General features: G+C 67.6%; 48 protein-coding genes (1 of these 48 cut by a window edge). 25 read left to right on the plus strand and 23 right to left on the minus strand.

All coding sequences use genetic code 11. The annotated features are described in order from the left end of the window. Positions 1-95: 95 nt before the first annotated feature. Positions 96-332 (minus strand): hypothetical protein, encoded by a 237-nt coding sequence (locus AC54AF_RS06470; RefSeq protein ID WP_099667425.1) that lies wholly within the window; start codon positions 330-332, stop codon positions 96-98. 177 nt (positions 333-509) lie between these two features. On the opposite strand from AC54AF_RS06470, the gene AC54AF_RS06475 reads away from it, so the two are divergent. From AC54AF_RS06475 to AC54AF_RS06510, 8 genes are all read left to right on the plus strand, one after another. Continuing rightward, positions 510-1,367, plus strand: coding sequence for an MBL fold metallo-hydrolase (locus AC54AF_RS06475; RefSeq protein ID WP_496635865.1), 858 nt, complete (start codon positions 510-512; stop codon positions 1,365-1,367). Positions 1,368-1,508: 141 nt separating this feature from the next. Next, on the plus strand, positions 1,509-3,521 hold the full coding sequence (locus tag AC54AF_RS06480) for a T6SS effector phospholipase Tle3 domain-containing protein (protein ID WP_496635866.1): 2,013 nt from the start codon (positions 1,509-1,511) through the stop codon (positions 3,519-3,521). A 147-nt stretch (positions 3,522-3,668) separates the two neighbouring features. Next, a complete protein-coding gene (locus tag AC54AF_RS06485; RefSeq protein ID WP_496635867.1) occupies positions 3,669-4,997 on the plus strand; it encodes a hypothetical protein in 1,329 nt (442 codons plus the stop codon). A 272-nt stretch (positions 4,998-5,269) separates the two neighbouring features. Continuing rightward, a complete protein-coding gene (gene cysE / locus AC54AF_RS06490) occupies positions 5,270-6,127 on the plus strand; it encodes a serine O-acetyltransferase (protein ID WP_496635868.1) in 858 nt (285 codons plus the stop codon). 121 nt (positions 6,128-6,248) lie between these two features. Then, positions 6,249-7,718: an MFS transporter gene (locus AC54AF_RS06495; RefSeq protein WP_496635869.1), complete on the plus strand. Its 1,470-nt coding sequence runs from the start codon at positions 6,249-6,251 to the stop codon at positions 7,716-7,718. Continuing rightward, positions 7,715-8,857: an efflux RND transporter periplasmic adaptor subunit gene (locus AC54AF_RS06500; protein WP_496635870.1), complete on the plus strand. Its 1,143-nt coding sequence runs from the start codon at positions 7,715-7,717 to the stop codon at positions 8,855-8,857. Before AC54AF_RS06495 ends, AC54AF_RS06500 begins: the two co-directional genes overlap by 4 nt. A gap of 9 nt (positions 8,858-8,866) precedes the next feature. After that, positions 8,867-12,007 carry an efflux RND transporter permease subunit gene (locus tag AC54AF_RS06505; RefSeq protein WP_496635871.1) on the plus strand — a complete coding sequence of 1,047 codons (3,141 nt, stop codon included), beginning with the start codon at positions 8,867-8,869 and terminating at the stop codon, positions 12,005-12,007. Between the two features lie 14 nt (positions 12,008-12,021). Further along, the gene (locus tag AC54AF_RS06510; RefSeq protein WP_496635872.1) at positions 12,022-13,437 is read left to right on the plus strand and encodes an efflux transporter outer membrane subunit; all 1,416 of its coding nucleotides are present in this window, start codon (positions 12,022-12,024) and stop codon (positions 13,435-13,437) included. 19 nt (positions 13,438-13,456) lie between these two features. Here AC54AF_RS06510 and AC54AF_RS06515 read toward each other — a convergent pair whose 3' ends face one another. After that, entirely contained in the window at positions 13,457-14,362 is a 906-nt protein-coding gene (locus AC54AF_RS06515; protein WP_496635873.1) for a LysR family transcriptional regulator, read from the minus strand. A 213-nt stretch (positions 14,363-14,575) separates the two neighbouring features. Between AC54AF_RS06515 and AC54AF_RS06520 the strand changes: the two genes are divergently transcribed. Further along, complete coding sequence (locus AC54AF_RS06520) at positions 14,576-14,746, plus strand: hypothetical protein (protein ID WP_496635874.1); 171 nt, start codon at positions 14,576-14,578, stop codon at positions 14,744-14,746. An 8-nt stretch (positions 14,747-14,754) separates the two neighbouring features. Here the strand turns inward: AC54AF_RS06520 and AC54AF_RS06525 are convergent, their stop codons facing one another. The 5 genes from AC54AF_RS06525 to gshA form a co-directional block, all read right to left on the minus strand. Continuing rightward, complete coding sequence (locus AC54AF_RS06525) at positions 14,755-15,567, minus strand: HvfC/BufC family peptide modification chaperone (protein ID WP_496635875.1); 813 nt, start codon at positions 15,565-15,567, stop codon at positions 14,755-14,757. Then, on the minus strand, positions 15,557-16,417 hold the full coding sequence (gene bufB, locus AC54AF_RS06530) for an MNIO family bufferin maturase (RefSeq protein ID WP_496635876.1): 861 nt from the start codon (positions 16,415-16,417) through the stop codon (positions 15,557-15,559). Before bufB ends, AC54AF_RS06525 begins: the two co-directional genes overlap by 11 nt. After that, entirely contained in the window at positions 16,417-17,925 is a 1,509-nt protein-coding gene (bufA1, locus tag AC54AF_RS06535; protein ID WP_496635877.1) for a BufA1 family periplasmic bufferin-type metallophore, read from the minus strand. The genes bufB and bufA1 overlap by 1 nt, the downstream gene beginning before the upstream one ends. Before the next feature lie 65 nt (positions 17,926-17,990). Beyond that, positions 17,991-18,386: a lactoylglutathione lyase gene (gloA, locus tag AC54AF_RS06540; protein ID WP_496635878.1), complete on the minus strand. Its 396-nt coding sequence runs from the start codon at positions 18,384-18,386 to the stop codon at positions 17,991-17,993. Between the two features lie 35 nt (positions 18,387-18,421). Next, positions 18,422-20,053 (minus strand): glutamate--cysteine ligase, encoded by a 1,632-nt coding sequence (gshA, locus tag AC54AF_RS06545; RefSeq protein ID WP_496635879.1) that lies wholly within the window; start codon positions 20,051-20,053, stop codon positions 18,422-18,424. Between the two features lie 432 nt (positions 20,054-20,485). Here gshA and AC54AF_RS06550 point away from each other — a divergent pair, with 432 nt between their 5' ends. The 3 genes from AC54AF_RS06550 to AC54AF_RS06560 all read left to right on the plus strand — a co-directional run bounded on the left by AC54AF_RS06550 (position 20,486) and on the right by AC54AF_RS06560 (position 26,594). Continuing rightward, positions 20,486-24,001, plus strand: coding sequence for an indolepyruvate ferredoxin oxidoreductase family protein (locus AC54AF_RS06550; protein WP_496635924.1), 3,516 nt, complete (start codon positions 20,486-20,488; stop codon positions 23,999-24,001). 68 nt (positions 24,002-24,069) lie between these two features. Then, on the plus strand, positions 24,070-25,473 hold the full coding sequence (locus AC54AF_RS06555) for an SLC13 family permease (RefSeq protein WP_496635880.1): 1,404 nt from the start codon (positions 24,070-24,072) through the stop codon (positions 25,471-25,473). A gap of 233 nt (positions 25,474-25,706) precedes the next feature. Next, positions 25,707-26,594, plus strand: coding sequence for a LysR substrate-binding domain-containing protein (locus tag AC54AF_RS06560; protein WP_131689973.1), 888 nt, complete (start codon positions 25,707-25,709; stop codon positions 26,592-26,594). A 43-nt stretch (positions 26,595-26,637) separates the two neighbouring features. Here AC54AF_RS06560 and AC54AF_RS06565 read toward each other — a convergent pair whose 3' ends face one another. From AC54AF_RS06565 to AC54AF_RS06600, 8 genes are all read right to left on the minus strand, one after another. Then, on the minus strand, positions 26,638-27,765 hold the full coding sequence (locus tag AC54AF_RS06565; protein ID WP_496635881.1) for an acyl-CoA dehydrogenase family protein: 1,128 nt from the start codon (positions 27,763-27,765) through the stop codon (positions 26,638-26,640). A gap of 66 nt (positions 27,766-27,831) precedes the next feature. Continuing rightward, complete coding sequence (locus tag AC54AF_RS06570) at positions 27,832-28,524, minus strand: glutathione S-transferase family protein (RefSeq protein ID WP_496635882.1); 693 nt, start codon at positions 28,522-28,524, stop codon at positions 27,832-27,834. Between the two features lie 23 nt (positions 28,525-28,547). Then, on the minus strand, positions 28,548-29,156 hold the full coding sequence (locus AC54AF_RS06575; protein ID WP_034783931.1) for a flavoprotein: 609 nt from the start codon (positions 29,154-29,156) through the stop codon (positions 28,548-28,550). Between the two features lie 36 nt (positions 29,157-29,192). Continuing rightward, the gene (locus AC54AF_RS06580; protein ID WP_496635883.1) at positions 29,193-30,413 is read right to left on the minus strand and encodes a MalY/PatB family protein; all 1,221 of its coding nucleotides are present in this window, start codon (positions 30,411-30,413) and stop codon (positions 29,193-29,195) included. Continuing rightward, positions 30,410-31,132, minus strand: a complete 723-nt coding sequence (locus tag AC54AF_RS06585) for a glutamine amidotransferase (RefSeq protein ID WP_496635884.1) — start codon at positions 31,130-31,132, stop codon at positions 30,410-30,412. The genes AC54AF_RS06580 and AC54AF_RS06585 overlap by 4 nt, the downstream gene beginning before the upstream one ends. Continuing rightward, a complete protein-coding gene (locus tag AC54AF_RS06590; protein ID WP_496635885.1) occupies positions 31,125-31,820 on the minus strand; it encodes a peptidoglycan DD-metalloendopeptidase family protein in 696 nt (231 codons plus the stop codon). Before AC54AF_RS06590 ends, AC54AF_RS06585 begins: the two co-directional genes overlap by 8 nt. Further along, positions 31,817-32,362 carry a hypothetical protein gene (locus AC54AF_RS06595; RefSeq protein ID WP_496635886.1) on the minus strand — a complete coding sequence of 182 codons (546 nt, stop codon included), beginning with the start codon at positions 32,360-32,362 and terminating at the stop codon, positions 31,817-31,819. Before AC54AF_RS06595 ends, AC54AF_RS06590 begins: the two co-directional genes overlap by 4 nt. A gap of 1 nt (position 32,363) precedes the next feature. Further along, the gene (locus AC54AF_RS06600; protein WP_131690011.1) at positions 32,364-32,780 is read right to left on the minus strand and encodes a thioesterase family protein; all 417 of its coding nucleotides are present in this window, start codon (positions 32,778-32,780) and stop codon (positions 32,364-32,366) included. Between the two features lie 273 nt (positions 32,781-33,053). Between AC54AF_RS06600 and gshB the strand changes: the two genes are divergently transcribed. From gshB to AC54AF_RS06625, 5 genes are all read left to right on the plus strand, one after another. Continuing rightward, the gene (gene gshB / locus AC54AF_RS06605; protein ID WP_496635887.1) at positions 33,054-34,022 is read left to right on the plus strand and encodes a glutathione synthase; all 969 of its coding nucleotides are present in this window, start codon (positions 33,054-33,056) and stop codon (positions 34,020-34,022) included. Then, positions 34,019-36,073 carry a phenylacetic acid degradation bifunctional protein PaaZ gene (gene paaZ, locus AC54AF_RS06610; protein ID WP_496635888.1) on the plus strand — a complete coding sequence of 685 codons (2,055 nt, stop codon included), beginning with the start codon at positions 34,019-34,021 and terminating at the stop codon, positions 36,071-36,073. The genes gshB and paaZ overlap by 4 nt, the downstream gene beginning before the upstream one ends. A gap of 329 nt (positions 36,074-36,402) precedes the next feature. Further along, entirely contained in the window at positions 36,403-38,373 is a 1,971-nt protein-coding gene (locus AC54AF_RS06615; protein ID WP_496635889.1) for a TonB-dependent receptor domain-containing protein, read from the plus strand. A gap of 44 nt (positions 38,374-38,417) precedes the next feature. Next, entirely contained in the window at positions 38,418-39,182 is a 765-nt protein-coding gene (locus AC54AF_RS06620) for an SAM-dependent methyltransferase (RefSeq protein WP_496635890.1), read from the plus strand. 266 nt (positions 39,183-39,448) lie between these two features. Continuing rightward, positions 39,449-40,027, plus strand: a complete 579-nt coding sequence (locus AC54AF_RS06625; RefSeq protein WP_496635891.1) for a transposase — start codon at positions 39,449-39,451, stop codon at positions 40,025-40,027. An 8-nt stretch (positions 40,028-40,035) separates the two neighbouring features. Here AC54AF_RS06625 and AC54AF_RS06630 read toward each other — a convergent pair whose 3' ends face one another. From AC54AF_RS06630 to AC54AF_RS06650, 5 genes are all read right to left on the minus strand, one after another. After that, positions 40,036-41,643: an ABC transporter ATP-binding protein gene (locus tag AC54AF_RS06630; RefSeq protein WP_496635892.1), complete on the minus strand. Its 1,608-nt coding sequence runs from the start codon at positions 41,641-41,643 to the stop codon at positions 40,036-40,038. Further along, positions 41,637-42,419 (minus strand): ABC transporter permease subunit, encoded by a 783-nt coding sequence (locus AC54AF_RS06635; RefSeq protein WP_496635893.1) that lies wholly within the window; start codon positions 42,417-42,419, stop codon positions 41,637-41,639. The genes AC54AF_RS06630 and AC54AF_RS06635 overlap by 7 nt, the downstream gene beginning before the upstream one ends. Next, complete coding sequence (locus AC54AF_RS06640) at positions 42,416-43,354, minus strand: ABC transporter permease (protein ID WP_496635894.1); 939 nt, start codon at positions 43,352-43,354, stop codon at positions 42,416-42,418. The genes AC54AF_RS06635 and AC54AF_RS06640 overlap by 4 nt, the downstream gene beginning before the upstream one ends. Before the next feature lie 64 nt (positions 43,355-43,418). Then, positions 43,419-44,996, minus strand: coding sequence for an ABC transporter substrate-binding protein (locus AC54AF_RS06645; RefSeq protein ID WP_496635895.1), 1,578 nt, complete (start codon positions 44,994-44,996; stop codon positions 43,419-43,421). 275 nt (positions 44,997-45,271) lie between these two features. Beyond that, positions 45,272-46,720, minus strand: coding sequence for a M20/M25/M40 family metallo-hydrolase (locus AC54AF_RS06650; RefSeq protein ID WP_496635896.1), 1,449 nt, complete (start codon positions 46,718-46,720; stop codon positions 45,272-45,274). A gap of 176 nt (positions 46,721-46,896) precedes the next feature. Here AC54AF_RS06650 and AC54AF_RS06655 point away from each other — a divergent pair, with 176 nt between their 5' ends. The 3 genes from AC54AF_RS06655 (at position 46,897) to AC54AF_RS06665 (ending at position 49,107) form a co-directional block, all read left to right on the plus strand. Beyond that, entirely contained in the window at positions 46,897-47,439 is a 543-nt protein-coding gene (locus tag AC54AF_RS06655) for a GNAT family N-acetyltransferase (RefSeq protein WP_496635897.1), read from the plus strand. A gap of 121 nt (positions 47,440-47,560) precedes the next feature. Continuing rightward, a complete protein-coding gene (locus AC54AF_RS06660; protein WP_496635898.1) occupies positions 47,561-48,013 on the plus strand; it encodes a glycine zipper 2TM domain-containing protein in 453 nt (150 codons plus the stop codon). Between the two features lie 143 nt (positions 48,014-48,156). Next, complete coding sequence (locus AC54AF_RS06665; RefSeq protein WP_496635899.1) at positions 48,157-49,107, plus strand: PP2C family protein-serine/threonine phosphatase; 951 nt, start codon at positions 48,157-48,159, stop codon at positions 49,105-49,107. Here the strand turns inward: AC54AF_RS06665 and AC54AF_RS06670 are convergent. Further along, complete coding sequence (locus AC54AF_RS06670) at positions 49,088-49,507, minus strand: DUF2177 family protein (protein ID WP_131689998.1); 420 nt, start codon at positions 49,505-49,507, stop codon at positions 49,088-49,090. The genes AC54AF_RS06665 and AC54AF_RS06670 overlap by 20 nt on opposite strands. A gap of 346 nt (positions 49,508-49,853) precedes the next feature. Between AC54AF_RS06670 and AC54AF_RS06675 the strand changes: the two genes are divergently transcribed. The 5 genes from AC54AF_RS06675 (at position 49,854) to AC54AF_RS06695 (ending at position 56,728) form a co-directional block, all read left to right on the plus strand. Further along, entirely contained in the window at positions 49,854-51,422 is a 1,569-nt protein-coding gene (locus AC54AF_RS06675) for an FHA domain-containing protein (protein ID WP_496635900.1), read from the plus strand. Between the two features lie 522 nt (positions 51,423-51,944). Continuing rightward, positions 51,945-52,547: a metal-dependent hydrolase gene (locus tag AC54AF_RS06680; RefSeq protein WP_496635901.1), complete on the plus strand. Its 603-nt coding sequence runs from the start codon at positions 51,945-51,947 to the stop codon at positions 52,545-52,547. 105 nt (positions 52,548-52,652) lie between these two features. Beyond that, positions 52,653-53,171: a sigma-70 family RNA polymerase sigma factor gene (locus tag AC54AF_RS06685; RefSeq protein ID WP_496635902.1), complete on the plus strand. Its 519-nt coding sequence runs from the start codon at positions 52,653-52,655 to the stop codon at positions 53,169-53,171. After that, complete coding sequence (locus AC54AF_RS06690; RefSeq protein ID WP_496635903.1) at positions 53,171-54,133, plus strand: FecR domain-containing protein; 963 nt, start codon at positions 53,171-53,173, stop codon at positions 54,131-54,133. Before AC54AF_RS06685 ends, AC54AF_RS06690 begins: the two co-directional genes overlap by 1 nt. A gap of 114 nt (positions 54,134-54,247) precedes the next feature. Next, positions 54,248-56,728 (plus strand): TonB-dependent siderophore receptor, encoded by a 2,481-nt coding sequence (locus AC54AF_RS06695; RefSeq protein ID WP_496635904.1) that lies wholly within the window; start codon positions 54,248-54,250, stop codon positions 56,726-56,728. Between the two features lie 6 nt (positions 56,729-56,734). Here AC54AF_RS06695 and AC54AF_RS06700 read toward each other — a convergent pair whose 3' ends face one another. Further along, entirely contained in the window at positions 56,735-57,622 is an 888-nt protein-coding gene (locus tag AC54AF_RS06700) for a pirin family protein (protein ID WP_496635905.1), read from the minus strand. Further along, positions 57,619-57,671 carry the final stretch of an OsmC family protein gene (locus tag AC54AF_RS06705; protein WP_353656554.1) on the minus strand. Its footprint extends 346 nt past the window's final position, so 53 of the gene's 399 nt are visible here — the last part of the coding sequence; the start codon falls outside the window, past its right edge; it ends in the stop codon at positions 57,619-57,621. The genes AC54AF_RS06700 and AC54AF_RS06705 overlap by 4 nt, the downstream gene beginning before the upstream one ends.

Here is a 57,671-nt window from a genome sequence, read left to right on the forward strand (position 1 = left end):
GTGGAAATCGTAGCATGAAGCGCGACTGGCGGCGATGTGTTTCATGCGCCAGCGCACGGCCAGGCTCACTTTCAGGCTAAACGATTTACGCTGGCTCAAGGGCGCAACAGATTATCCACTTCCGTCCTGGCCACTTGCAGGCCAGCCGTGCAAGCCGTTTCGGGGGCCGCGTAGCCGCCCAGGGTGCGGCTGCGCGTGATCGCCTGCGCTTCCGGCTCACCTTCGCGCTGCAGGCGGTAAGTAAAATCCCATAGATCGTCGTTATCCTTTTGCGGGGTCACGGAAATGGTAAAACCGCGGTACTGTTCGCTGCGTGCAGTGATATCGTTCATGAATTCCTCCTTGGAAGAGTGAGGTTAGCACGCGGCAAGACACAGGGTGCGCACGGTAGTCGCGTGCCTGGCCTGGCTGCTTATCTGTTTTTCGCATGTCAAATGTGAATTCGCAGCATTTTTTTAGCGAACTCTGGCGATATAATGCCATTCCCTTGCCCGTCCCCTGCCGCCGCGATGACCCCACAAATCCAAGCCTTCCTCGACCCCGCCACCGCCACCGTCACCTATGTCGTGTACGAGGCCGATGGCCGGGACTGCGCCATCATCGATTCCGTGCTCGACTACGACCCGAAGGCGGGCCGCACGTCCACCACCTCGGCCGACAAGGTGATCGCCTTCGTGCGCGAACACGGCTTGCACTGCCGCTGGCTGCTGGAAACCCACGCGCATGCCGATCACCTGTCCGCCGCGCCCTACCTGCAGCAGCAGCTGGGCGGCGACGTGGCCATCGGCGCCGCCATCCAGACGGTGCAGCAGGCGTTCGCCGCCGTCTACCACCAGGACGGCGCCAGGGCCGACGGCTCGCAGTTCGACCAGCTGTTCGCGCCCGACCAGGTGTTTCATATCGGCAAGCTGGAAGTGCGCGCCCTGCACGTGCCAGGCCATACGCCGGCCGACCTGGCGTACCAGATCGGCGACGCCGTGTTTGTCGGCGACACCCTGTTCATGCCGGACGTGGGCTCTGCCCGCTGCGACTTTCCCGGCGGCTCCGCGTCCCTGCTGTACCGCTCGGTGCAGCGCCTGCTGGCACTGCCGCCGCAGACGCGCTTGTTCATGTGCCACGACTACCCGCCCAACGGCCGCGCGCCGCGCTGGGAAGTGACGGTGGCCGAACAGCGCGCCAGCAACATCCACTTGCGCGACGGCATCACGGAAGAACAATTCGTGGCCATGCGCACGGGCCGCGACGCCACCCTGGACATGCCGACCCTGATCCTGCCCGCCATCCAGGTCAACATCAACGCGGGCAAGCTGCCCGAGCCGGAAGACAACGGCGTGCGCTACCTCAAAATACCGCTGAACGCGATCTGATTGCCTCGGGCACTCCCCGCCCATCGCTCCTCCTTTCTTGACACCACGCAAGTCTCACCTCAGGCAATGCGCATACTGTGCAGATTGCCTGAGTTCACTTTGGCGCCGCCTTTTCCTGCTTAACGCTGACGGAGCGCCCGCATGTCGCCCGACCCTACGCTCGATACCAATTGCATCCTGCTCGCCGAAGCGGAAGGCACGACCTTGTTCAGCCATGCGCTTCTGCATGCGGTGACGCGCCTGCCCCGCCCCGGCATCGTCATCTTTGTGCACGGCGTCAATTCCGACGGCGAATGGTATGAGCAGGCGGAACAAGGCCTGTGCCACGGCCTGAATGCGCGCCTGAAGCGCCGCGACGAGGACCTGGTGATCCCCGGTCCGGCCGCCGGAAAAATGCAAGCCGCCACTTACGCACGCGAATTGACGGATGACGGCTTCCTCAATCCCAAGTGCAACGCCACCACCTTCCTGCAGGCGGACGATGCCAATTCGCCCGTGATCCGCTTTCGCTGGGGCTACAAGGCCAACGGCGAAGAGTTGCAGGCATTTGGCGACGGCATCTATCTCAACGAAAAGAATTACTGGGGCGGCGGGCCGTTCGCCAACGGCTGCAGCGCCCTGCCCGATCTGTGGGGCCAGGGCTTGTCGGAGGAACTGTTCCTGTGGATGCATATCCAGCACATGAACCCGACGAATGACCGGCAAGTGTACGCCTGCCCGCCGCGCCCGTATTTCGTGTTTGCCGCCTGGCGCCTGGCGCGTCTAGTACAATCGGTCAGGGCGTGCCAGCACGACGCACCAGTCACCATCGTCTGCCATAGCCAGGGCAATATGGTGGCCATGGCGGCCGCCTTTCTCGGTGAAACGCTGGGCGCTTCCGCCGCGGCTGACAGTTATGTGCTGTGCAACCCGCCCTACAGCCTGCTCGACAGCAATTTTACGGAAAACTGGGTCAGCGGCCATCTGAAGGATGAACATGGCAATACGGGCCGGCAAAAGTATGCGGCACGCACGCAAACCTTGAAAGCGTTTTTCAACATCCTGCGCACCCGTTCGGCAATGCAGCAGGATGCCGCCTTTGTCGACGAATTCAGCGCCAATCGCAAGTCTGAACGCAAGGACAGCTATACGGCCGCGTTCGACCGCGCCGACTACGGCTTGCATGGCTCCACCTATGGCCGGGTCACCCTGCACTTCAATCCGCACGACCAGGTGATTTCGGCCACGCCCGTGCAGGGCATAGGCTGGCGCGGCATGTCGGCGCAGGAAATCGCCGATACGGGCGGCGAAGGCGTCTTCACCCAGCGCGTGTTTGCGCAAAATCACCTTGTCGGCCAGGAAAATGAAAAGGATTACGATATCTGGCAGCGCAATGGCCAGCCACTGACGCCGGACAGCCTCGATTTCTGGCACCCGCGTTCACTGGCCGGCACGCGCATCAACGCCTTGCCGCCCAAGTCCTGGCGGCTGCCGATGAAGGCGCCCAAGCTGCCCGAGGCATTCCTGCCGCGCTCGAAGCGCTTTGCCGACACCAGCGAACAATTTGACGAAGGCTGCGATGCCCCGGCCGACTCCCTGAACAAGGACCGCGCCGCCGAAGCCGATGGCGCGTATGCGCCCTACCGTTCCCAAGGCAAGGGCGATGCGCAAACCGAGGCGGCGCTGCGCTACGAACAGAACGCCATGCTGCGCATGCAGGCCAGGCGCGACGGCTGGGTCGAAAAAGGCAAGCCTGTGACGGCGGTGGACCAGCCGGAGGAGGCTTCCACGAAATTCAATGCCTGGCGCAAGCAGGAAATCCAGAACTACCTGGCCGCCAATATCGACACCCACGCCACCGATCACTCGACCATCATGACCAATCCCGAGCATGCGCAGAAGGCGCTGGCGTATGACGTGGCGGTGGGCGTGTGCATGATCAGGCAGGAGGCGTTGCGCGAATTAAGGGTCGCGGCGGATTGGAGGTTGTTAGAGCCGCTCAATGCCACCGATGATAGCGCCGAATTTTTTGAGTATTACGACAGCGGAGAATTCAAAAAACATCTTTATACAAATGGGCTAACGCCAAAGACAGCCCTGCCAGAAAACCAAAAAGCATCGTTGACGAGCGCCAGAATGCCAAGCCTGCCGACCCTTCCACCAACTTTGCGCTGAGGACTGACGGTGCGTAACCTCATTGCCACGCCGCGCCGGCGACTGGCCCGGGCGCTCGCCGCATCTTTCATAGTCATTTGCCTTGCGCTCTGGCTCAACTGGCCAAGCTATGCAGGTCACCAGACTACCCATTCACCTGGAGAACTCATGAAACAGTTCCTTGCACTGCCCATGCTCGCCGCTTTCTCCCTGTTTGCGCTATTGACGGCCTGCGCCGTGCAACCTGTGCAGAAGGAAGACGATCTCCCAAGAAACACTGCCCATGCTCCCTTCCGGGCACAAGTGGTGGGCCTGCAGTGGCTCAATCCGCTGCAGCGGCTCGACTATCCGACCGAGTGGCAGTTGCTATGGACGTTGGGATTGGCCAAGCCCAACGAAAATGACGATATGGTCAGGACGGATCCCAGGGGTTTCAGCACCCTGCAGGCCGTCGCCCCCATTGCCCACGATCTCGATGGCACGGAAACGTTCAAGGGCTATCACTATAAATATGTGCGAAAATTAACTAGCCTATTTCATGACATTTACTACTCCAGCCCCACCTATTTTTATCGGGTCTATCCCAAGGATCAAAAACAGAACTGGCGCGAACTGGCAGGTATCCGCGTCGAATATGCCCTGCCTGCTGGTAAGTTGGACTCAGAAGAGGCAAAAAACACTACACGCGAACGCATCATCGATACCTTCAACATCGGCAATGTCAATTTCCCCACCCTCTGGACCCGCGCCACCCCGCCCGACGTGCGCATCACCCTCGGCGGCAACAATGCGGGCTTCGTCTCCCTGCAAGCCGCGCTGGCCTACCTGGAAGCGCATCCGCAGCAAACCGTATGGGTCATGAACTGGGACGCGCCGAGCCGGCCGAAAAGCATGCAGATCAATGAAAACCTGGTGCTGCTGGTGCTGGCCGGCCCCGATTACAAGACGGAGCGGGCGGCGCTGGCGTGGATAGGCTATCCGGCCACGAAAAGCGTGGCGGACTTTGAACTGGCCAAGGACCAGCCGCCGCGCGCCGTGCAGGCCTGGCAGGCAGTGTTCGCCGAGGCGGCGCGCCAGGGCGGCAGGACGGCGACCGATATTGGCTACGTCATCCACGACGCCAACAGGACCCTGCCCACCTCCTCCGACCGGCTGGGCCAGCTGGCGCAGGCGCTGACCCTGGAAGTGCCGGACTTCGACTTCCTGCCGCAGACCTTCAACACGCCGGCCCTGCTGGGCGAAATGGGCGCCGGCACGGCGCTGACCAATGTCGCCCTCGCCATCGCCCACGCGAACCACGTCGGCAAGAGCGTGCTGGTAGCGGGTACCAGCGATCCCGCCAGTGTCACGGGCGTGCTGGTCGCGCCGCCAGCCAGGGTGCGCCCCATAGCCCACGACAAGCCATGCTTCCGCGCGCGCGGCGAAAACCATGCGTATCTGCCCTGGTGGGGCATCCGGCATGACGCGAGCGACGACATCCAGGGCTACTCGAAATAAAGACAGAGGGCCCGGCCGCTGCGCGTGCCCCGCCCCTCCTCCCACTCACCACCCACTCACCTCCCCGTGCGCCGCCTGCCAGCGCCGCCGCAAGTATCAGGAATCGTGAGCCGCGCGCTCAGTATTTACGATTTGCTTCGTCCCCCTGCGGCGGCTTATCGTGTACCCGCAATGCGCGCAGCCCGGCTTTCCGGAACCCTGGGCATTGGCCAGCCGGCGCCGGCGTTGTTGCCAGGCGCCCCCTTCCCCCCTTTGCCTGGACAGGCACCGCCATGACTTACTTGACATACGCCAGCCCCCTGCCGCCCGCGCCGCCCCTGCGCCGCATCGATGCCGCCGCAGCCAGCCAGCCCGCAGGCGTGGACTGCGTCTGGGAGCAGGTGCGCGCGCTGGCGCAGCGACTTGCCGCGCGCGAGCCGCTGCTGCGCCCCATGCTCGACGAGCTGATACTGCCACACGACAGCCCCGCCGGACTGCTCGCTGCAGTCCTGGCGCACCGCCTGGGCGCGCGCGACATGCGCCCGGCCGTGCTGCGCCCGCTGTTCGAGGACATGTTAAGCACGCAGCCGCCCCTCCTGGCCAGCATCACGGCCGACCTTGCGGCCATCGCGCAGCGCGACCCAGCCTGTCCCGACGGCCTGCACGCGCTGCTGAACCTGAAGGGCTTTCATGCGCTGCAGACCTACCGCATGGCGCACCATCTGTGGACGGCGGGCCGCAGGGAGGCCGCCTTTGCCTTGTCCAGCCATGCCGCCAGCGTCTTCGGCATCGACATCCATCCGGCCGCGCGCATCGGCGCGGGCATCATGCTCGATCACGGCAGCGGCATCGTCATCGGCGAAACGGCCGTGGTCGACGACAACGTCTCCATCCTGCAGAACGTCACCCTCGGCGGCACCGGCAAGGAGCATGGCGACCGTCATCCGAAGATCCGTTCGGGCGTGATGCTGGGCGCGGGCGCCAAAATCCTCGGCAACATCGAGATCGGCGCCATGAGCAAGGTGGCCGCCGGCAGCGTGGTCCTGCGCGACGTGCCCGCACATTGCACCGTGGCCGGCATTCCCGGGCGCATCGTCCGCTACCACCAGGCCGACAGCCTGCCCGCCTTCGAGATGGACCAGATGCTGTAGCCCTGCCCAGCACACAATACATGGCGTCAAACGCAATAACAAAGTGCAAACCGTGCGTCTTCCGCCATGCCAAATCCCTCAGTACCATGTAATGACCGTTAATGGATGGATCAACCACCTTATGAATTCGCCGTCAAAACCCGTACCACCCTCACCCAGCCAGCAGGCCGTCCCGGCCGGCGCCGCCACGCCGCCCGTGCGTGGCGCGCTTGCCAGCCTGTCCCTGGCCATGCTGCTGCCGGCGCTGGGCACCAGCATCGCCAACGTGGGCCTGCCCGACATGGCCAGGGCCCTGCATGCGCCATTCCAGGATGTGCAATGGATCGTGCTGGCCTATCTGCTGGCCATCACCGCGCTGATCGTCAGCGTGGGCCGCCTCGGCGACATGATCGGCCGGCGCCGCCTGCTGCTGGCAGGTATCGCGTTGTTTGCCGTCGCCTCCGTCCTGTGCGCCCTGGCGCCCAGCCTGTGGCTGCTGGTCGCCGCACGGGCACTGCAGGGCCTGGGCGCTTCCGTCATGATGGCGCTGACCATGGCCTTTGTCGGCAGCACCGTGCCCAAGGCGCAAACGGGCAGCGCCATGGGCCTGCTCGGCACCATGTCGGCCGTCGGCACCACGCTCGGCCCCGCGCTGGGCGGCCTGCTGATCGCCCGCTTCGGCTGGCAAGCCATTTTCCTCGTCAACGTGCCGCTGGCCGGCGTGGCGCTGCTGCTGGCCTGGCGCTTCCTGCCGGCAGACCAGCGCGGCGCGCACGCCAGGCGGCCCGTGTTCGACCACCGCGGCACGCTGCTGCTGGCGCTGACCCTGGCCGCGTATGCGCTGGCCATGACCCTGGGCCGCGGCCAGTTCGGCATGCGCAACGTGGCGCTGCTGCTGGCCGCCTGCGTGGGCGGGGCCCTGTTCGTGTATGTGGAACTGAAGGCGCCGGCGCCGCTGATACGCCTGGCCATGCTGCGCGCGCCCGTGCTCAGCGCCGGCCTGGCGACCAGCATGCTGGTGTCGACGGTGATGATGTCCACCCTGGTGGTCGGCCCCTTCTACCTGGCGCGCGGCCTGGGCCTGAGCACGGCCGTCACCGGCATGGTGCTGGCGGCAGGCCCGCTGGTCGCGGCGTTCTGCGGCGTGCCGTCCGGCTGGCTGGTGGACCGCTACGGCGCGCAGCGCATGGGCGGCGCGGGCCTGTGCGGCGCGGCCGGTGCCTGCCTGGCGCTGTCCCTGCTGCCCGCCAGCCTGGGCATCCCCGGCTACGTCGCGCCCATCATGCTGCTCACGGCCAGCTACGCGCTGTTCCAGGCAGCCAACAATACCGCCGTGATGGGCGACATCGCTGCCGACCAGCGCGGCCTCATTTCCGGCATGCTCAATCTGTCGCGCAATCTGGGCCTCGTCACGGGCGCCTCCGTGATGGGCGCCATCTTCGCTTTTTTTGCCAGCGCCAGCGATATCGCCAGCGCCCAGCCAGCCGCCATGATCCGTGGCATGCACGCCACCTTTGCCGTGGCCAGCGCGCTCATATTCGCCGCGCTGGCCATTTTCGCGCTCGGCCGCACCCTGGCCAAGCCCCCTACGCCTTCTGGAGACACCGCATGATGCGCTACCGTCCGATTCCCTCCCTGCCTGTCCCGCTGTTACTGCTGCTGGCCCTGGCCTGCAGCGCCACCTTATCCGGCTGCGGCCGTTCGCAGGCCGCGCCTGGCGGCCCGCCGCCCAAACCCACCGTTTCCGTGGCGCTGCCGGAAACGTCGATGGTGCAGGCGACCCTCGACTACACGGGCCGCATCGAGCCGTCGCAGCGCGTGGAAGTGCGCTCGCGCGTGTCGGGCTATTTGCAGCAGATCGCCTTTCGCGATGGCCAGCAGGTCAAGGCCGGCGATGCGCTGTTCGTCATCGACCCGCGCCCCTTCGCGGCGGCGCGCGACCGCGCCCAGGCCAGCCTGGCCCAGGCCAATGCGCGCAGCAAGCTGGCCACGGCCCAGTTCGCGCGCAGCAGCCGGCTGCAGCAGACGGGTGCGGCCAGCACCGAGGAACTGGAACGGGCGCGCGGCGAACTGGAAGGCGCGCAGGCGGCCGTCATGTTGAGCCAGGCGGAATTGCGCAGCGCCGAACTGGAACTGTCCTTCACCACCATGCGCGCTCCCATCGCCGGCACGGTGTCGGACCGGCGCGTTGACGTCGGCAACTACGTGGCCGGCGGCGCGGCGCAGAGCGGCGTGCTGACCACCATCGTTGCGCACAGTCCCGTGCGCGCCATGGTCGACTTGTCGGAAGCGGATTTCCAGCGCCTGCGCCAGCAAAGCAAGCTGCCGTCCAAGGTGCAGCTGGCGCTCGATGGCGGCGGCCCCGCCCAGGATGCCACCGTCGACTTTGTCGACAACGAGATCAGCGCCCGCTCGGGCACGGTGCGCCTGCGCGCCAGCCTGGCCAACGCCGACCGCGCCGTCATGCCGGGCAGCTTTGCGCGCGTGCGCATTCCCGTCGGCGCGGCGCAGGAACGCCTGCTGGTGCCCGACGCCGCCATCCTCAGCGACCAGAACAAGAAGATGGTGTTCGTCGTCGACGCGGCGGGCAAGGTGGCGCCGCGCAAGCTGGAACTGGGCGGCCTGCAGGGCGACAAGCAGATCGTGCTGTCCGGCCTGACGCCGCAGGACAGGGTCATCGTCTCCGGCGCGGCCAAGGTGCGCCCGGGGGACCAGGTGCTGGTGGCCGCTCCCCGCGCCAACGGCGCATAAGGAGAGACCATGCGTTTTTCCCAATTTTTCATCCGCCGTCCCGTGTTTGCCATCGTGCTGTCGATCCTGATCACCTTGGTGGGCGCGGTGTCGGCCATGCGCCTGCCGATCTCGGAGTTTCCCGAGATCGTGCCGCCCACGGTGACGGTAAAGGCCAACTACCCGGGCGCCTCGGCGCAGGAAATCGCCGATACCGTCGCCGCGCCGATCGAACAGGAAATCAACGGCGTCGACGGCATGCTCTACATGTCCTCGCAATCGGTGGGCGACGGCAAGCTGACCATCAGCGTGGTGTTCAAGCCGGGCACCAACGTCGAGCAGGCCCAGTCACTGGTGCAGAACCGCGTGGCGGTGGCCGAAGCGCGCCTGCCCGAAGCCGTGCGCCGGCTGGGGCTGGCCGTCAAGAAGGCCTCGCCCGACCTGCTGATGGTGGTGCTGTTCGATTCGCCGAAAGGCACGCGCGACCAACAGTACATCTCCAACTTCATCGGCACCGCCATCAAGGACAAGCTGGCCCGCGTCGAAGGCGTCGGTGACATCTACACGCGCGGCGCGCGCGACTTCTCGATGCGCATCTGGCTCGACCCGGCGCGCGTGGCCTCGCTCGGCCTGAGCGCGCCGGAAGTGATCGCCGCCGTGCGGCAAGCCAACTCGCAGGTCGCCGCGGGGGTATTGAACCAGCCGCCCGGCGGCAGCGACGGCGCCTACCAGGTGCAGGTGCAGGCGCAAAGCCGCCTGCGCGACGTGAGCGAATTCGAATCCATCGTCGTGGCCGCCCATGCCGACGGCGGCGTGGTGCGCCTGCGCGACGTGGCGCGCGTCGAGATGGGCGCGCAGGATTACACGGAAAGCGGCTTCGTCGACAACCGCACGGCCATCGCGCTGGGCATCAGCCTGCTGCCCGGCTCGAACGCGCTGGCCACGGGCGACCGCGTGCTGGCCCAGCTGGCCAAAATGGAAGCCGATTTCCCGCAGGACGTGGCCTACCACGCCTACTACAACCCGACCGAATTCATCCGCTCCTCGATCGACAAGGTGCGCGACACCATCTTCGAAGCGGCGCTGCTGGTGTGCCTGGCCATGCTGCTGTTCCTCGGCTCGTGGCGCGCCGCCATCATTCCCATCCTGGCCATTCCCGTGTCCCTGGTCGGCACCTTCACTGTGCTTGCCGCGATGGGCTATACCCTCAATACCCTGTCGCTGTTCGGCCTGGTGCTGGCGATCGGCATCGTCGTCGATGACGCCATCGTGGTGGTGGAAAACGTCGAGCGGCACATGGAGGAAGGCATGAGCCCCGTCGCCGCGGCGCAGCGCAGCATGAACGAGGTGGGCTTCGCCCTGGTCGCCATCGCGCTGGTGCTGGTGGCGGTGTTCGTGCCGACCGCCTTCATCGATGGCATCTCCGGCATGTTCTACCGCCAGTTCGCCGTCACCATCGCCGCCTCCACCGTGATCTCGGCGCTGGTGTCGCTGACGCTGTCGCCGGCCCTGGCCGCGCTGCTGCTCAAGCCGCAGCACGATGCCAGCAGCCTGGGCGCGCGCTGGATGACCATCTTCAACCGCGGCTTTTCCCGCCTGACGGGCGGCTATGTGCAACTGACCGGGCGCATCCTCTCGCGGCGCTGGCTGATGCTGCCCGTGTATCTGGTGCTGGCGGGCCTGACCCTGTGGCGCCTGGACGTCACGCCGCGCGGCTTCGTGCCGCAGCTGGACCGCGGCTATGCCATCGTCTCGATCCAGCTGCCGGCCGGCTCGACCCTGGCGCGCACCAGCGAAGTGGTGCAGGACGCCACGGCCCGCCTGATGAGCCATCCCGGCGTGGCCCACACGGCCGCCTTCGTCGGCACCGACGGCGCCACGTTTACGTCGGCGCCCAACACGGCCGTCATCTTCACCATGTTCAAGGACTTCGGCGCGCGCGCCAGCGATGGCCTGGACGGCCCGGCCATGCTGGGCGCCATGCGCGCCAGGCTGGCGCCCATCAGCGCAGCGCGCGTGATGGTGATACCGCCGCCTTCCGTGCCCGGCATCGGCACCGGCGGCGGCTTCAAGCTGATGCTGCGCGATACGGGCGGCCTGGGACCGCAAGCCTTGCAGGCGGCCGCGCGCGGCATCGTCGAGGAAGCGTCCAAGCTGCCCTCGGTGATGGGCGCCTTCACGCCGTTCAACGCCATGAGCCCGCAGATCAAGGTTGAACTGGACCGCACCAAGGCCGAATACCTGGGAGTGCCGCTGCTGCGCGTCAACGAGACCCTGCAAAGCTACATGGCGCCCGTGTTCGTCAATGACATGAATCTGATGGGCCGGGTCTGGCGCGTCACCGCCCAGGCGGACGCGCCCTACCGGCGCAGCGTGGCCGACCTGGCCGCGCTCAAAACGCGCGCCGCCAACGGCGACATGGTCCCGCTGGGCAGCGTGGCCACCTTCAGCGAAGGCACGGCGCCGTTCCGCGTGCCGCGCTACAACCTGTATCCTGCGGCCGAAATCCAGGGCAGCACCAGGCCTGGCTACTCGACGGGGCAAACCATCGCCGCGATGGAAGAGCTGCTCAAGGCGCGCCTGCCGGCCGGCTTCGATTACGAATGGACGGAACTGGCGCTGCAGGAAAAACACGCGGGCGGCAGCACCGGCATGGTGCTGGGTCTGGCCGTGCTGCTGGTGTACCTGCTGCTGGCGGCCCTGTTTGAAAGCTGGCTGCTGCCCCTGTCCGTCGTGCTGATCGTGCCCAGCTGCGTGCTGGCCACGCTGATCGGCGTGTCGTGGCGCGGCCTGGACAACAACGTGCTGACGCAGATCAGCATCGTGGTGCTGATCGGCCTGGCGGCCAAGAATGCCATCCTGATCGTCGAATTCGCGCGCCAGGCGATGGCGGCCGGCGCCGATGCGCGCGAAGCAGCCATCGCCGCCGCACGCACGCGCTTGCGGCCGATCCTGATGACCTCGCTGGCCTTCCTGCTGGGCGCGATACCGCTGATGCTCTCTTCCGGTCCTGGCGCGGAAATGCGCCAGTCGATGGGCACGGCCGTCTTCGCCGGCATGCTGGGCGTGACCTTGTCGGGCCTGTTGTTTACACCGTTGTTTTTCACCTTGCTGAGCAGGCGCCGCGCGGCGCCTGCCGCACGCACGGTCGCGCTGGGAGAAGCCGCATGAACTGCATGAGACACATGACAACCCTGACAGCGCCCGTGCTGGCGGCGCTGCTGGCCCTGGCCGGCTGCAGCGTCGGCACGCCCACGCCGACGCGGACGCAGGGCACGGCGCAGCTGCCGGTGCTGCCCTCGGCCGCCGGCGCGCCAGCGCTGCAGGCCGGCGCGCCGCCGGCGCTGTGGTGGCAAGAACTGGGCGATGCCAGGCTGGAGCAGCTGGTCAAACGCGCCTGGCAAGACAATTACGACGTGCGCATCGCCGCCGCGCGCCTGGCCAGCGCCAGCGAGTTCGCGCAGGCGGCGCGCGGCGCCCGCCTGCCGACGGTAGACCTCGACGCCCAGGCCGGGCGCGCGCGCCTGGCGGCGATCGAGAGCAGCGACGGCCAGCCGCACATCGCCTCGCCGGTGCAGTGGAACGCCGTCTTCAGCTGGGAACTCGACCTGTTCGGCCGCGTGCGCCACAGCATCGCCGCGGCCGACGCTTCCGCCGACGAGCGCGCCGCCGTGCGCGACGACGTGCGGCGCCTGATCCTGGCGCAGGTGGTCGATGCCTACCTGGTGCTGCGCGGCGCGCAGCAGATGCGCGCCAGCCTGCAGGAGCAACTGTCGAACCAGTCCGGCACATTGCGCCTGGTGCGCGAGCGCGAGAGCGCGGGCCGCGCCGCGCCGGCCGAGCGCATGCGCGCCGAGGCGCAGATGCGCCTGGCCAGCGCCCGCCTGCCCAGCCTGAACGCGGACGAGCGCGTGGCGCGCAACCGGCTGGCGACCCTCACGGGCCAGCGCCTCGATGCGCCGGAACTGGCGGCGCTCGACCAGCCGATGCCGCTGGCGCTGCCGCAGACACTGCTGACGGACGAACCGGCCCACCTGCTGCTGCGCCGGCCCGACGTGCGCGCGGCCGAACGCGCGCTGGCGGCGGCCAGCGCCCGCGAAGGCGCCGCCATTGCCGAGCGCTTCCCGCGCATCAGCCTGGGCGCCCTGTTCGGCGCCTCCGGCGTGGCCGGCGACTGGAATGGCGGCGATGCGGCGCGCTGGCATGCGGGCGCCGCTTTTTCCCTGCCGCTGTTCGATGGCGGAACGCGCCGCGCCCGCGCGCGCGCGGCCGGCGCCGAGGTGCTGGCCGCGCAGGCCGGCTTCGACAAGGCGCTGGCGCTGGCGCTGGAGGAAACCGACAGCGCCATAGCGCAATGGGTGCAGCTGCGCAGCCGCCATGCGGAACTGCGCGAGGCGCACCAGCTGGCGCAGGAAAGCGCGCGCCTGGCCCGCGTGCGCTACCAGGAAGGCGCGGAAAGCCTGCTCGGCGTGCTCGAAGCGGAACGCATCGCGCTGGCCACGCAGGAGCAGCTGGTGACGGCCCACCGCGACGTGGCCATCGCCACGGCCCATGGCTACACGGCCATGGCGGGCGGCTTCGACGGGCCCGTGACGCGCTAGGATGACGCTGCCGGCGGCGTCAGGCGGCGTCGATCTGGCCGGCGCAGGCGTCGACCACGCAGCCGCGCAGCCAGCGGTGGGCGGGGTCGGCGTCCATGCGCGGATGCCACATCAGCGAGACGGTCAGGTCCGGCATGCGCAGCGGCAGCGCAAAGCTGAACATGCCGGCGCGCAGATTGCCCGTATGCCGTTCCGGCACGGTCGCGATCAGGTCGGAGCCGGCGGCCAGCGCCAGCGCCGCCGTAAAGCCGCCGACGATGCTGCTGATCGTGCGCTGCAGTCCCAGCGCGGCCAGCGCATCGTCCATCGGTCCCGTATCCTGGTCGCGCCGCGCCACCAGCACGTGCTGGCCGGCCGCATAGCGCTCGGCGCCGATCTCGCCTTGCGCCAGCGCATGGCCGCTGCGCACCACGCCCACGAAACGGTCGCCGAACAGCCGGCGCGTGCGCACTTCCGGGCTGGTGAAACTGCCGATCACGCCCGTCTCCAGGTCGATGCTGCCCTCGCGCAGCTGCACGCTTTCGCGGTCGACCTTTTGCACGAAGCGCAGACGCACGCCGGGCGCCTGCGCGCCGATATGCGCGAGCAGCGCCGCGCCGAAATTTTCCACGAAACCGTCGCTCGAACGCAGCGTGAATGTCTGCTCCAGCTGGCGCGGATCGAGCCGTTGCGCCGGCCCCAGCACGGCCAGCGCCTCGCCCACCAGGTGGCCCACCCGTTCGCGCAGTTCCAGCGCGCGCGGCGTGGGCACCAGTTCGCGCCCGGCGCGCACCAGCAGCGGATCGCCGGTCGTCTCGCGCAGGCGCGCCAGGGCGCGGCTCATGGCCGATGGACTCAGGCGCAAGCGCCGCGCAGCGCGCGTGACGCTGCCTTCGGCAAGCAGGACATCGAGGGTGATTAACAGGTTCAGATCGGGGATCGACATAGTTGCTTACCTTAGCATGATTTACCGGGCCCATGGCGCCAGACGCATGGATACATTGCGCGCCACACGCCTTCCGGCGCGCCCGGCGCGGCGCTACGATGACTGCATCGCCACTTTGATCGACAACGACATGCCAGCCATTCTTGCTCCTTCATCCGCCCAAGCCGCCCGCGCCAACCACCACGCACCGGCATCGATGCCGTGGAGCGCCCGGTGAGCCGCCTGCTGTCCTGGGCGGCGCGCTTCCTTGCGCCGGCCAGCGACGCGCCAATCCAGGAGCAGCAGCAGGGACAGGACGGCAGCGAAGGCAAGGCTGCGGCCGCGCCGGCCGACGCCTATCCACTCGACGCCACCGGCTGGGGCACCTGCGGCTGGCCACTGTAGGCACGCCTTTAGGTCAGCACGCGCCCGCCATCACTCGCCTGCACCAGCAAGCCATCGGCCAGCCAGCGCAGCAGCAAGGGCGCCGGCGCGAACGGCGCGCCAGCCTTGTCCAGCATGTGCGCCTGCTGCGCTGCCGCCAGCGCAGCGCCCAGGGTGGCCCCGCCCGCCAGCACGCCCAGCGCCCCGGCTTCCACCGCGTCGATCTCGCGCACCTGCGGCGTCCAGCCGCTGCGGTACACCAGCGCCAGCGTGCCACCCATCGCATCGGGCGGCATGGCGTGTTGCGCCGGTGCGTCGTGCGCCAGCCAGATCGCCGCCGCGCGCCAGGGCGAACGGTACAGCACGGCCGCCGGATGCAGCGCCAGCTGCCATGCAGCGACCTGGTCCGCCCCGGCCGCCTGCACGTCCCTTAGCGTCAGGGCAGCGGCATCGGGCGCGCCATGGGCTTCGTGCAGCAGCCACTCCAGACGCGCCACGTCGGCAAAATAGCCGTGCGCGGCGGCCGGCGGCCAGGCGGCCAGAAACACTGGCAGGCTGGCGCCGAAACGGGCCAGGTCGGCGCTGCGCGACGGATGCGCATCGCCGTAGGCATGCGCCATGCCCAGGAACCAGGAGTCGCCGCCCAGCGCGCGCAGCACAGGATACACGAGCTGCAGCGAGCGCGCATGATGCTGGCGCAGCGCCTGGGCATAGCGCGCCAGGGCGCCGGCGCCGCGCGCATCGGTGCCCAGCCACGGCGCCAGCGCGCAGGCATCCGGCGCGGGGGCGCAGATCTGCGCGCCGAACGCCGCCTGCAGGCGCGCCAGTTCCTCAAGCGTCATCGCAGGCCGCCAGGGCCGCCGGCGCGCACACCGCGCCGGCAAGCGCCCGCGCGCGGGCCACTTCGTCCAGCAAGGTGGCGAAGGGCGGCAGGTTGGTATCCCATTCGACCAGGGTGGGCAGCGGGCCGTAGCGGCGCAAGGCGGCGCGGTACAGTTCCCATACGGCAGCGGCCACCGGCGCGCCATGATGATCGACCAGCAGGCCGCCATCTTCGCAGTGGCCGGCCAGGTGCACTTCACCGACCAGGCCCGGCGCCAGCGCCGCCATCGCGGCCAGCGCATCCTCGCCATGGTTGCACTGATTGACATACAGGTTATTGATGTCCAACAGCACGCGGCAACCGGTGCGGCGCGCCACGCAGGCGAGGAACTCCGTCTCGCCCCAGCTGTCGCCGGGAAAGCGCACATAGGTCGAGACGTTCTCCAGCAGGATCGGGCGGCCGAGTACCTCCTGCACCAGGTCCACGCGCTGGCAAACCAGTTCCAGGCTGGCCCGGTTCAGCGGCAGCGGCAGCAAGTCGTTGAGCGTCGCCTCGCCGGTGGCGCCCCAGCACAGGTGCTCGGACACCAGCATCGGTTCGATGCGCGCGGCCAGGCGGGCGATGCGCTCGACATGGCCGCGCGAAAAGCCGTGCACGGAGCCGAGGCCCATGCCGACGCCATGCAGCGAGACGGGATAATCGGCGCGCAGCGTTTCGAGCACATGCAGATCCCAGCCGCCTTCGGCCAGGTAGTTCTCGCTGTGGACCTCGAGCCAGTCCACGGGCTGGCGTCGCGCCAGCATGTCGCTGTAGTGCGCGCCGCGCAGGCCGATGCCCACCAGGGGCGCGGCAATGTCGACCTCGCGCATCAGGGCAAGCCGCGCGCGCCCGCTGGCGCCGCGCCGCCCTTGGCCACCGTGCCGGGCGCCGCGTCCAGTTCGCGCACCACGCGCAGGCCGATCCAGCCGCGCCGCCCTTCCGCGCCCAGGCCCAGGCGGGTGGCCGCGCGCACGAAGTTCGGCGTGTCGGTCCAGGAAGCGCCGCGCGCTACGCGCTTCTTGCAGCCCGCTTCCTCCCACGCGCGGCCGTCTTTCGGCGCGCCCTCGTAGTCGCTGTGCCAGCAATCGGCCGTCCACTGCCACACATTGCCCAGCACGTCGTACAGCCCTGCCGGATTGGGCGCGTAGCTGCCCACCGGCGCCGTCGTGGGCCAGTTGCCCGAGCCGGAGACCACGCCGCCGCAATGCTTCTGCTGCGGGCAGTCGTCGGGGCCGTACTTGGCGTCGCCGCGCGTGATGTCCTCGCCCCACCAGCGCGCCGTGACGGTGCCGGCGCGCGCCGCATATTCCCACTCGGCCTCGGTGGGCAGGCGATAGCGCGCGCCGCTCTTTTTCGACAGCCAGCGCAGATAGCTTTGCGCATCGTTCCAGCTGACGTTCACGGCCGGGCGCGTGCCGCGTCCCCAGCCTTCGTCCGACGGCCGGTAGCCGTCGCAGCCGCCGTCCTGCACGCAGGCGTCGAACTGCTCGAACGTCAGGCTGAAACGGCCGATGGCAAACGGCTGCAGGATCTCGACCGGATGCTGGCCCTCATTGCCGAAGCGGCCGCTCTCGCCAGGCGGCGATCCCATGAGGAAGCGCCCGGCCGGCAGCGGCACCATTTCCGGGCAGGCGCCGTCGCAATCGCGGAACGATTTGCCCGCCACCACGGGAGTGGTGAGGCTGGGGTCGACGGCATCGGGCTTTTGGCGGGACAAATAGGCGGACAGGTTGGCGATATCGCCATCCGTCAGGGGCGCCACGGCCGTGTTCATCAAGGGGCTGACGCGCGCATGCGAGCGAAAGGCGCGCAGCTGGGTGTCCAGATAGGCCAGATTCTGCCCGGCCAGCTTCGGATAATCGGCGACGGCGGCATTGCCCTTCGGGCCATGGCAGGCGGCGCACGCCGGCAGCGCGCGCGCCGCGTCGCCCTGGTGGTACAGCGCGTCGCCGGCCGCCACATCGGCCGGCGGACCGGTCCTGGCCGGCGCCGCGCCCGGGCAAGCCAGCGGCGCCGCTTCCACCTTGCCGCCCAGCGCCGTGCACGTGCCGGCCGGGACGGTCATCCATTCGCCGGGATCGCGGTCGACGGTCGCCATGCCCGAGCACAAATGGAAGCAGGTGGTATTGGCGCATTCATTCTGGCCCGCCTTCGCCACGCCATAGCAGATTTCGCTCTTCGCAGCGGCTTTTTTTTCCGGTGCCTGCGCCGGCGCGGGCACCGCCACGGCCAGCGCGCAGGCCGCAGCCACGGCCGCCTGCACCAGCGCCTGCCGGTTCTGCGGCGGCGCTGGCGTTGGCGATGCAGCGGTCTTGCCAGTCGTTGATACTTGCACCATGCGGTGACTCCTTTTTCAAAAAATGTCCGGCAGGCACGCCTGCCATGCGGCGTCAGCCGGCGCTGTCAGTCGTAGTGCGCGCTCGCTTCGATCAGCTCGATGCGGTAGCCGTCCGGGTCCTGCACGAAGGCGATGACATTGCTGCCGTGTTTCATCGGCCCCGCTTCGCGCGTGACGGTGCCGCCATGCGCGCGCACCCTGGCGCACACGCTGGCGGCGTCGTCGACCGCCAGCGCCAGGTAGCCGTAGGCGTCGCCATGGGTGTAGGCTTGCCGGTCCCAGTTGTGCGTCAGTTCGATGGCGGCATGCGCCGGCGCCTCGCCATAGGCGACGAAGGCGCGCGTGAAGCGCGCGTCGGGATAGTCGTGGCGCCGCTGCAGGGTCATGCCCAGGGCGTCACGGTAAAAATGCAGGGCGGCGTCGAGGTCGGCGACGCGCAGCATGGAGTGCAGTATGCGCATGGTGTGATGGCTCGGATCAAGTTGGGACAAGGGCGTCAGGCGACGCGCTGCTGCGCCAGGACCGGTTCCATGGCCGGTTCATCCGGCACGGGCAGGTAGCGGGCGCCGGCCTGGTAGCGCTGGATGAACTGGCCGAAGTCGCCGCTGTCGGCGCGCTCCACCCGTTCCTGCTCGGCCAGCGAGGCATCGGCCTGCGCCGTAAAGCGCGCCAGCGCCGCCGGATCGAGCGGACGGCCGCGAAAATGCGCCGCGTGCGCCGCGCTCTGGCGCAGGGCGAACGCGTCGAAGCTGCCCTGCTCGGCGCGGATCGCCGCCAGCACGCGCGCCGAGGGCGTCAGCGCCACGTCCGCCAGCTTGGCGCGCTGCGCCGCCAGCGCCGTGGCGCAATCGTCGCCGCCACGCGCCTGGTCCAGCAGCGCGGCCATGGGCGCAATGCGCTCGAGCAGTTCACCGGCCCACGCCTGCAGGCTGAGCTGTTCGCCGTGGCGCTCCAGCAGCAGCCCCGGACGGCGCCCTTCCTTGACGGTACGGGCGAAGTTCTCGGTGTTCTCGCGGCTTTCGGCATTGCCGGTGAGGGGGCTGTCCTGCAGCGAGCAAAACAGCAGAAAAGCGTCGAGGAAGTGGCAGGCCGGCGCGCCGATGCCCAGCGGCTCGAACGGGTCGACATCGAGGCAACGCACTTCCACGTACTGCACCCCGCGCTGGGCCAGCGCGTGCAGGGGGCGTTCGCCGCTGTGCGCCACGCGCTTGGGCCGGATCGCCGAGTAGTACTCGTTCTCGATCTGCAGGCGGTTGGTATTGATCTGCACCCACTGCCCCTCGCGCCGCGTGCCCAGCTCGACATACGGCAGGTACGGATGGTTCATCGCCGCCGCCAGGCTGGTGATATAGCTGTCGAGCGTGTTGTAGTCGGGAGTCAGGCCGGCCTGGGCATCGTTCTGGTAGCCCATGTCGCTCATGCGCAGGCTGGTGGCGTACGGCAGGTACAAGGTATCGGCCGACAACTGCTGCAGCGGGAAGTCGCCGCGCCCGGGAAAATGGGCCGCCAGGGCAGGCGCGGCGCCGAACAGGTACATCAGCAGCCAGCCATAGCGGCGGAAATTGCGGATCAGGCCAACATAGCTTTCCGACTGAAACTGCATCGCCGTGCCGCCGTCGCCCCCGTCTGCGCGCAGGCGCTCCCACAATTCGGGCGGCAGCGAATAATTGTAGTGGATGCCGGCGATGCACTGCATGCTCTTGCCGTAGCGCAGCGCCAGGCCGCGCCGGTAGACATGCTTGAGCATGCCGATGTGCGAGCTGCCATACCAGGCGATCGGGATATCGGCGTCGGCAGGCAGGCGGCACGGCATCGAATGGCTCCACAGCATTTCATCGCCCAGCCCGCTGAAGACGAAACGGTGCAAGGCGTCGTAGCCGTCCAGCATGGCGGCCGTGTCCTGCTCGGGCGGCGTGATCAGCTCGATCAGCGCCTCCGCATAGTCGGTGGTGATGGTGGGATGGGTCAGGGCTGCGCCCAGCGCCAGTGGATGCGCCGTGGCGGCCAGGTGGCCGCGGCCGTCCACGCGCAGCGCTTCGCGTTCGATGCCGCGCAATCCCCGGGCCAGCAGCGCAAGTCCGTCCGCGTCTGCCAGCAGCGCCATGCGGCGCGTCAATAATGAACTCATAGCTGTGCTGCCTTCACAAAAAAACATCGTTCGGCTTTCCATCTCGACGCCGACGATAAGCCCCAAGCCCCGCACCACACAACTCGCAAATCCTGAGTGCGGGGATCAGAAACACTGATGCCAGGGGCCAGGCACCCGCGTTTGCGGGGCGGCGGCCCGGCACAGGCGTTCGCATCAGCGTTAGTGAGTGCTGCACTCAGGATTTGCGAATTGCGCCGTCCCGTCCGGCCCCTTATCTTGATAAACGAATATCAATAGACGGAAAAGTTTGGGTGCGCCGGCTTCGCAGCGCCGGCGCCCCCCCCCCTCTTCCGTATCCGGCGCGCCGACACGGCCGCGTGCTCAAGACGCATGCATGCGTGCATGCGGCATGCAAGCCAACAAGGAAGCCGACAAGGCGATGGGAGAACACAGGTGAATGTGATTGACAAGATGGTCGCGCTCGACCCGGGCGTTGTACGCCTGAGCACTTATGCTCTGGAAGACAACCTGCTGGCACGCGGCGGCAGCGTTTTTCTCACCGGCACCCAGGCACTGGTGCGCCTGCCGCTGATGCAGCGCTGGCTGGACCGCGAGCGGGGCCTGAACACGGCCGGCTTCATCAGCGGCTACCGGGGCTCGCCGCTGGGCGGCTACGACCAGGCGCTGTGGCGCGCGCGCCCCATGCTGGAAGCGCAGCAGATCCGTTTTCTGCCCGCCATCAACGAAGAGCTGGCCGCCACCGCCGTGCTGGGCAGCCAGCAGGTCGAGACCGATCCCCAGCGCACGGCCGATGGCGTATTCGCCCTGTGGTATGGCAAGGGGCCGGGCGTGGACCGGGCCGGCGATGCGCTCAAACATGGCAATGTGTACGGTTCCTCGCCGCATGGCGGCGTGCTGGTGGTGGCCGGCGATGATCACGGCTGCGTCTCGTCATCGATGCCGCACCAGAGCGATTTCGCCATGCAGGCGTGGAGCATGCCCGTCGTCAATCCGGCCAGCATCGCCGAATACCTGGAATTTGGCCTGTACGGCTGGGCGCTGTCGCGCTTTTCCGGCATGTGGGTGGGCTTCAAGGCGATTTCCGAAACGGTGGAAAGCGGCGCCACGGTCGACCTGGACGCCCTGTGCACGCGCTTCGACCACCCGGCCGACTACAGCGCGCCGGCCAGCGGCCTGCATTACCGCTGGCCCGACCTGCCCGGCCTGCCCATCGAGACGCGCCACGCGCACAAGCTGGCCGCCGTGCACGCGTTCGCGCGCGCCAACAGCATCGACCGCCTGCTGTGTCCCAGCCCGCAAGCCGATATCGGCATCGTCACGTGCGGCAAGGCGCATCTCGACGTGCTCGAAGTGCTGCGGCGCCTGGGCCTCAGTCTCGATGTGCTGGAACGCGCCGGCGTGCGCCTGTACAAGGTGGGCCTGAGCTTTCCGCTGGAAGCCGAGCGCCTGGCGCAGTTCAAATCGGGCTTGCGGGAAATCCTCGTCATCGAGGAAAAGGGGCCGCTGGTGGAGCAGCAGATCCGCACCCTGTTCTACAACCTGCCCGACGGCGCCCGCCCGCTGGTGCTGGGCAAGCTCGATGCCGGCGGCGCGCCGCTGCTGCCGGCGCAGGGCGAGCTGCGCCCGTCGCGCATCGCCGGCGTGCTGGCGGAATGGCTGGCGCGGCACAAGCCCGCGCTCGACCGCCGCAGCCTGCTGCCCGGCTTCGCGCCTGCCGCGCTGCTGGCGAATGCGGCCGATGGCGTGCGGCGCCTGCCCTATTTCTGTTCCGGCTGCCCGCACAACAGCTCGACCAAGGTGCCGCAAGGTTCGCGCGCGCAAGCGGGCATCGGCTGCCACTTCATGGCTTCGTGGATGGAGCGCGACACCACCGGGCTGATACAGATGGGCGGCGAAGGCGTCGACTGGGTGGCCCATTCGATGTTCAGCGCCACCCCGCACGTGTTCCAGAACCTGGGCGACGGCACGTATTTCCACTCGGGCTTCCTGGCCATCCGCCAGGCCATCGCCGGGCGCGCCAATATCACCTACAAGATTCTATACAACGACGCCGTGGCCATGACGGGCGGCCAGCCCATCGACGGCAGCCTGACGGTCGACGCCATCGCCTGGCAAGTGCATGCCGAGGGCGCCAAGGCGATCGCCGTGGTCAGCGACGCGCCGGAAAAATACGCGGGCCTGCGCGGCCGCTTCCCGCCGCCCGCCACCTTCCACGGACGCGAAGAACTCGACCAGGTGCAGCGCCGCCTGCGCGAGATCAAGGGCGTCAGCGTGCTGATTTACGAGCAGACTTGCGCGGCCGAGCTGCGCCGGCGCCGCAAGAAAAAGGAATTGCCCGATCCGCCGCGCCGCATGGTCATCAACAGCGCCGTGTGCGAAGGCTGCGGCGATTGCGGCGTCCAGTCGAACTGCCTGTCCATCGTGCCGCTGGAGACAAGCTACGGCCGCAAGCGCGCCATCGACCAGTCGTCGTGCAACAAGGATTATTCCTGCGCCAACGGCTTTTGCCCCAGCTTCGTCTCCGTGCGCGGCGGCGCCGTGCGCAAGGCAGCCGACGCCGCCATCGATCAGCAGGCCCTGCGCCGCGCCGCGGCCGCCCTGCCGCTACCCGCGCCGCACGGCTGGCACGGCCCGTTCAACCTGCTGGTGACGGGAGTGGGCGGCACGGGCGTGGTGACGGTGGGCGCGCTCGTTTCCATGGCCGCGCACCTCGAGGGCAAGCAAGCCTCGGTGCTCGACTTCATGGGCTTTGCGCAAAAGGGCGGCGCCGTGCTGTCCTTCGTGCGCCTGGCCCTGGCCGGCGAGGACCTGCACCAGGCGCGCATCGACGTCGGCCAGAGCGATGCCATGCTGGCCTGCGACATGGTGGTCGGCGCCAGCGCCGACGCGCTGCAGACCCTGCGCCACGGCCACACGCGCGTGGTCGCCAACACGCACCAGTTTCCCACCGCCGCCATGGTGCGCGATCCGGATGCGCCGCAGCATGCGGGCGCCCTGATGGACAAGCTGCGCCACGCCGTCGGCACGGAACACATCGCCGAATGCAACGGCCAGGTGCTGGCGCGCCAGCTGATGGGCGACACCATCATGGCCAATATACTGCTGATGGGCTTTGCCTGGCAGCGCGGCCTGATCCCCGTCGGCCTGGCGGCGCTGGAACGGGCCATCGAATTGAATGGCGTGGCCGTCGACGCCAACAAGGCGGCCTTCGCCGCCGGCCGCCTGGCCGCCTGCGGCGCGCCCCTGCTGCAAAACGTGGCCGCGGGGCCGGTGGCGCAAGACGCCAGCCTGGGCGCGCTGGTCGAGCAGCGCAGCGCCATGCTGGCGCGCTACCAGAACGCGGCGCTGGCGGAACGCTTCCAGGCGTTTGTCGCGCGCGTGCGCGAGCGCGAAAGCGCCGTCTTCGGCGCCGATGCGCCGCCCGTGCTGACGCTGGCCGTGGCGCGCGGCTACAGCAAGCTGCTGGCCTACAAGGATGAATACGAAGTGGCGCGGCTGTTCTCGGACGGCCAGTTCCAGCGCGAGCTGCGGCAGCAGTTCGAGGGCGACGTGACGCTCACCTTCCACATGGCGCCGCCGCTGCTGGGCAAGCGCAAGCGCGCCTTCGGCCCCTGGATGGGCCGGCTGCTGGCCTTGCTGGCCAGGGCCAGGGGACTGCGCGGCACGCGGTTCGACGTGTTTGGCTACAGCGCCGAACGGCGCCGCGAGCGCCAGCTGATCACCGACTACACGGCGCGCCTCGACGCCCTGCTGCCGCGCCTGAGCGCCGGGAACCTCGATTCCATCGTGGCGCTGGCCGAACTGCCGCAGGCCATCCGCGGCTACGGCCACGTGAAGCTGGCCAGCATCGATGCCGCCGAACGGCGCGCGCAGGCGCTGCTGGCCAGGCTGGAACAGCCGGCTGCCCCTGCCGCGCCACACGCCCAGCCGCCTTTCCGCAGCATCGCCATCCGGCGCTACCAGTAAAGCATGTTTTTCATTGACCACCACACGGCGCGGCGCCTCGCCGCGCCGGCGCCCCCAGGAGCCCTGCCTTGAAGTCCTTGTCCCTCGCCCTTCCCCTGCCCGGCGCGCGCCTGCGCGCGCTGGCCGCCATCGCCGCGCTGACCGTCGCCAGCGGCCTGGCGGCCGCGCTTTACCTGCCGGCCTCGATGGCCGGCGTGGTGGCGCTGCTGGTCTTTTGCATCAGCATGTGGGCCACGGCCCTGGTGCCCGAATACTGGCCGGCCCTGGCCTTCTTCCTGGTGGCGATGCTGTGCAATATGGCGCCCGCGCAAACCGTGTTCTCCGGCCTGCAGTCGACCACCTTCTGGCTGCTGTTCAGCGGCGCCGTGATGGGCGCGGCCATCGGCCACACGGGCCTGGGCAAGCGCGCGGCGGCCATCCTGTCGCGCATGCTGGGGCGGCGCTATGCGGGCGTCATCGCCGGCATCGTGCTGTTCAGCGTGGCGCTGGCCTTCGTCATGCCGTCGGGCATGGGCCGCGTGGTGCTGCTCATTCCCATCACCATCGCCGTGGCCGAGCATATCGGCTATGGCGCGGGCCATAACGGCCGCACGGGCATGCTGATGGCGGCCAGCTTTTCCAGCTTCCTGCCGACCTTCGCCATCCTGCCGTCGAACGCGCCGAACATGATTTTGTCCGGCATGGCGGACAATTTATATGGCGTGCAGATTGCGTATGTCGACTACCTGCTGCTGCATTTCCCCGTGCTGGGCATCCTCAAGTCGGTCTTGCTGGTGCTGCTGATCCTGTGGATGTTTCCCGCCGCCGATCCCGCGCGCGCGGCCGCGCCGGCGCAGCGGCAAGGCCCCATGTCGGCGCAGGAAACGGGCCTGGCCGTGGTGCTGGGCGCATGCCTGGCCCTGTGGATGACGGATGGCCTGCACCATGTGTCGCCGGCCTGGATCGGCCTGGCCGCCGCCCTGGTCTGCCTGTGGCCAGCCGCCGACCTGACGTCGAAAAAATGCCTGAACCAGGAGATCAACTATGGCTCGCTGCTGTTCGTGGCCGGCGTGATGGGCCTGGGCGCGGTGATTTCGGAAAGCGGCCTGGGCGAAGCCGTGGTGCACGGCCTGGGCCGGCATGCGCGCTTTGCGGCCGACACGCCGCTGTGGAACGCCGCCGTGCTGACCCTGATCTCGACGGTGGTGTCGCTGGTGACCAACCTGGCGGGCGTGCCGGCGACGATGACGCCGCTGGCGCAGGACCTGGCGGCGGTCACGGGCCTGCCGCTGATGACGGTGCTGATGACGCAAGTGCTGGCCTTTTCCAACGTCTGCCTGCCCTACCAGGCGCCGCCCCTGATTTTCGCCATGCAGGCGGCCAGCCTGCCGCTGGCGGCCGTCACCCGGCTATGCCTGAGCCTGTTCGTGCTCAGCCTGCTGATATTGACGCCGCTGGACTTCGTATGGTGGCACGTGCTGGGCCTGCTGTAGCGCGCTGGCCGGCACGCAGGGACTTTCTCACGAAAAGTAACAATTTACGCTATTTCAAGGGCTACCGCGCACCACAATGGTGAGAAGGAGGCAGAAAAAGTCACAAATAATTACCCATCTTACAGGCATTGTTAATGCAGTATTCTTAATAAAATCACATATAATATATAGTTGAAAAACGAATAAGAGTATCTGAAATTTCACCCATCTTTTAACTTAATGGACCCGCCCTCATGGAAATCCATCACCTGAAAACCTTCGCCACGGTGGCGCGCGAGGGCAGCATTACGCGCGCATCCGAACGGCTCTTCCTGAGCCAGCCCGCAGTCAGTGCCCATGTCAAGGCGATGGAGGATTATCTCGGCCTGACCTTGTTTGAACGCACGGCGCGCGGCATGAGCCTGACCAGCAGTGGCCAGCGCATCCTGGCCAAGGCCGAACGCACGCTCAACATCCATCGCGAACTGCTCGACGAAGCCAACCACATCAAGGGCCGCCTGGCCGGCAAGCTGCGCATCGGCGTCGGCGGCCAGTCCAACAACGAAGCCATCGGCCGGCTGGTGCGGCGCTTTTCCGAGCACCATCCGGAAGTCGAAGTGTCGCTGGAACACGGCAGTTCCAGCGGCACCCTGAACGGCATCCGCAGCGGCACGCTCGACGCCGGTTTCTACAACGAGGCGCGCTCGCCCGACGACGACCTGATGACCATCGAAGTGGCGTGCTTTCCCGTCTACGTGGCGGCGCCGGCCGGCATGCTCGACACCACCCAGCCGCTCGACTGGAACGCGCTGGCCGAGCTGCCGTGGATCTTCGCGCCATCGAGCCTGTGCTGCGGCGGCGCCGCCGAGCACCTGTTCAAGACGCGCAATTTCCGGCCGCGCCGCATCATCAGCATCGACCGCGAAAGCGTCACGCGCTCGATGCTGGCCGAACGCCTCGGCGTCGGCCTGCTGCATGGCGACACGGCGCTGGAAGCGCAGCGCCTCGGGGAAATCGATATCCTCTGCGTGGCCCAGTCGTCGGTGCGCAATCTGTTCGCGCACCTGGCCTCGCGCGCCAGCGAGCCGATGTTCGAGGCGATCAATGATGCGCTGAGCGAATCGGGCATATTGGCAGCCTGAGCCGCCAATATGCCGTGCGAATGCCACAGCCAGCGCGGGAAACCTAGCCAGCCAGGCGCTGCATCTGATTGAAGATATTTTTGCGGTGCATTTCTTCGGTGCCGCCCACGCTGGCGAAAGCCAGGGCGTTTTTCATCAGCTCGGCCACACGGCCGTTGTGATAGCCGAGACTGCCGTACAGCTTGACCAGGCTGGTGGCACTGTTGATCAGGTCTTCGGACCCCACCAGCTTGGCGATGGAACAGCTCATCAACCCTTCCCGCTGGCCTGCCAGCAATTGCGACAGCGCGCCAAACGCCAGCCATCGCGAACGTTCCATGCCGATGCGGATATCGACCAGGCGCCGCTGCACGTACTGGTGGTTGTCGATGCTGCTATTGAAGCTGCTGCGGCTGGCCGCGTAGCGCATCGCCTCGTCCAGGTAGGGCGCGATCAGGTTGGCCGCCGCCAGGCCGTAATACAGGCGTCCCAGCGAAATGGTGTCGATCAAGGTGGCCAGGCCGCGCCCGGGCGCGCCCAGCAGCTGCGACGGACGCACCGCGACCTCGTCGAAATGCAGGGCGCCGGTGGGCAGGTTGCGGTTGCCCAGCTTGTCGTCCACCAGGCCGGCGCGCAGGCCGGGCGTGTCGCGGTCAAGCAGCGCCAGCGCGATGTTGTGCTCTTCCTTGTCCGCCAGCCGGCAGACGATCAGGGCGAAATCCATGATGGGCGCGTGCGCGATATTGTATTTGCCGCCATTGAGCATGTAGCCGTCGGCCGTGGCGCGCAAGGTGCTCTGAATGCTGCGCACGTCCGTGCCTGTGCCGGGTTCGGCAATGCCGGTGGCGCTGACGTCGCCGCGCAGGATGGCGCCGAAATAGCGGTCGCGCTGCGCTTCTGTGCCGTGGCGCTCGAGGCCCCGCACCATGCCGGCCTGGGCGATGACGGACAGCAGCAGTTCCGGCGCGCCGATGGTCGAGGACAGGCCATCGAGGGCGGCCGTAAAAGTCCACCAGTCGCCTGTCGCGTGATCGCTGCCGGGCACGATCATGCGCCACAGGCCGGCATCGCGCAGGCGCTGCCAGCCGTCAAAATCGAAACCTTCGGCGCGCGCGGCGGCGCCGGCGGCAATGTCGCTGCCGATGCCGGCGTAGCGCTGGCGTATCTCGCCCTGTTGCGGTGTAAACATCATGGTTGGCCTTGTTGGTCAATGAAAGGAAAAGGGCCGCGCAGGCGGCCCGGGCAGGTTCGCCAGCCGTCAGTCCGACAGGATGACGGAGCGCCCGATGGCGCCGTGCAGGTCGAGGCAGCGCTCGAACCAGGTGCTGACGGGATCGTCAACCGGCAGCAAGGGCGTCGGCACGGTGATGCGCGCCCACTGCAGCACGCCGAACAGGATGTAGTCGGCAAACAGGGGCTGCGCGCCGCCCAGCCAGGGCTGCTTGGCCAGCACGCTGCGCAGCGGCGCGAATTTTTCCGGCAAGGCCGCCAGCTCGATATGGCGCGTGGCCGAGGCCTCTTCCAGTGTCTTGCCGAAGCGCTTTTCGCGCGCCGCGCGGAAATACGCCTGGTCCGCCGGCGACATCAGCGCATGCATGTCCATGGCGGCGATGGCCGAGACGGGCGGATGGATGACCGTCTGGCTGAAGCTTTCGACGAAACGGGCCATGGCCTGGCCGCCCGGGCCGCCGAACAGGCTGGGCCGGTCCGGATAGGCGCGCTCCAGGTGCACGGCGATTTCGAAGCTGTCGCCCTCGATGTGGCCGTTGTCGTTCAGCACCGGCACGCTCTTGTAGCTGCCGTCCTCGATGCCGGCGATTTCGGCGAAGGAGACGGGCCGCACCTCGGCCAGCAATTCCTTGTGCTTGAGTGCCATGATGATCTTCCATACATGGGGCGAATAATGACGGCGCCGGTCGGCGGCGCACAGGCTGTACAGGATGATGGACATGCGTTTCTCTCCAGTTGGGAAGGTCAGGCCGCGGCGCCGGTCAGCGCCAGGCGCTGCACGCCGCTGGCGGGGAAGCGTTCGCGCAGCAGCGCCAGCACCTGCTCGGGACTCGGCAGCGAATGGTGGCCGTGCATGCGCTCGAGCAGCGGATCGAAATGGTCGCGCCAGACGGGGTCGATGATGATGTAGCCGTCCTCGCGCAGCTGCGCCAGGTTGCGCTGCACGGCCGGCTTGGCCAGCATCGGCCCGCCCATCACGGGGAACAGCAGCACGGGAAAGGTGGCGGCCAGGATCACGGTGGTCAGGCGGTTGCCGGAAAAGCCGTTCGCCACGGCCGCCAGGGTATTCGCGGTGGCGGGCAGCACCAGCAGCAGGTCGTGCTCGGCGGCCAGGCGGCCAGGCTTGTCGGTCGGCCAATCCTGCGGCCGCTCGCCGCTGATGACGCGGTCGACGTACAGCGCGATCGATTCCGGCTTGAGGAAGTTGGTGGCATTCGGCGTCATCAGCACGCTCAGCTCGCAATCGAGGTGGTCCTTGATGATGCGCAGGTAGTTCGGCAGCAGGGTCGAATCGAGCGATCCCGTGACGCCGATGAGGATGCGCGGCTTGTGTTTTTTGATGGGCGTTTCCATGGTGTCGTATCCAGGTAGTGGCACGCGTGTGCCGGGTTAAGTGTGTACGGGCAGGCAGCGGCGCTGGTGCGCGCGCACCGCCATGACCATGCGGTCGAGGATCTCGGCCAGCAGCGGCTGCGAGGTGGCGAAATTGAGGCGCGCGCAGTGCGCGGCGCGCGCGTCGAAGACTTCGCCCGGGCTGAGCGCCACCCTCGCATGCTGCAGGAAGAAATCCGCCGCCGGCTGGTCCAGCTGCAGCGCCGCGCAATCGAGCCACAGCAGATACGTCCCCTGCGGCACGTGGAAGCGGACGGCCGGCAGCTCGCGGCGCAGGATCTGCACCGCGTAGTCGCGCATGGCCAGCAGGTGCGCCAGCACGGCGTCGAGCCAGGGCTGCCCGTCGTTCCAGGCCGCCACGGTGGCGTCGATGCCCAGGTTGTTGACGGCGCCCGTCAGGCGCGCCGGCAGGCGCGCGTGGAAGCGCTGCTGCAGCTCCGGCGTGCCGAAATGGGCGACGGCGCAGCGCAGGCCGGCGATGTTGAAGCTCTTGGTGGCCGAGTTCAGGGTGACGGTGCGCGCCGCCGCTGCGGGCGACAGCGCAGCGAACGGCAGGTGCTGCGCGCCCGGGTAGACCAGGTCGGCATGGATTTCGTCGGACACCACGATCAAGGCATGGCGCTCGGCGAATGCCAGCACGCTCTCCAGCTCCGCGCGGCCCAGCACGCGCCCCGTCGGATTGTGCGGATTGCACAGGATCAGCACGCGCGTGCGGGCATCGACGGCGTGCGCCAGGCCCTCCAGGTCGAGCTGATAGCCGCCGGGGCCCGATTGCATCTCCAGCGCGACCAGGCGCCGGCCCGTGCCCTCGACCGCTTCGCGGAACGGCGCATAGTGCGGCACTTGCACGATCACGCCATCGCCCGGGTCGGAAAACGCCATCACCGCGGCAAACGTCGCCTGCACCAGGTCGGGCAGGACCAGCACCTGGTCGGCCTCGGCCTGCCAGCCGTACAGGCGGCGCATGCGCGCGGCGAAGGCGTGGGCCACGGCGCGGTCGGCCTTGCGCCCGTCGCGCAAGGGATAAGTGAAATCGACGCGCCGCAGCACCTGCGCCAGCGCCGCCTGCACGGCGGGCGCGGTGCCCAGGTCCATGTCGGCCACGCAGGCGGCGAGCACGCCGGGCTGGTACTGGCGCCACTTGAAACTCTGGCGCGCCAGCAGCTGGTCCAGGGTCAGCGCCAGGCCGTCCTGCAGGGTAGCGAGCTGGCGGCTCATGCTTCGGTAAACACGCGGTTCAGGAAGCCGTTGAACCATGCCCGCAGCGCCTTGTCGTGCAGCACCCGTCCCTGCAGGTGCTGTTCGCCCTGCTGCGCGTTCGGCAGGTGGAAGCGGTGCGCGCCCTTCACCGCCCAGCGGCGCTGCATGGCCAGGGTCAGCTCGGGATGGTACTGGATGCCCCAGGCTTTCTCGCCGTAGCGGAAAGCCTGGTTGCGGTAGGCGTCGCCCTCGGCCAGCAGGATGGCGCCCTTGGGCAGCTCGAAACCCTCCATGTGGAAGTGGTACACCATGTCCGGCCACTTGGGCATGATGCGCTGGCCTTCGGCCGTCGGCTTCAGCGGATACCAGCCGATCTCCGTGACGTCGCCCTCGGCCGCCGTCACCTTGCAACCGAGATTCTTGGCCAGCATCTGCGCGCCCAGGCAGATGCCCAGATACGGCCGGTTTTCCGCCAGCGGCACGGACAGCCACTCGATCTCGCGGCGGATGTGCGCATCGCCGTCGTTCGCGCTCATCGGGCCGCCGAACGAGATCACGCCCGCATGGCCATCAAGGGTGTCGGGCAGCGGATCGCCGCACACGGGGCGGCGGATATCGAGCTCAAAGCCCTTGTCGCGCAGCAGCTTGCCGGCGCGGCCCGGCGTCGACGCTTCCTGGCGCAATATCGCCAGGATAGGCCGCTTGCGCCCGCGCCGGCCTTGCATCACTTCACTCATGCTGCTCTCCTTGTGTCTTGTTGCGCCGGATGTAGGACTCGACCAGGCTGGCATACGGCGGCACGAACGTCACCAAAGTCTGCCGGCCCACCTTGATGGTGTCCTTGACGTCGAAATGCAGGTGGATCGGTAGCTTGTCGACCCAGTTGTTCGAAATCCTGCCGATGCGCGCGCCGCGCGCCACCGGCTGCAGTTCGCGCACGGCCAGGTCGCTGGTATTGAGGTGCACGTAGCGGTACAAGGTGCCGGCGGCCGTCTGCAGGGTGACGCTGAAACGCGCGATCTGCACGATGACGCCATCGTCGGCCGCTACGGCCCAGTGAAAGTTGGCGCGGCAGGTGGCCGGGCGCAAGTCTTGCCCCTGATGTCCGCCGGACAGGCAGAACGGCAGGTTGTCCTTGCGCAGCTCGCAAAAATTATCGCGCCACGGATAGGCATAGTTGGCGTCGTCGCAGGAATCGCCTGCCTTGCCGCGCTGGCCGCCCACGCCATAGAAATGCGAACCGGCGTAGGCCGCGCCCTGCTCGATGGGAAAGCGCATGTCCGGGTACAGCACGGCGGCGCTGGCCACGCCGCTGCCGCTGCCGGGCAGCAGCGCGCCAGGCGGCAGGAAACGGTCATCATTGCCGGCCAGTGCCGGCGGCGCCAGGGCACTGAGCACGCCAGCCAGTAACAAAGTCTTCATCATGGTTTTTCTCCCGCCACGAGCAGCAGCGCACGCGCCGCGTCGGTCAGATATTGCGGATCGGTGCAGCGCTTGTCCTTCAGCGGCTCGTCGCAGCTCAGGCGCAGCGTATAGGCGGCGCCAAAGCGCGTGAAGCTGTAGTCGGCGCCGTCGCCTATCGATTCGAAGGCGCCGCCCGCATGTTCGAGCTTCAGGTCACTTGGCGCGACGAGGTGCGTGGCGCTGCCGAACAGCCCCAGCTTCGCGCCCGCCGGCGCATACAGGGCCGCATAGGCCGTGCCCTGGCCGTGGAAACGCGGCGCGCCCCAGTCGCCTTCGGCCGGCAGCAGCAGTACCGGGATGTTGACCTGCGCCAGCCCGGCGGGCGCGGTGGCGCGCAGCGCCCGCAGCACCGCTTCGGCCTGCGCCGCGCCGGCCCGCGCCTGGCCTGCCGCGGGCCAGTCGAGCGGCGTCAGCACGCGCTGCACCGCTTCGCCGGCGCTGGCGGCGCCCGCGAGCATGGCCAGCGCAGCTCCGAGCGCTTGCTGGAATGCCAGGCGCGCCATCTTAAAGGCTGCCCTGGTAGGCCAGCACGGTCTGCTTGAACGACTCTGGCACGGCTTGCGTGGCCTGCTTTTCATAGTCGTACATGACGTGCACGGAGAAGGCCTTGGCCATCACCACGCCCTGCTCGTCGCCGATGTGCATGATGTGCTCCATTTCAAAGCTCTTGCCGCCGAACTTGGAGACATGGCTGAGCACCAGCACCTTGTCGCCGTACTTGGCCTGGGCGATGTATTCGCAACCGGTTTTCACCATGATGTGCGGCAGCTTTTCGCTCTTCGGGATTTCCAGGATGCGGTGCATGTATTCGAGGTAGGCCGTCTGCATGTACTCGTAGTACACGGGGCTGCTGACGTGGCCCATCGAGTCGGTGTCGCGGTAACGGATGTCGAGATTGGTCTTGAAAGAGCGGCGCATCATTGTGTCCTCATGTGGCGGTTATATCCGGTCTGGCCGGCTTGGGTAGTGACATTTCGCCAATGATGCTAAGACCGAACGAGGGTGCCTCACAAGACGCAATATCTGAGGGCGGACGTCCAAATATCTGAGGAGCCGAATGGCGTCTGTTGCGCTACCATCGCTGCAGAAATATTCCGGCAACAAGGACACGGCGCACGCCGCCGCCGCTGCTGCGCGCACTGGCGCGGCGCACCGGTTTCCTCTCCCCCACCCTATTGAATGAAAGGCGCACCGATGAAAATCGCGATCCTGGCTGACCGCCTCGAGCTGTTGAACATCAAGAAAGATTCGACCTACGCGATGATGCAGGAAGCGGCCGCGCGCGGCCACGCACTGCACGTGTTCGAACAGCAGCATCTGCACTGCGAAGGCGGCGTGGTCAGCGCCCTCGCCGCGCGCGTGCAGCTGGTCGACGAAGCCGGCGCGTGGTTCCACCGGGAGGCGGCGGAGACGCTGCCGCTGGCGCAGTTCGACGCCGTCCTGGTGCGCAAGGATCCGCCTTTCGACATGGAATACCTGTACAGCACCTACCTGCTGGAAATGGCGCAGCGCCAGGGGGCGCGCGTCTTCAACCGGCCATCGGCCGTGCGCAACCACAACGAGAAACTGGCGATCCTGGAATTTGCGCCGTTCTGCGCGCCGACCCTGGTCAGCCGCGAGCCGTCGCGCCTGCGCGCCTTCCATGCCGAGCACGGCGACGTGATCTTCAAGCCGCTCGACGGCATGGGCGGCGCCGGCATTTTCCGCGTGCGCGAGGACGGCATGAACCTGGGCGCCACCGTGGAAATGCTGACGCGCGACGGCGCCGTCAGCATCATGGCGCAACGCTACATTCCCGCCATCAGCGAAGGCGACAAGCGCATCCTGCTCATCGGCGGCAAGCCGGTGCCGCATGCGCTGGCGCGCATACCGCAGGCGGGCGAGGTGCGCGGCAACCTGGCTGCCGGCGGGCGCGGCGAAGCGCGCGTGCTGACGGCGCGCGACCGCGAGATCGCCGACACCCTGGCGCCGGTGCTGGCGGCGCGCGGCCTGCTGCTGGTCGGGCTGGACGTGATCGGCGCGCATCTCACCGAAGTCAATGTCACCAGTCCCACCTGCTTCCGCGAAATCATGCAGCAGACAGGTTTCGACGTGGCGGGCATGTTCATCGATGCGCTGGAAACGGCGGCATCGCTCACGCACACGAACGAGGAACAATCATGAGCAAGGTAAGCACACTGCAAAGCTGGATAGGCGGACGCTGGATGGGCAGCGAAGCGGGCCTGTCGCTGCACAGCGCCATCGACAATTCGCTGATCTATCACACGCATGCCGAGTCGGTCGACGCGCAACAGGCGCTCGACTATGCGCGCCGCACCGGCGTGCCGGCGCTGATGGCCCTCGACTTCCAGCAGCGGGCGGGCTGCCTGCGGGCACTGGCATCGCACATCCAGCAGCATCGCGAGGAGCTGTACACGATCGCCTACCTGAGCGGCGCCACGCGCGCCGACAGCAAGCAGGACATCTGCGCCGGCATCGGCGTGCTCAATGCCTACGCCGGCATCGCCGCCAGCGGCCTGCCTTCGGGCAATGTGCTGCACGAAGCGCCCGCCATGTCGCTGTGCCGGCGCGGCGGCGCGGCCGGCACGCACATCATGGTGCCGCGCGGCGGCGTGGCCCTGCACATCAACCCGTTCAACCTGCCCGTCTGGTCGCTGCTGGAAAAATTCGCCGCCAGCTTCCTGGCCGCCATGCCCTGCATCGTCAAACCCGCCACCTGCACCAGCTATCTGGCCGAAGCGCTGGTGCGCCTGATCGACGCGTCCGGCGTGCTGCCGAAAGGCGCGCTGCAGCTGGCCATCGGCCCGGCCGATGCCTTGCTGGCCCGCCTGCAGGACAACGACGCCGTCAGCTTCACCGGTTCGGACGCCACCGCCACGACCTTGCGCAACCACCCCAACCTGCTGGCGCGCTCGGTGCAGGTCAGCCTGGGCGCGGCGTCGCTGAACTGCGCCATCCTGGGACCGGACGTGCGCAGCGGCGAGCCGGAATTCGAGCTGCTGGTCGACGCCATCGTGCGCTCGATGACCGTCAAGGCGGGCCAGGACGGCGCCGCCATCCGCCGCGTCATGGTGCCGCACGGGCAGATCGAAGCGCTGACGGCGCGCCTGCGCGAACGCCTGGCGGCGGTGGTGATCGGCGACCCGGCCCAGGCGGGCGTGCAAATGGGGCCGCTGGCATCGCAGGAACAGCGCAGCGAACTGGGCGCCCGCGTGCGCGCCCTGGCCGAGGAAAGCGACATCGTCTGCGGCCAGGTGGACGGCTACGCGCCTTCGGGCGACGGCGTGCGCAACGGCGCCTTTGCCGCGCCCACCCTGCTGCTGTGCCGCGGCGGCGCGCGCAACGACGCCGTGCATGAAATCGAGGCCTTCGGCCCCGTCTGCGCGCTGATGCCGTATGCGGACGTGGAGGAAGCGCTGGCGCTGGCCGCGCGCGGCCGGGGCAGCCTGGCCAGCACCCTGGCCACGCGCGACCCGAAGCTGGCCGCGTATGCAGTGCCGCGCCTGGCCGCCTCGCACGGGCGCGTGCTGGTGCTCGAACGCGAAGTGGCGGCGGCGGGAACGGACGTGCTGGCGTCGGCGCACCTGAAATACGGCGGCCCTGGCCGCGCCGGCTGCGGCGAGCAGCTGGGCGGCCTGCGCGCCATCTCGCAATACCTGCAACGCTCGGCGCTGCAAGGCTCGCCCACCATGCTGACGGCCGTGACGGGCGAGTACGTGCGCGGCGCCGCCGTGCGCGAAAGCGTGCAGCATCCGTTCCGCAAGCATTTCGACGAGCTGGAAGTGGGCGAATCGCTGCTGACGCACCGGCGCACCGTCTGCGAAGCGGACATCGTGGCCTTCGGCGGCATCTCGGGCGATTATTTCTACATGCATTTCGACGAGATCGCCGCGCGCGATTCGCAGTTCGGCAGGCGCATCGCGCACGGCTATTTCGTGCTGGCCGCCGCCGCCGGCCTGTTCGTCTCCCCGGCGCCGGGTCCCGTGCTGGCCAACTACGGGCTCGACGACCTGCGCTTCGTCGCGCCGGTCGGCATCGGCGACACCATCCGCGCGCGCCTGACGTGCAAGCGCAAGGTCGACCGCCAGCGGCGCGACGACAAGGGCGTCGGCCAGGGCGTGGTGTCGTGGGACGTGCAGGTCACCAACCAGAACGACGAACTGGTGGCCAGCTACGACATCCTGACCCTGGTGGCCAAGCGCGCAGGGCTATGAGCGGCAACCCTCAGCTTTCCTGATGGCGCCGCTCAAGAAATACACATAGCCAACGTTGCCCCCGTCTTTCAGAATGGCGGCTGACGAGATGAAGCCAACCGGGTATTTCAGGGACCGGGAGGGGCGCGGCGCGCCACTTCCTGTCCCGGGACAGCGCTGCTGTAGCAGATTCGACTGACGATGCGCAGGCCAGCGCCTGCGCCCTCCCTTCCCGTGGCTTCCCTTCTGACAAAGACGACCTTCCCATGCGACATGCCGTACCCCTTGCCGTTCCCCTTTTCCTGCTTGGCGCCAGCGCGCTGCCCATCACCCCCTCTTTTGCACAGCAAATGTCAGACACGCGCGCCGAACAGGCGCCGCCGCTGGCGAGCCTGCCCGAAATCAAGCTGATCGACCAATCCGCGCCGGATGCGCCCCTGCCGGGCGTCACGCGCATTTCCCGCGAAACCCTGCAGCGCCAGCAAGCGATGGACGTGGGCGACGTCTTCGCCGGCGAAGCGGCCGTCAGCATCGGCGGCGGCGCCAGCAATGCGCAGCGCATCTATCTGCGCGGCGTCGATGGCGCCAACCTGAACATCAGCATCGATGGCGCGCGCCAGGGGCGCAGCCTGCACCAGCACCGGGGCGACCTGGGCGGCATCGATCCCGACCTGCTGAAACAGGTCGATATCCAGCCCGGCCCCAGCGCCGATGCGGGACCGGGCGCGCTGGGCGGCAGCATCCGCTTTGACACCGTCGATGCGCAGGACTTGCTGGCGCCCGGCAAGCGCGCCGGCGCCAGCGTGCGCGCGGCCTACGCCAGCGCCGACGCAGCGCGGCGCGGCGCCGTCAGCGCATATGGCATGCTGGGCGAGACGCTGGACAACAAGCTGGGCTTGCTGGCCCATGCGAGCGCCGTCAACCGCGACAACTACCGCATCGGCGGCGGTGGCGACGTGCCCAATTCGGCAGGGCATGAGCGCGACTACCTGCTCAAATTGAGCCTGCTGGACCTGGCCGGCCATAGCCTGCGCCTGGGCGCGGCGCGCAACCGCAATGCGGGGCTCTACCTGTTCGGCAGGGTCGGCAGCGACAACGGCTATGCGCCCGCGAACGCCGTGCCCACCTACCAGCGCAGCGAACGCCACACGTACACACTGGAACACCGCTACCGGCCGGCCGGCAATGCACTGCTGGACTGGAAATTCAATCTGTACCAGAACGAGAACGCACTGGAAGAGGTCAGCCAGGCGCGCAGCGCCAGGACGACGGAACGGGGCGGCAGCGCGCGCAACACGGCAAACCTGGCCTGGGCCGGCACGCAGCACCGCCTGACGGCCGGCGCCGACTTCATGGACGAGGAAGGCATCACCAGCGGCGTGCTGGGCGCCGCCATCCTGGGGCCGGGCCGCAAATCCACGCAGGCGCGCAACCTGGGCCTCTTCGTGCAGGAGCGCATGCGCTGGCAAGCCCTGCAGCTGTCGCTGGGCCTGCGCCATGATCACTACCATACCGCCTTCGGACCGCGCACAGTCAAAGGTGGGAAGACGTCGCCGAACGCGGGCGCCGAGCTGGAACTGGGCCGCGGCGTGGGCGCCTTTGCCAGCTATGGCGAAGCAGTGCGCGCCAGCGGCATCATCCCCATCGGCTTTCTCACCAGCCTGGACAAAAAGAGCAATTTCAACAACGGCAAGCCCTTCAAGCCGGAAACCTCGACCACGCGCGAAGCGGGTTTACAGTACGAAGGCGCGAATGCGCTGCTGGACGGCGACAGCCTGACCCTGCGCCTCGGCTACTTCGACACCCGCATTGCCAACCTGATCGAATGGGCCGGCCAGGGCGTCGTGTATCCCGCGTATATCCGCAACATGCCCGAGACCTTGCGCAGCAAGGGATGGGAATGGAAGGCGCGCTGGCAGCGGGGCGGCTACGGCACGTCCGTGGGCGTGGTGCTGGCCGATACCACGCTGGGCGGCAAGCCCTTGAATCCGGCGCGCCGCGTGGGCACGCCCCTGGGCGACCGCCTGACGTGGGACAGCCACTGGCAGATGCTGCCCGGCCTCACGGCCGGCTATACCCTGAACGCCGTGCGGCGCCTGGACGACGTGCCGAAAGCGGCGGTGCAGCGTGCCGGCTACGTGCTGCACGACGTCCAGCTGCAATGGCAGCCGGCCGCGCTGCGCGCGCTGCACCTGGCGCTGGCCGTGCGCAACCTGGGCGACAAGCGCTACGCGAGCCACAGTTCGCTCGACGGCGGGGTCGGCAATATCCTGCCGGAGCCGGGACGCGACGTGCGCGTCAGCGCGCATTATCAGTTTTAAGCGATACCATCACCCCGATCACCCATCCGTAAAGAGAAGAGACCATGACCTATACCCAAAAAGAGGGCGCGCGCTGCGGCCTGTACCTCGTCAGCGCCGGCATCGGCGACCCTGACAGCATCACCGTCAAGGCGCAAAAAACCCTGCGCGGCGTCGATATCGTCTTCGGCATCCCGCGCCTGCTCGAAGCATTTGCCGATCTGCTCAGCGGCAAGGAGCAGCACAAGGCGGGCCACGGCCTGTTCAGTCCCCTGGCGCGGCGCGATACGCCGGAAGAGGAAGTCGACGCCATGGAAAAGCAGACGCGCGACATCATCCACGCGGCGGCGGCGGCAGGCAAGACCGTCGCGGTGCTCGACTATGGCGACGCCATGATCTTCGGGCCGCAATCGGGCTACCTGAGCGAGTTCAGCGAGCTCAATCCGATCGTCATCCCTGGCATCTCGTGCTTCAATGCGGCCAATGCGGCGCTGGCCCGCGACGTCACCGGCGGCAAGCACAGCCGTTCCGTGATCCTCGCCGCCTCGGCCGACACGCGCGACGACTACACGGGCAGCGACACGCTGGACAAGCTGGCCGCCACGGGCTCCACCCTGGTCTTTTTCACCATGCGCGCCGACCTGCCTTCGCTGGTCGAACGCCTGGCGCGCCACCTGCCCGGCAGCACGCCGGTCGCCATCGTCGCGCACGCGGGCGCCGACGAGAAACAGGCCGTGCTGCGCGCCACCTTGGGCACGCTGCTGGCCCGCACGGAGAACGAAAAACCGCCGTTCGAACACCTGGTGTATGTAGGCGATTTCCTGGGCTAAGTAATCCTCAGGAAATTATTGTGAAGTTATGACGAACAGAACCGGATGCCACGCAAGGGGCCCGCTGCGACGCAGTGCGAGCACTGCTAGCAGCGGGCAAGCCTCGTCGGCCACCTTGCAGAGCGCCGGTTTTGGAAGTCAGAAATCACAATAATTTATTGGGGGTTACTTAGCTGGACTTTATCCAATTTTGAATCTGGATAGTGGGAACGTAAGCCCTGGATGTACTGTCATTGATTGACCAACTCCACCACGAGAGGTTCATCATGGCAGTTTTACCATCCGGGCTTACGCAGTCCATTGTAGGATTTTCCGATCTGTTTTCCAAGCGAGCCTGGCCGCTGGCGCAGGTGTTGCTGGCCGGTGCCATCCTGGCCGTTGGTCCGCGCACGGTCGCCGCCGTGCTGCGCGTCATGGGCATGGCCGAAGAGAAACAATTTCAGAAGTATCACCGGGTGCTGAACCGTGTCAAATGGTCGGCGCTGGCCGCCAGCCGACGCCTGCTGTACTTGCTGCTCCATGCATTCGTGCCGCAGGGACCCGTTCTCATGGCCCTGGACGACACGATTGAACGCCGACGTGGCGCCGGCAATTCTGGGGCTATACTCGATCATCACGCTGGCGGCCAACGCGTTGTTGGCGGGACAAACAATGCCGACCCGCCACGCTTCCTGGTACGCCAAGGACAGCCCGACCTTCTCCGATACCATTGCCTTGGTACGACGGTCACTATGGGGCGCACGGATTTTTTGCGGGTCGGGGCAGCAAGCCGATACCGTAAAAATTCCCCGCGCCTTATTCGAGCGCCTGACGGAGACCGTCTGTTACGCAGTCTGAATGGATAAAGTCCAGCTTAGGCCCGGCGCATCCAGAGCGCCGGCGCGGCGCATTCCGGGCCGGCCGGCGATCCTGGCGCCGCCGCGCAGCGGCCGTCTTCCAGCAGCACGATGCGGTCCGCCACGTGGCGGGCGACAGGCAGATTGTGCGTGATCAGCAGCAGCGCCAGGCCGCGCGCCTCCTGCACGTCGAGCAGCAGCCGCAATACCTTGGCCTGCACCGAGGCGTCCAGCGCGGCGGTCGGCTCGTCGGCCACCAGCACGGCCGGATCGGCGATCAGCGCCCGCGCGATGGCCAGGCGCTGCAATTCCCCCCCACTCAAGCTGCGCGCCTGGCGCGCCAGGAAAGCGTCCGTGGCCGGCAGGCGCACGTCGGCCAGCGCCCGCAGCGCCGCCGCGCGGCAGACGGCCGCGCTGTAGCTCGCCGCGATGACGAGCGGCTCGGCCACCGCCTCGAACACGCTGAAGTGGCTGGCCACCGAGGCGCCCGCATGCTGCGGCACGTAGGCGATGCCGGCCGCCGCGCTGCCCTCCTCGCGCGCCGGCGTGACCACGCTGCCCGCGTCAGGCTGCTGCAGGCCGGCGAGGATGCGCGCCAGGGTCGACTTGCCCGCGCCGGACGCGCCCACGATGACCACCGTTTCGCCCGACTGCACCTCCAGGTCCACGCCCGCCAATACGGCTTGCCCGCCCAGGCGCTTGTGCACGCCGCGCGCGGACAGCACGCTGACGATGCCGCCGCGCAGGCAGGCCACGCCCGTGGCATCGAGCGCCGGCGCTTCCTCGCCGCAGCGGGCGATGCGCTGGCTGCAGCGGCTGGCGAAGGCGCAGCCGCGCGCGCACTCTTCATGCGTGCCGGCGATGCCCTGCAAGTCCTTGCCGTTCTCGCGCGGCCAGGCGCGCAGCAGGCCGCGCGTGTACGGATGGCGCGGCTCGGCCAGCACCGATGCGGCCGCTCCCGTTTCCACGGCGCAGCCGCCGTACAGCACCAGCACGTCGCCATCGAGCGCGCGCGCCAGTTCCAGGTCGTGCGTCACCACCACCAGCTGGCGCTGCGCCGCCTCGGCGCGCAGGCGCCCCAGCACCAGCGCGCTGGTGGCGGGATCGAGCGCGGACGTCGGCTCGTCCAGCACCAGCAGGGCCGGCGAAGGCGCCAGCGCCGCCGCCAGCAGCACGCGCTGCAGCTGGCCGCCGCTGCACTGGGCCGGATAGCGCCGGTGCAGGCTTTCGGCCAGGCCCAGCGAAACGAGCAGGTCGCCCGCAGCCTGTTCGGCCGGCCCGCGCCGCATGCCCAGATGCCGCCGCAACGGCGCCGCCACCTGGGCCAGCAAGGTGTGCTGGGGATTGAGGGCGTCGTGCACGTCTTGCGGCACCAGGCCCGCCTGGCGGCCGCGCCAGCGCCGCAGCGCCGCCTCGTCCGCATCCACCAGTTGCATGCCGCCGGCGCGCAGGCTGCCGCTGCCGCGCCCCGGCGCCATGCCGAGCAAGGCGCGCGCCAGGGTGCTCTTGCCGGCGCCCGATTCGCCGATGATCACCAGCGGCACGCCGGGGCGCGCCTGGAAGTGCAATTGGCGCAGCAACTGGCGGCCATCCGCCTCGACGCAGAAAGCGGCAGCCGCTAGCATCGCGCGCGCTCGTCGAGGCCCTGGCCCAGCAGCGCCAGCGCAATCAGCAGCATGGCCAGGCACAGCCACGCCGCCAGTATCCAGGCGCGCGCGTCCGGGTGGGCCAGATAGGGCATGGCTTCATTGAGCATGCCGCCCCAGCTCGGGGTACGCGGATCGGCCAGCCCGAGGAAGGCCAGGCCCGCGTAGTGAAACACGGCGCGGCGCACCAGCGCGACGGCTTGCACGGCCAGCAATCCCGCCATGGCCGGCCACACATGGCGGCGCAGCAGGTAGGCGCCCGATGCCGCCGCCAGGCGCGCCGCGTCCAGGCTCTCCTGGCGCCACACCTGGCGCAGGCGCAGGCGCAGCGCGCGAAACTCGGCATCCCAGCCAAACGCCGCCAGCAGCGCCACCAGGGCCGCCACGCCGGGCTGCATGGCCGAGGCGATGACGATGAAGACGAGCGTCGATGGCAATGCGCTGAACAGGTCCGCCAGCCGCAGCACCAGCGCATCGGCGGGCGGCCAGGCCAGGCCCGCCAGCGCCAGCAGCACGGCCAGCGCGATGCTGGCGGCGCTCACGGCCACGCCGATGCCCAGCGTGGGCAGCGCGGCGGCGGCCAGGCGCCGCAACACGTCGCGGCCCAGGTCATCCGTGCCCAGCCAGTGCACGCCATCCGGCGGCGCCAGCACGGCATCCATGGCGCCGCCGGCCGGCTGCAGCCAGCTGGCGCCGGCCAGCATGAGGGCCAGCACCAGCAGCAGCCCGGTCCCCGCGCGCACGGACGCGTTCATGGCGCGCGCTGCGCGCGCCATGCCAGGCGGGCGGCCAGTACATCGGCCAGCAAGTTCATGGCGAACAGCAGCAGCCCCGTCGCCAGCAGCGCGCCGCGCACCAGCGGGTAGTCGTGCTTGACGATGGCGTCCGTCAGCACCAGATTGATGCCCGGATAGGAAAAGACGGTTTCCGCGTACACGGCGCCCGACACCAGGCGCGCGGCCACGCCGCCCAGGCGCGACAGCACGACGGCAAGCACGTTGGGCGCCAGGTGGCGGTAGCGCAAGGCGAGCGGCCCCACGCCCTGCGCGCGGGCCAGGTCCATGAAGGTGCGCTGCCGTACGCCGACGGCCGTGGCGCGCGCGCTCAGGAACACCCCGGCGGCGGCAGGCAGCGCCATGGCGCACACGGGCAATACCAGGTGCCGCGTGCGCTCCAGCCAGGCGGCCGCCCCCGTCTGCGTGGAAAACGGCGCCATGGCGCCATTGCTGGGCAGCCATTGCAAACCATAGGCGAACAGCATGACCAGGCCCATCGCCAGGGCGAAAGGCGGGATGCTGTCGAGCGCCAGGGTGGCGGCCGTCAGCACGCGGTCCGCCGCCCTGCCCTGCGCGAACGCGGCCTCGATGCCCATCACCACGCCCAGCAGCAGGGCCAGCGCCAGCGCGCACGCCACCAGCAGCATGGTCCATGGCAGGTGCTGCGCCAGCAAATCTGCCACGGACATGCCGTGGCGGATGGAATAGCCAAAATCAAGCCGCAGCAGCTGCGCCAGGTGCGCCAGGTACAGCTGCCACAGCGGCTGCCCGCCGCCCAGGCCATGGCGCGCCAGCAGGGCGCCGCGTTCGGCCGCATCGAGTTCGATCAGCGCATCCTGCCCCAGGATGGCCGTGACGGGGTCGCCGGGCATGAGCAGCGGCAGCGCGAAGTCGAGGCTGACGAGCGCCAGCAAGGCCAGTGCATAGCCCGCGGCGCGCCGGCCCAGGAACGTAGTAGCGCTCAGCGTCGGCCCCCGTCTACTGCACGAACATCAGTTTGTTCAGCGGCAGCGAGATGCCGACGGCGATGCCGCCCGGCGTGAACCACGGCCGCAGGCGCGCATTGGCCGCCGTGATCCACTGCGGCGAATACAGGAAAAACGCGGGCAGCTCCTCGGCATAGATGGCCTGGGCGCGGTCGAGCAGCGCGCGCCGTTTGGCCACGTCGACGGTGCCGACCTGCTGCTGCAGCAGCTCGAGCAGGTCGGCGCGGCGGAAGGCATCGCTGAAGGCGCCATTGCCCGCCGTTTGCCGCAGCATGCTTTCCGGGTCGCCATTGCTGCCCTGGCTGACGAGAGCCAGGTCGAAATCGGCCGCGCTGATGCGCGCGCCCAGGATGCCGCTGTCCAGGATGCGCACGTTGACTTCCATGCCCAGCTTTTCCAGCTGGCCCGCCAGCTGGCTGGCCGGCCGCGCCAGGCTGCGCGCCGCCGCCAGTTCGAGCACCCACGGTTTGCCGGCGCTGTCGCGCAGGCGGCCGTCCGGCGCGGCGCGGTAGCCCAGCTCGGCCAGCGCGCGGCGCGCGGCTGCCGGATCGTAGGCATACGCATCGAACGGCGCCCCGCTCTGCCAGATGCTGCCCCGCACGAAGCGTCCGGCCGACACCTCGCCCTGCCCGTTCTCGACCACGCGCAGCAGCTCCTGCCGGTCGATGCCGCGCGCGATGGCCTGGCGCAGGCGCTTGTCGTCAAACGGCGCGCGCGCATGATTGAAGCGCAGGCGCACCGGATGCCCGGAAGGCGCGCTGACCACCGTGGCGAAACGGGCCACCTCGGCGGCCAGCGGCGGCGGCAGGCTGCGGATCATGTCCACCTGGCCCCGCTTGAGCGCGCCCACGGCAAGCGAAGGCTGCATGCGCAGGAACAGCAGGCTGCGCACCCTGGGCGGGCCCAGGTAGTATGCTTCATTCGCGATAAACAGGTAGCGCCCCGCCGCCTTGTCATACGCCCCCAGGCGGTAGGGACCGCTGCCGACGATGTCTGCCTGTTTCACTTGCTGGGGGTCGTTCAGGCGCGCATACACATGCTGCGGCAGGATGGGCACCGAACCGGCCAGCTGCGCCACGAACGGCGCATACACGCGCTTCAGGCGCACCCGCACTCGCCCCTTGCCCAGGTCGTCCACGCCGTCGATGGCGCCCAGGTCGAACAGGGGATGCGGGTGCTGGCGCAGATAGGCAAAGGTAAACACCACGTCCGCCGCCGTGACGTTCTTGCCGTCATGCCAGCGCGCACCGGGCCGCAAGGTGAATTCGATGGTGCGGTGATCGGCGCTTTCCCGCCACGCGCTGGCCAGCCCGGGCACCAGCTTGCCGCTGGCATCGCGCCACACGAGGGTGTCGAAAATCAGGCTGGTGAGCGTATAGCCCATGCCGCCGCCGGCATGGGTGTAGGGCGTCGGCAAGCCGAAGTCGCCCTGTTCATCGGCGATGGTGCAGCGCTCGATGCGCATAGCAGCAGACAGCGGCGACGACGGCTGCTGCGCATTGGCGCTGGCGCCGGCACACGCCAGCCAGCCGGTAAAGAGCAGGGGGAAAAACAAGCGAAGACGGGGCACCAGCGTTCCTGACAATCAGAAGAGAGGCAAACCCTGGCCGCCATGGCCGGGCGAGTGAGCTGCACAATATCCGCATATAAATGAGAATTATTTGCAGATACATATCTTATGATTGCCGCCCTGCCCAGGCAAATTGTCATTCCGGAGGGCTGGCATCTGAAAAACTGAGGGGCCAGGGCGCAAGCCCCCAGGCTGCGACGACGTCGCGTGGATCGGTGGACGTTGTCAACACCACGCGGACCGCACCGGCAAGGCTGCGGCACACGCTATGGCGCTTACTCGCCCTGCTCCGGCGCGCGGCCGATCTCGCCATCGATATTGGCCAGGAACCAGGCCAGCGACGACATCAGCGCCACGTTGCGCTTCAGGTTTTCCGGGTCGACCTTGTCCAGCGTATCGGCCGCCGTGTGGTGGTAGTGGAAGTAACTGTGGCTGTCGACCAGCGGCTCGAAGCTCGGCACGCCGCCCGTTTCCAGGCGGTGCAAGTCGCCCGTGCCCAGCGCGTCGCGGCGCGTGAACGCGTGCGCCCCCATCGGCTGCAGGGCGGCGCGCAGGGGCGCGAACAGTTTTTCCGACTTCGGTCCCACGCTGGCCTTGATGCCGAACGGGCGGCCGGCGCCGCTGTCCATCTCGATGGCGGCATACTGCTTGCCCAAAGCCTTCTTGTGGGCCTCGAAATAGGCCAGGCCGCCACGCCCGCCATTTTCCTCGTTCATCCAGGCGATCACGCGGATGGTGCGGCGCGGGCGGTAGTCGAGCTTTTTCAGGGTTTCCACCACACCCATGGCCGCCACCACCCCGGCGCCGTCGTCGTGCGCGCCCGTCGCCAGGTCCCAGGAATCGAGGTGGCCCGAGACCACCACCACTTCGTCGGCCTTGTCCGTGCCAGGCCAGTCGACGATGACGTTGTAGCTGTCCGCTTCCGGCAGGTTTTGCGGCGTCAGGGTCAGGTGCATTTTCATCGGCCCGCGCGCGGCCAGGCGGCCCATCAGCAAGGCGTCTTCCACGGTGACGGCGGCGGCGGGAATGCGTTTATTCTCGTCCAGGCCCGTGGCGCCCGCGTGCGGAATGCGGAAGTTCGCGCCGCCCACCGAACGCACCAGCGCGGCCGCCGCACCCAGGTCAGCCGCCGCCTTCGGTCCGAGGAAGCGCAAGCGCGAACCCTGGCCATAAGTGACGCCGGCCAGGCCCCGTTCGGCCATCTCCTGGTCGAACGGCGTGTCGATCAGCACGATGGCGCCCTTTACTTCCGATGCGCGCGCCTTGAGTTCTTCCAGGCTCTTGACGATGACCACGGGCGCCGTCAGGCCGGCGGCCGGGGTGGCGCCGGAACCGCCCAGGGCCGTGAGCACCACGCGCTGCGACACGCCCTGCGGACGGCCCGCATAGTCGACGATTTCCGCCGTTTCCACGCCGCGCACCCAGTGCGGCACTTTCACGGGCTGCAAGGTGACCTTGGCGCCCAGCTGGCGCATGGTGTCGGCTACCTGCTGCACGGCGGCGGCGGCGCCGGCGGAACCGGACAGGCGCGGGCCGATCAAATCCGTCATGTCGGCCAGGCGGGCATACGCCCAGTCGCTGTGCAGCGCCGTATCGCGCACCTGCGCCAGCGCTTGCGGCGTATTGCCTGGCGCGGCGGCAAAGGCGCCGGCGCTGACGATGCAGCCAAGGGCGAGGGATACGGCGGAACGGCGCAGTGGCGCGCCAGTCAAGACGATATTCATGTAATTTCAGTTCCAGTCAACGAAGTCGATGCGGGTACGCCGTGGCCATGGGCAAGGCGCGACTTTTTCTACGATAGCGTATTTATTCTGTCATTGCAGCAACTTTTACGGGATCGATTGCCTCTTTCCCCCAGAGTCGATTACCATGCAAATCGTGATCGCTACCGGATACCGCCATGCTCAAGGGAACACTCTGTACCGTCCGGCATTTGACCGCCGCCGACCTCAATACCTATATCGCGCTGATCAACGACCTGCCCGCGCGCAGCGAATTCTTTTCCATGCAATTCAAATCGCCCGAAGCGATCCGGCGTGAATTCATGCAGACGGGCCTGGTCACGGAGGATAGTGAACTGTTCCTGATTGAAGACCATCACCAGCACATCATCGGGTCGATCACGCACTTCAAGAGCCGTACCCCCGCTTGCCGCGAAATCGGCTACCGCCTGTTCGACCCCAAGTGGGGCGGGCGCGGCTACGGCGGCGAGGCGACGCGCCTGGTGGTCGACTACCTGTTCAATGCCTATCCGTATCACCGGCTGGAGCTGCTGATGGATCCGCAAAATACGGCTTCCGAGCGCATCGCGCAAAGGTGCGGCTTTACCGAGGAAGGCGTGAAGCGCCAGGCCTTTTTCATCAATGGCGTCATGCGCGACGTGAAAATGTACAGCCTGCTGCGTCCGGAATGGCAAGCGCATGCGCCTGTCGGGTTCGGCTGAAACTGTTACCACGCCGCCCTGATTGTAATAAGTTGTATTAGACGTGGAACAAGCGAAAAGCAGCGGATATAGTCCAGTCCATGCAGATCATTGTGATCTCGCCGGAATGGAAGGAAATGCCATGTTGAACAAGAAACTCCTGGGTGCGGTAATGGTAGCGGCAGTGGCTGTGTCTTCGGCCGCAGTCGCCGGTGACCGCGACTTCAATACCGTTGCAGGCGCCGTTGTCGGAGCGGCCATTGGCAACAGCACCGGCGGACGCAATGGCGCGATCGTCGGTGGCGTGCTGGGCGCCGCCGTCGGCAACAGCATCAGCACGAATGACCGCTATTACGACCGTGGCGGCTATCGCGGCGGTTACCGCGAAACCTATTATGCGTCTGCGCCGCAGCCCGTGTACTACGCCCCTGCCCCGCAGCCCGTGTATTACGCGCCGCCACCGCGCTACTACGGCCCGCCGGCTGTCGTCTACGTGCAACCGGGCCGCGGCTACTACCGCGACCATGGCCGCCGCGACTACTATGACCGCGGTCACGGTCACGGGCACGGTCACGGCTGGGGCCATCGTCGCTGAGCGCCACCCGCCACCCGCCAAAACCTGCGCCAGCCTGCTGCCGCAGGTTTTTTTGCGCGACAGGCAAGGTATCGCCCCTGCACAATATCGGCTAAGCTGTGTCCTATGATCAACATTACTGGCCGCCTGGACCGCACCAACCGATGCATTTAATCAAAGACGCGCTCGATTTCGGCCCCTGGCTCGATGCCGCCGCCGGCACCAGCGTGGGTGCCGGCGCCCTGCCGCGCCGCGAAAACCAGGACAACTTCCTGCTGATCGATGCCAGCGGCCACGCCGTCTGCCTGTCGCAGCAAACGCCGTTCCACTGCCAGGTGCCGGGCTGGCCGCCGGGTCACGTGCGCGCCGCCGTGCTCGACGGCATGGGCGGTCACGGCCAGGGGCGCGAAGCGGCGGAAGCGGCCGTGCAAGGCTTGCTGGCCATGCCCGCCTGCCTCGACACGGCCAGCCTTGCTGCCCGGCTCGACCAGTTGCACACGCGCTTGCAGGACAGTTTCGCCAGGACCGCGCCAGCCCAGGCGCGTCCGCCCGGCACCACCCTGACCTTGCTGGAAGTGCCGCCCGGCGAAGCGCCGCTGCTGTATCACGTGGGCGATTCGCGCCTGTATGAAATTGCCGACGAGACAGTCAATATCCTGACCGTGGACCACGTGCCGGCCACCGTGTACGCCATGCGCGGCGCGCTCGACGAGACGCGCTGGCGTGCCGCCGTGCACGGCGAGCACCATCCGCAAATCTCGCAGGCATTCATTTTAGGCAACGCCATCAGCGACAGCTTGCAGCTCGACAAGCCCCTGCGCGGCCTCGATGCGGCCACCTTGCCGCCCTTCCTCGCGCATCTGGGCGACCGCCGCGTGCTGCGCGTGCGCCCCGGCGCCCACTATCTGCTGGCCAGTGACGGTTTCTGGGCCTGCGACGATCCGCTGGACCTCATAGCCCGCTGGCCCGCTTTGTGTGCCGGCAAGACTGCGGCACAGGCCGTCAGCGCCCTGTTCGACGACTTCCTCGTCCGACCGCCAAAAGGTTTATATAGCGACAACATCACCATGCTGGCGCTGCGCTTCGATGCGGCGTTCAGCGCCCCAGGCGACTAGCGGCCAGGTAGCCGGCCGTCGCCGACACGGCCGACAGCACGGCGCCCCAGGCCATGTCGATCGCCGTCAAGGCCAGCGGCCAGTCGCGCAATGTCGCATAGTTGCTCAAATCATAGGTGCCGTAGGCAAGCAGCCCGAGCAGCGCACCCAGCGCTGCCGCCGTGCGCCCGCGGCGCACGCGCAAACCGGGCAAGATGGCAAACACCAGCAGCCCCGCCACGTACAGCAGATAAAACAGCGTAGCCGGCGCCCAGCGGGGAGAATCCGCCAGCAGCGGCCCCAGCGCTGCGGCGTAGACGGGCTTCATCAGCACCGCCAGCCACAGGGCATCGATGGCCAGGAATACGCACAAGGTGGCGCCATAGGCAATGGCAAGCTGGAGCGGGCGTTGGACAGGCATGGTCATCTTTCGGCGTCAGGCGGCGTGTGTGGCGGGCGGTTGTGCCAGCATAATGCAAAATGCCCCTGACTCGCATCGCGGACGTCAAAATGCCCGGTCGGCACGCACGTGCAGGGGTAGGAAGCGACTCCATGCAATATCAAAATAACATATCCAAAAAGATATAAAATGTGTTTTTGAACAATAGTTTCCATGACATGTATGGCAAGGTGTGACCAGGGACATGAATTTGGGCAAAAAGAGCGCCTTCCGGCGCCTTGAAAGTTGCCAAGCAGGCGCAAAAGCGCGTAAGCTCTCATGTATAACAGAGGGCAAAATATCGCCGCTCGATTCGAGTCAGAATGTCATGAAAAAATGCAGCAACCCGGAGCACCCGCACTGTACCTTCTGGGTCTTGCCTGGGGAAACAGTCTGCGCGGGCAACCACCCGCAAGCGACGACTGCCCCCAGCAGCTACGACCTGTTGACCGCACTGCGCAGCACCCGTTCCGAGCCATCGGCAACGGCGCTTCCGCACGCCCCTGCCCGTGATGCTGTTATTCGTGATGCTGTGATTCGCAATGCTGCCATTCAAGCGGCGGCCCGCTCCGTGCCCGTTGCGCCGCCAACGGCTCCCCCGGCCTACCAGCCCATACAAGCCCACCTGCACATCAGCGGCTTCGATCCGCGCGCGGCAGGCGGACGGCAAACCCTGAAAATGGAATTGCGCGGCATGAGCGCCGCCTGCGCACCGCAGCTGGCCTTGCGCCTGCGCTCGGACCTGATCCCCCGTGGGCACGTGCAGCATGATTTCGTGCGCACCACGCGCGGCGACTGGCGTCCCGTGTTTGTCGAGTTTTCTTCCCGCAACAAGGAACACGGGCAATACCAGATCGACGTCGAAGTGCACAGCCACGTCGATGGCGCCGTGGCGCAGAAATGGGTATGCACGTTTGTCATCCTCGTGCCGCGCCGCGACGCCACCCTGACGGAAATCCACCAGATCTTCCTCAGCACGCACAAGAACGTGCGCGTGATGGCCGATGACGCGTCGATCGCCCGCGTGACGGGTGGCGATGGCTGCAACCTCGACGTGACGGCGCGCAATGCCGGCATTGCCCACGTGGATTTATCTGCGCCGCAAGGCAAGATCGACATGGGCTTTACCACCATCGCCTGGGACGAGGAGTTGATCGAAGTCGACCTGCCCGCCGCCAGCCACTGCCATCCTCACCCGAGCCAGGCCGCCTGCCTCGTCAATGCGGCGCCGGAAGCGGGCGAACAGCGCCAGATCCGCCTGTTCGCGCTGGAAGAATGCATGCTGGGGCGTTTCGAACTGGTGGACCCGGAAGCCGATGTACTGCTCAGCCATTTCAGCCCCGACGGCCAGGACAACAATGGCTTGACGCGCCGCCTGTCGGGCCGCCACGCCATCATCCGGCGCGGCCAGCAAGGCTTTGAAATCGAGGATGTATCGCGCTACGGTGTGCTGCTCGACGGCGTGTGGCCCGGCAAGCACAAGCCCGTCGCCCTGCGCCTGGGCATGCGCATCGAATTATCCGCCAGCATCAAGGGCATCGTCGTGCTCAGCGTTACGGCCCTGCTGGCGCACGGCGTGATCCTGCACCGCATCGACCACGGCGCCCGCGCCGAATGTTTTTACCTGCTGCTGCCCGACACCCAGCCCACGCCGGCCAGCCAGCTTGCCACGCCGCAGGCCAGTTGCTTGCCCGTGCTGTTCCACCGCAACGGCGGCTTCTGGCACCTGGACACCATCAGCGGCAAGGAAACAGCGCTGGCGCCCGCCACCGCACTCGACAAGCTCAGCGGCTTCGCGCGGCACAACCGCTTCGCCAGCGAACCGTATCCGGAATGCTGGATCATCCGCACCGAAGGCGCGGCGCTGTGCGATAGCAGCAACGTGCTTACTGTATAGGAACACTGAACCAAACCTACTGCGCGTCGGTATAGGCGGCCTGCGATGCTCACCGGCTCGGCGCCCCCGTACCGAGTACGGTTGCGCTTCTCGACCACCTCTTCCTTCCGCTCGCTACGGTTTTGTTCAGTGTTGTAAATCTGCAGTTACCCACAAGGCACTAGCGCGGCACGAGTACCAGAAAAATCATCGACAAGCCGAGTATAAACACCGCTTCCAGCGTAAACACGATGGCGGGAATCTGCAATTCGCGCGGGATTTTCATGGCGAGACCTCCTTAATCAAGCAACTTCCTTCAGCATAGCGCGCAGCGCGCCAATTACATTATCAGCCGCACAACACACTTGACGGCCCGGCATGCGTTGCCGAGTGCGCTGGCAAGGCCATCCCGACACACAATTTAACATTTTAATAGCAGATATTCTGCAAAAAGCTCCCTCCACGCCCGTGCATACTGTATATTCATCCAGTTAATATCCTCCTGCATTTCACACAGCGCCCGCATGGCGTTTTACATTTTCTATGGCTTCCAACAAAGCGCATCATGCGACCGGTTGGGCTGCCGGCGTGATCGCCGCAGCCCTGGTCGCGCACGCTGGCGCCGGCGGTCCCTATCAAGTGCTGAGCGTGCTCGCCTTTGTCATGGGGGCGCTGGGCGGCACGGCGCCGGACTGGCTGGAAGTGGCCTGGTGGGCGCGCACGCACAAGCTGTGGATCACGCACCGCACATGGACGCACTGGGGCCTGGCCTGGATCGCCCTGCTCGTCTACACCTACCTGCAATTGCCGCACCACCTGTGGGCGCCGCCCCTGTTCGGCTTTGCCGCCGGCGGCATCATGCATCTGCTGGCCGACTGGCCCAATCCGCTGGGCGTGCCATGGATCTTTCGCCGCCACTCGCTGCGCTGGTGGAAAAGCGGCCGCCACGACATCATCGTCATCATCGCCGCCTGGCTGGCCGCCACCATCGTGGCCGACCACGTGTTTTTTGACGGCATCCACTGGCAGCGCACCGTGCTGGCGTTTGATGGCCTGCTGCACTGGTCCGCCACTGCCCTGCAGCAAGCGTGGGCGGATCTGCAACAGTGGCAGGAACGCTGGCGCCTGGGAGCCCACGCCAATTGACGCCGGCGGCATGGCAGTGTGATAATGCGTATCATTCTCAAACAGCCCAGCCAGCCGGCACCCCGCGTTCCGCCAGCCCAGCTCTTCCCTTGCCCGGAGAACGCAGTGAGCACCGTCAGTCCCGTCCATGCCATCGACCTGAAAAACCTGTACAGCGAGCATCACGGTTGGCTATATGGCTGGCTGCGCGGCAAGCTGGGCAACCGCGCCGAAGCGGCCGACCTGGCGCAGGACACGTTCTTGCGCCTGCTGGGCAAGCGCGAGCTGACACCGCTGGCGCCCCTGCGCGAGCCGCGCGGCTACCTGGCGACGATCGCGCGCGGCTTGCTGATCGACCGCTACCGGCGCCAGGCGCTGGAACATGCCTACCTGGAAGCGCTGGCGCAGCAGGCCGAGCCGGCATCAATGTGCGCCGAAACGCATGCCATCATCATCGAAACCCTGCTCGCCGTCGATCGCCTGCTCGACCGTCTGGGCGCGCGCACGCGGGCCATCTTCCTGCTGGCGCAAATCGAGGAACTCAGCTACGTGGACATCAGCCGGCGCCTCGGCGTCTCCCTGCCAACCGTGAAAAAGCACCTGGTGCGCGCCTACACGGAATGTCTGATGCTGGCGGCCGGCTGATGTTCGGCACATCCCCTTCCACTCCCATCTCCCGCAGCATCCTGGCCGCCGCCGCCCATTGGCATGTGGAACGCCAATGCGGCAGCGCCGACCCGGCCGCCCTGCAGGCATGGCGCGACGCCAGCGCCGAACATGAACGGGCCTGGGAACTGCTGCAGCGCATGGACAACCAGCTGGGCGCGATACCGGCAGCGCTGGCGATTCCTGCACTGCAGGCGGCGCGGCAGCGCCGGCGCGCGGCCGCCAGGATACTCGCCCTGCTGGTGGCGGCCGGCGGCGGCATCGCGCTGGGCCAGGCGGGCTTGCAGTCCGGTTCATGGCAAGCCCTGACGGCATCCTTGCGCACGGCGCCGGGCCAGCGCCGCCACGTCACGCTGGCCGATGGCGGGCGCCTGGAGGTCAATACGGATAGCGCCCTGGATGTCGCTTACAGCGCCACCCAGCGCCACATCCGCCTGCACCATGGCGAAATCATGATCACGACGGCGCCCGATCCGCGCCCCTTCCTCGTCGCCACGCCGCACGGCGTGATCCGCGCGCTGGGCACGCGCTTCGGCATACGCTGCGACGACGATGGCAGCACCGTCAGCGTCTTCGAGCACGCCGTGGAAGTGCGCTGCGCTGCACGCCCGGATGCCGTGCGCCGCCTGGAAGCGGGACAGCAGCTGCGCTTTCGCGACACTGGCGCGGATGACGTGCAGGCCATGCCGGCGCACCAGGACAGCTGGCTGCGCGGCATGCTGGTGGCGGCCGACTGGCCGCTGCAAAAACTGGTCACGGAACTGGCGCGCTACCGGCGCGGGCGTCTCGCCTGCGACGCCGGCGTGGCGCGGCGCCCCGTCACGGGCACTTACCGCCTCGACGATATCGACGCCGTGCTGGAAAGCCTGTGCGCCTCGCACGGGCTGCAAGTGACGTACTTCACGCGCTACTGGGCCACGGTGGCGGCCAGGCCGGCATAATTATTTTCCTTTTTTTGCGCCAGGGGTTGGTGTTTCGCCGCGCTGCTTCGGCTTGACAAGTAAGAAGCCGATTCATTGGCCATTTTCTTATCCCTCTGAGCAGAAAGACCGAGCATGCAGCTGACCACCCCCGTCCTCCATCCCGCCGCGCGCGCCATCCGCCTGGCCGTCCTCGCCATGGCATGCGCCGCCCCCGCCGCCTTCATCGCCGCCCCCGCCCTGGCGCAAGGCCAGGTCGCCGCGACCGCCGCGCCGCAAACCTATGCCGTGCCGGCCGGCCCGCTGGCCACCGCCCTGAACGACTTCGCCGTCGCCGCCGGCGTCAGCCTGTCGACCGATCCCGCGCAGACGCGGGGACTGCGCTCGCCCGGCGTGCACGGCAGCTTCAACGTGCCCCAGGGCTTTGCCCAGGTGCTGGCCGGCAGCGGCCTGGAAGCCGTGCAGCTGCCGAACGGCGCCTACGTGCTGCGCCAGGCGGCGCCAGCCTCCGCCTCGGCGGCCGGCGTGGAAAAGACCATGGCGCCCGTGACGGTCAGCGCCAGCATGGAGCGCGACCCCGTCAGTGAACACAGCAACTCGTACGCGGCGCGCGCCGTCACCGTCGGCAAGGGCGTGCAAACCCTGCGCGAAATTCCCCAGTCCGTCAGCGTCGTCACACGGCAGAAAATGGACGACCAGAACCTCAACACCATCGACGCCGTGCTGGCCAATACCACCGGCATCACCATGTACGACAGCCCGATGGGCGGGCGCTATGTGTATTCGCGCGGCTTCATGGTCGAGACCTACCAGTTCGACGGCGTCAACCGCGCCATGTACTACCCGCAGGCGAACAGCTTTACCAGCAATACCGCCATGCTCGATCGCGTGGAAATCGTGCGCGGCGCCACGGGACTGCTGCAGGGCACGGGCTCGCCGGGTGCCGCCATCAACATGGTGCGCAAGCGCCCGCTGGCGGAAAAGCAGGTGCAGTTGGCGCTCGGCGCGGGCCGCTGGAACGACGTGCGCGGCGAAATCGATGTCACCGCCCCCCTGAACGAAGCGGGCAGCATCCGCGGCCGCGCCGTGGCCTCCATTGAGCAGCGCGATTATTTCTATGACGTGGCTGACAGCCGCACCGACGTGCTGTACGGCGTGCTGGAATTCGACCTGGCGCCGGGCAGCAAGCTGACGGCGGGTGCCAGCCATGAAAAACTGAAATCGACACCGTTCTTTTCCGGCATGCCCCGCTACCGCGATGGCAGCGACCCGACACTGCCCCGCGAGACCTTCCTGGGCGCCGACTGGAACCGCTGGAATAGCCGCCAGACGGCCGTCTTCGCGGAATTCGAGCACCGCTTCGACGCCGACTGGGCGCTCAAGGCCAGCGCCAACTACACGCGCGAGCGACATGACGTGAAATACATGTTCAGCCAGGGCGCGCTCGATCCCGCCACCCTGGCCGGCATGATGATGTATGGCGGCGTGTTCGACTATGGAAGCACCAACAAGGGCATCGACCTGTCGCTCGATGGCAAATTCAACGCCTTCGGTCGCCGCCACGGCTTCAGCGCCGGCGTCAGCACGAACCGGCTGGAAAGCGACAGCGATTTCAGCCTGGCCCTGCTGCAGCAAGCGAACAATCCGCGGCAGCCCAATCACGGCGTGGCCGAACCGAGCGACGCCTGGTTCCGCGAGAACAGCTACCGGGGCGATCCCAGCGTAACAAAAATGACGCAGACGGGCGCCTATGGCGTGGCCCGCTTCAGCGTCAGCGATCCACTCACCGTGGTGGCCGGCGCGCGCATATCGAACTACAAATGGAGCAGTGTGTACCGCGATACGGGCGAGGTATATATCGACCCCTACCACGAAAACGGCGTCGTCACGCCGTATGGCGGCGTGATCTACGCATTCGACAAGCGCTGGTCCGGCTACGCCAGCGTCTCCGACATCTTCCAGCCGCAAAACCAGCGCACGGCCGACGGCGCCCTGCTCGACCCGCTCAAGGGACGCAACCTGGAGGTGGGCGTGAAGGGAGAACTGTTCGACGGCAAGGTGAATACCTCGCTGGCGCTGTTCCGCATCGAACAGCGCAACCGCGCCGAGCTCGACCTAGTCAATACATGTTCCAGCGGCACGGAGTGCTATTTCTCGGCGGGCAAGGTGCGCAGCGAAGGCGTCGATGCGGAAATCAGCGGCGAAGTGGCGCCGGGCTGGCAACTGTTCGCCGGCTATACCCTGAACAACTTCAAGTACCTGGAGCAGACGTCGAATGCGGGCGTGATGTTCGCCAGCACCTACTCGCCGCGCCACATGCTGCGCGCGTGGAGCGACTACCGCCTGCCCGGCGCCTTGCAGAAGTGGAGCGTGGGCGGCGGCGTGAATTTCCAGACGGAGAGCTCGCGCACCACGCGCGACGTGACGGTGGCGCAAGGCGCGTACGCCTTGTGGAGCGCGCGCGCCGCGTACCAGATCGACCGCAACTGGACGGCGTCGCTGTCCGTGACGAACTTGCTCGACAAGCGCTACTACCAGACGGTGGGTGCGCCTGCGTGGGGCAATTTCTATGGCGAGCCGCGCAAGGCGCAACTGACCCTGCGCGCGCGCTTCTAAACACTGTCAGGTCGCCGGGCGCATGGGCGCCTTCGGCAGCGGGATGAATTCCGTCTCGCCCGGCACTTGCCCCATGCGCTGGGCGCTCCAGTCGTCGGCGGCCTGCGACAGACGCTCCTTGCTCGACGAGACGAAGTTCCAGAACAGGAAGCGGTGGCCGTCCAGCGGCTCGCCGCCGATCACCACGAATTGCACCGGGCCGCCGCCTGCCGTCACCACGGGCGCGGCCCCAGCTTCCAGCAAGGCCATGGTGTGCGGCGCGAGCGCCACGCCATCGACCAGCACGTCCCCGCTGATCGGATACACCGCCGATTCCGCCGGCAAGCCCTCCAGGCGCAACTCGCGCCCCGCCTGCAGCGCCACGTCCAAATACAAGGTCTGCATGTAGGTGCGCACGGGCGACGTCTGGCCAAACGCCGTGCCGATCAACACTTTGACGACGGCGCCATCGAGCGGCACGACGGGAATGTCGGCTTGCGGCGTGTGCGTGAAACTCGGTTCATCTTCTTCGTGCGCCTTTGGCAGCGCGGCCCATAGCTGCAAGCCGTGCGTGCGGTGCGGCTGGCCCGCCAGGTCGGACGGCGTGCGCTCGGAATGCACGATGCCGCGCCCGGCCGTCATCCAGTTGATGGCGCCCGGTTCGATGCGCTGGCAGGAACCGATGCTGTCGCGGTGGTCGATCGCGCCCTCGAACAGATAGGTGACGGTGGCCAGGCCGATATGCGGATGGGGGCGCACGTCGTGGTTGGCGTCGGGCGCCACGTCGATGGGGCCGAAATGGTCGAAGAAAATGAAGGGGCCGACGGCCTGTTTTACTGCGGAGGGCAACAGGCGCCGCACGACGAAGCCGCCACCGAGGTCCTTTTCGTGGCTTTTCAGGATGGCCGCGCTCATGCCAGCACCGTCGTCACTTCGGTGGTCACAGCCGTCATCAATTTATGCA

The organism is Janthinobacterium sp. JF4 (genome assembly GCF_059617925.1).

Coding starts and splice junctions, on each gene's coding strand:
- AC54AF_RS06485 (WP_496635867.1), top strand. CDS start 3,669: ATGAAACAGTTCCTTGCACTGCCCATGCTCGCCGCTTTCTCCCTGTTT.
- AC54AF_RS06660 (WP_496635898.1), top strand. CDS start 47,561: ATGTTGAACAAGAAACTCCTGGGTGCGGTAATGGTAGCGGCAGTGGCT.
- paaZ (WP_496635888.1), top strand. CDS start 34,019: ATGAGCAAGGTAAGCACACTGCAAAGCTGGATAGGCGGACGCTGGATG.
- AC54AF_RS06635 (WP_496635893.1), bottom strand. CDS start 42,419: ATGAACGCGTCCGTGCGCGCGGGGACCGGGCTGCTGCTGGTGCTGGCC.
- cysE (WP_496635868.1), top strand. CDS start 5,270: ATGACTTACTTGACATACGCCAGCCCCCTGCCGCCCGCGCCGCCCCTG.
- AC54AF_RS06695 (WP_496635904.1), top strand. CDS start 54,248: ATGCAGCTGACCACCCCCGTCCTCCATCCCGCCGCGCGCGCCATCCGC.
- AC54AF_RS06560 (WP_131689973.1), top strand. CDS start 25,707: ATGGAAATCCATCACCTGAAAACCTTCGCCACGGTGGCGCGCGAGGGC.
- AC54AF_RS06565 (WP_496635881.1), bottom strand. CDS start 27,765: ATGATGTTTACACCGCAACAGGGCGAGATACGCCAGCGCTACGCCGGC.
- AC54AF_RS06475 (WP_496635865.1), top strand. CDS start 510: ATGACCCCACAAATCCAAGCCTTCCTCGACCCCGCCACCGCCACCGTC.
- AC54AF_RS06665 (WP_496635899.1), top strand. CDS start 48,157: ATGCATTTAATCAAAGACGCGCTCGATTTCGGCCCCTGGCTCGATGCC.
- bufB (WP_496635876.1), bottom strand. CDS start 16,417: ATGCGCGAGGTCGACATTGCCGCGCCCCTGGTGGGCATCGGCCTGCGC.
- AC54AF_RS06700 (WP_496635905.1), bottom strand. CDS start 57,622: ATGAGCGCGGCCATCCTGAAAAGCCACGAAAAGGACCTCGGTGGCGGC.
- gloA (WP_496635878.1), bottom strand. CDS start 18,386: ATGCGCATACTGCACTCCATGCTGCGCGTCGCCGACCTCGACGCCGCC.
- AC54AF_RS06590 (WP_496635885.1), bottom strand. CDS start 31,820: ATGATGAAGACTTTGTTACTGGCTGGCGTGCTCAGTGCCCTGGCGCCG.
- AC54AF_RS06630 (WP_496635892.1), bottom strand. CDS start 41,643: ATGCTAGCGGCTGCCGCTTTCTGCGTCGAGGCGGATGGCCGCCAGTTG.
- AC54AF_RS06680 (WP_496635901.1), top strand. CDS start 51,945: ATGGCTTCCAACAAAGCGCATCATGCGACCGGTTGGGCTGCCGGCGTG.
- AC54AF_RS06495 (WP_496635869.1), top strand. CDS start 6,249: ATGAATTCGCCGTCAAAACCCGTACCACCCTCACCCAGCCAGCAGGCC.
- AC54AF_RS06620 (WP_496635890.1), top strand. CDS start 38,418: ATGACCTATACCCAAAAAGAGGGCGCGCGCTGCGGCCTGTACCTCGTC.
- AC54AF_RS06690 (WP_496635903.1), top strand. CDS start 53,171: ATGTTCGGCACATCCCCTTCCACTCCCATCTCCCGCAGCATCCTGGCC.
- AC54AF_RS06615 (WP_496635889.1), top strand. CDS start 36,403: ATGTCAGACACGCGCGCCGAACAGGCGCCGCCGCTGGCGAGCCTGCCC.
- AC54AF_RS06600 (WP_131690011.1), bottom strand. CDS start 32,780: ATGATGCGCCGCTCTTTCAAGACCAATCTCGACATCCGTTACCGCGAC.
- AC54AF_RS06470 (WP_099667425.1), bottom strand. CDS start 332: ATGAACGATATCACTGCACGCAGCGAACAGTACCGCGGTTTTACCATT.
- AC54AF_RS06580 (WP_496635883.1), bottom strand. CDS start 30,413: ATGAGCCGCCAGCTCGCTACCCTGCAGGACGGCCTGGCGCTGACCCTG.
- AC54AF_RS06575 (WP_034783931.1), bottom strand. CDS start 29,156: ATGGAAACGCCCATCAAAAAACACAAGCCGCGCATCCTCATCGGCGTC.
- AC54AF_RS06510 (WP_496635872.1), top strand. CDS start 12,022: ATGACAACCCTGACAGCGCCCGTGCTGGCGGCGCTGCTGGCCCTGGCC.
- AC54AF_RS06585 (WP_496635884.1), bottom strand. CDS start 31,132: ATGAGTGAAGTGATGCAAGGCCGGCGCGGGCGCAAGCGGCCTATCCTG.
- AC54AF_RS06675 (WP_496635900.1), top strand. CDS start 49,854: ATGAAAAAATGCAGCAACCCGGAGCACCCGCACTGTACCTTCTGGGTC.
- AC54AF_RS06500 (WP_496635870.1), top strand. CDS start 7,715: ATGATGCGCTACCGTCCGATTCCCTCCCTGCCTGTCCCGCTGTTACTG.
- gshB (WP_496635887.1), top strand. CDS start 33,054: ATGAAAATCGCGATCCTGGCTGACCGCCTCGAGCTGTTGAACATCAAG.
- bufA1 (WP_496635877.1), bottom strand. CDS start 17,925: ATGGTGCAAGTATCAACGACTGGCAAGACCGCTGCATCGCCAACGCCA.
- AC54AF_RS06525 (WP_496635875.1), bottom strand. CDS start 15,567: ATGACGCTTGAGGAACTGGCGCGCCTGCAGGCGGCGTTCGGCGCGCAG.
- AC54AF_RS06670 (WP_131689998.1), bottom strand. CDS start 49,507: ATGCCTGTCCAACGCCCGCTCCAGCTTGCCATTGCCTATGGCGCCACC.
- AC54AF_RS06625 (WP_496635891.1), top strand. CDS start 39,449: ATGGCAGTTTTACCATCCGGGCTTACGCAGTCCATTGTAGGATTTTCC.
- gshA (WP_496635879.1), bottom strand. CDS start 20,053: ATGAGTTCATTATTGACGCGCCGCATGGCGCTGCTGGCAGACGCGGAC.
- AC54AF_RS06550 (WP_496635924.1), top strand. CDS start 20,486: ATGGTCGCGCTCGACCCGGGCGTTGTACGCCTGAGCACTTATGCTCTG.
- AC54AF_RS06570 (WP_496635882.1), bottom strand. CDS start 28,524: ATGTCCATCATCCTGTACAGCCTGTGCGCCGCCGACCGGCGCCGTCAT.
- AC54AF_RS06480 (WP_496635866.1), top strand. CDS start 1,509: ATGTCGCCCGACCCTACGCTCGATACCAATTGCATCCTGCTCGCCGAA.
- AC54AF_RS06650 (WP_496635896.1), bottom strand. CDS start 46,720: ATGAATATCGTCTTGACTGGCGCGCCACTGCGCCGTTCCGCCGTATCC.
- AC54AF_RS06655 (WP_496635897.1), top strand. CDS start 46,897: ATGCTCAAGGGAACACTCTGTACCGTCCGGCATTTGACCGCCGCCGAC.
- AC54AF_RS06505 (WP_496635871.1), top strand. CDS start 8,867: ATGCGTTTTTCCCAATTTTTCATCCGCCGTCCCGTGTTTGCCATCGTG.
- AC54AF_RS06515 (WP_496635873.1), bottom strand. CDS start 14,362: ATGTCGATCCCCGATCTGAACCTGTTAATCACCCTCGATGTCCTGCTT.
- AC54AF_RS06595 (WP_496635886.1), bottom strand. CDS start 32,362: ATGGCGCGCCTGGCATTCCAGCAAGCGCTCGGAGCTGCGCTGGCCATG.